56 protein-coding genes and 1 tRNA gene (1 of these 57 cut by a window edge) are annotated in these 57,671 nt (G+C 41.4%); 44 read left to right on the top strand and 13 right to left on the bottom strand.

Annotated elements, in window-relative coordinates:
• A protein-coding gene (locus IT233_00450; GenBank protein ID MCC7301088.1) for a sodium:solute symporter family protein crosses the window boundary here: on the top strand, nucleotides 1-836 show its 3' portion. Its footprint begins 601 nt before the window's first position; the window shows 836 of its 1,437 coding nt (coding positions 602-1,437); its start codon lies beyond the left edge, outside the window; the stop codon is at nucleotides 834-836.
• Here IT233_00450 and IT233_00455 read toward each other — a convergent pair.
• Together IT233_00455 and ispG are read right to left on the bottom strand one after the other, a co-directional pair.
• Nucleotides 766-1,170: a cupin domain-containing protein gene (locus IT233_00455; protein MCC7301089.1), complete on the bottom strand. Its 405-nt coding sequence runs from the start codon at nucleotides 1,168-1,170 to the stop codon at nucleotides 766-768. The two genes, IT233_00450 and IT233_00455, sit on opposite strands and share 71 nt — an antisense overlap.
• Before the next feature lie 286 nt (nucleotides 1,171-1,456).
• The gene (gene ispG / locus IT233_00460) at nucleotides 1,457-3,403 is read right to left on the bottom strand and encodes a (E)-4-hydroxy-3-methylbut-2-enyl-diphosphate synthase (GenBank protein MCC7301090.1); all 1,947 of its coding nucleotides are present in this window, start codon (nucleotides 3,401-3,403) and stop codon (nucleotides 1,457-1,459) included.
• 314 nt (nucleotides 3,404-3,717) lie between these two features.
• On the opposite strand from ispG, the gene IT233_00465 reads away from it, so the two are divergent.
• Entirely contained in the window at nucleotides 3,718-3,999 is a 282-nt protein-coding gene (locus IT233_00465) for a hypothetical protein (GenBank protein ID MCC7301091.1), read from the top strand.
• A gap of 65 nt (nucleotides 4,000-4,064) precedes the next feature.
• Here the strand turns inward: IT233_00465 and IT233_00470 are convergent, their stop codons facing one another.
• Genes IT233_00470 through IT233_00490 form a run of 5 tightly spaced genes read right to left on the bottom strand, consistent with a single transcriptional unit; the run spans nucleotide 4,065 to nucleotide 9,980 of the window.
• Nucleotides 4,065-5,819: a toxin-antitoxin system YwqK family antitoxin gene (locus IT233_00470; GenBank protein ID MCC7301092.1), complete on the bottom strand. Its 1,755-nt coding sequence runs from the start codon at nucleotides 5,817-5,819 to the stop codon at nucleotides 4,065-4,067.
• Nucleotides 5,820-5,835: 16 nt separating this feature from the next.
• On the bottom strand, nucleotides 5,836-6,390 hold the full coding sequence (locus IT233_00475) for a CAP domain-containing protein (protein MCC7301093.1): 555 nt from the start codon (nucleotides 6,388-6,390) through the stop codon (nucleotides 5,836-5,838).
• Nucleotides 6,391-6,433: 43 nt separating this feature from the next.
• Complete coding sequence (pdxA, locus tag IT233_00480; protein MCC7301094.1) at nucleotides 6,434-7,492, bottom strand: 4-hydroxythreonine-4-phosphate dehydrogenase PdxA; 1,059 nt, start codon at nucleotides 7,490-7,492, stop codon at nucleotides 6,434-6,436.
• 30 nt (nucleotides 7,493-7,522) lie between these two features.
• Nucleotides 7,523-8,653, bottom strand: a complete 1,131-nt coding sequence (locus IT233_00485; protein MCC7301095.1) for a hypothetical protein — start codon at nucleotides 8,651-8,653, stop codon at nucleotides 7,523-7,525.
• A gap of 13 nt (nucleotides 8,654-8,666) precedes the next feature.
• A complete protein-coding gene (locus IT233_00490) occupies nucleotides 8,667-9,980 on the bottom strand; it encodes a leucyl aminopeptidase (protein MCC7301096.1) in 1,314 nt (437 codons plus the stop codon).
• A gap of 168 nt (nucleotides 9,981-10,148) precedes the next feature.
• Here IT233_00490 and mqnC point away from each other — a divergent pair, with 168 nt between their 5' ends.
• Entirely contained in the window at nucleotides 10,149-11,273 is a 1,125-nt protein-coding gene (gene mqnC, locus IT233_00495) for a dehypoxanthine futalosine cyclase (protein ID MCC7301097.1), read from the top strand.
• A gap of 22 nt (nucleotides 11,274-11,295) precedes the next feature.
• Here the strand turns inward: mqnC and IT233_00500 are convergent, their stop codons facing one another.
• Nucleotides 11,296-11,880, bottom strand: a complete 585-nt coding sequence (locus tag IT233_00500; protein MCC7301098.1) for a thymidine kinase — start codon at nucleotides 11,878-11,880, stop codon at nucleotides 11,296-11,298.
• 53 nt (nucleotides 11,881-11,933) lie between these two features.
• On the opposite strand from IT233_00500, the gene IT233_00505 reads away from it, so the two are divergent.
• From IT233_00505 to IT233_00525, 5 genes are all read left to right on the top strand, one after another.
• Complete coding sequence (locus IT233_00505; protein MCC7301099.1) at nucleotides 11,934-12,401, top strand: hypothetical protein; 468 nt, start codon at nucleotides 11,934-11,936, stop codon at nucleotides 12,399-12,401.
• The gene (locus IT233_00510; GenBank protein ID MCC7301100.1) at nucleotides 12,352-13,650 is read left to right on the top strand and encodes a M20/M25/M40 family metallo-hydrolase; all 1,299 of its coding nucleotides are present in this window, start codon (nucleotides 12,352-12,354) and stop codon (nucleotides 13,648-13,650) included. The genes IT233_00505 and IT233_00510 overlap by 50 nt, the downstream gene beginning before the upstream one ends.
• Nucleotides 13,651-13,691: 41 nt before the next feature.
• Nucleotides 13,692-14,345 carry a 16S rRNA (cytidine(1402)-2'-O)-methyltransferase gene (rsmI, locus tag IT233_00515; GenBank protein ID MCC7301101.1) on the top strand — a complete coding sequence of 218 codons (654 nt, stop codon included), beginning with the start codon at nucleotides 13,692-13,694 and terminating at the stop codon, nucleotides 14,343-14,345.
• Nucleotides 14,326-15,378 (top strand): magnesium/cobalt transporter CorA, encoded by a 1,053-nt coding sequence (gene corA, locus IT233_00520; GenBank protein MCC7301102.1) that lies wholly within the window; start codon nucleotides 14,326-14,328, stop codon nucleotides 15,376-15,378. The genes rsmI and corA overlap by 20 nt, the downstream gene beginning before the upstream one ends.
• Nucleotides 15,379-15,468: 90 nt before the next feature.
• Nucleotides 15,469-16,365, top strand: a complete 897-nt coding sequence (locus IT233_00525) for a toxin-antitoxin system YwqK family antitoxin (GenBank protein ID MCC7301103.1) — start codon at nucleotides 15,469-15,471, stop codon at nucleotides 16,363-16,365.
• Between the two features lie 55 nt (nucleotides 16,366-16,420).
• Here the strand turns inward: IT233_00525 and IT233_00530 are convergent, their stop codons facing one another.
• Nucleotides 16,421-18,193, bottom strand: a complete 1,773-nt coding sequence (locus IT233_00530; GenBank protein ID MCC7301104.1) for an ABC transporter substrate-binding protein — start codon at nucleotides 18,191-18,193, stop codon at nucleotides 16,421-16,423.
• A gap of 129 nt (nucleotides 18,194-18,322) precedes the next feature.
• Complete coding sequence (gene xth / locus IT233_00535; GenBank protein MCC7301105.1) at nucleotides 18,323-19,084, bottom strand: exodeoxyribonuclease III; 762 nt, start codon at nucleotides 19,082-19,084, stop codon at nucleotides 18,323-18,325.
• A gap of 34 nt (nucleotides 19,085-19,118) precedes the next feature.
• Here xth and IT233_00540 point away from each other — a divergent pair, with 34 nt between their 5' ends.
• The gene (locus tag IT233_00540) at nucleotides 19,119-22,664 is read left to right on the top strand and encodes a hypothetical protein (GenBank protein MCC7301106.1); all 3,546 of its coding nucleotides are present in this window, start codon (nucleotides 19,119-19,121) and stop codon (nucleotides 22,662-22,664) included.
• A gap of 50 nt (nucleotides 22,665-22,714) precedes the next feature.
• Nucleotides 22,715-22,801 (top strand) — tRNA-Leu (locus IT233_00545).
• On the opposite strand, the gene IT233_00550 is transcribed toward IT233_00545, so the two are convergent.
• The 3 genes from IT233_00550 to IT233_00560 form a co-directional block, all read right to left on the bottom strand.
• The gene (locus IT233_00550) at nucleotides 22,770-24,362 is read right to left on the bottom strand and encodes a recombinase family protein (GenBank protein ID MCC7301107.1); all 1,593 of its coding nucleotides are present in this window, start codon (nucleotides 24,360-24,362) and stop codon (nucleotides 22,770-22,772) included. The two genes, IT233_00545 and IT233_00550, sit on opposite strands and share 32 nt — an antisense overlap.
• A complete protein-coding gene (locus IT233_00555) occupies nucleotides 24,359-24,586 on the bottom strand; it encodes a hypothetical protein (GenBank protein ID MCC7301108.1) in 228 nt (75 codons plus the stop codon). The genes IT233_00550 and IT233_00555 overlap by 4 nt, the downstream gene beginning before the upstream one ends.
• Before the next feature lie 552 nt (nucleotides 24,587-25,138).
• Nucleotides 25,139-25,726, bottom strand: a complete 588-nt coding sequence (locus tag IT233_00560) for a hypothetical protein (protein MCC7301109.1) — start codon at nucleotides 25,724-25,726, stop codon at nucleotides 25,139-25,141.
• Nucleotides 25,727-26,065: 339 nt separating this feature from the next.
• Between IT233_00560 and IT233_00565 the strand changes: the two genes are divergently transcribed.
• The 34 genes from IT233_00565 (at nucleotide 26,066) to IT233_00730 (ending at nucleotide 57,604) form a co-directional block, all read left to right on the top strand.
• Complete coding sequence (locus tag IT233_00565; protein MCC7301110.1) at nucleotides 26,066-27,100, top strand: ImmA/IrrE family metallo-endopeptidase; 1,035 nt, start codon at nucleotides 26,066-26,068, stop codon at nucleotides 27,098-27,100.
• 16 nt (nucleotides 27,101-27,116) lie between these two features.
• The gene (locus tag IT233_00570; protein ID MCC7301111.1) at nucleotides 27,117-27,329 is read left to right on the top strand and encodes a hypothetical protein; all 213 of its coding nucleotides are present in this window, start codon (nucleotides 27,117-27,119) and stop codon (nucleotides 27,327-27,329) included.
• 19 nt (nucleotides 27,330-27,348) lie between these two features.
• Nucleotides 27,349-30,645 (top strand): DEAD/DEAH box helicase family protein, encoded by a 3,297-nt coding sequence (locus tag IT233_00575; GenBank protein MCC7301112.1) that lies wholly within the window; start codon nucleotides 27,349-27,351, stop codon nucleotides 30,643-30,645.
• A 14-nt stretch (nucleotides 30,646-30,659) separates the two neighbouring features.
• Nucleotides 30,660-34,454 (top strand): Eco57I restriction-modification methylase domain-containing protein, encoded by a 3,795-nt coding sequence (locus tag IT233_00580; protein ID MCC7301113.1) that lies wholly within the window; start codon nucleotides 30,660-30,662, stop codon nucleotides 34,452-34,454.
• Nucleotides 34,451-36,319: a hypothetical protein gene (locus IT233_00585; protein ID MCC7301114.1), complete on the top strand. Its 1,869-nt coding sequence runs from the start codon at nucleotides 34,451-34,453 to the stop codon at nucleotides 36,317-36,319. The genes IT233_00580 and IT233_00585 overlap by 4 nt, the downstream gene beginning before the upstream one ends.
• A gap of 11 nt (nucleotides 36,320-36,330) precedes the next feature.
• Entirely contained in the window at nucleotides 36,331-38,376 is a 2,046-nt protein-coding gene (locus IT233_00590; GenBank protein MCC7301115.1) for an ATP-binding protein, read from the top strand.
• A gap of 140 nt (nucleotides 38,377-38,516) precedes the next feature.
• Complete coding sequence (locus tag IT233_00595) at nucleotides 38,517-38,954, top strand: hypothetical protein (GenBank protein MCC7301116.1); 438 nt, start codon at nucleotides 38,517-38,519, stop codon at nucleotides 38,952-38,954.
• An 11-nt stretch (nucleotides 38,955-38,965) separates the two neighbouring features.
• Nucleotides 38,966-39,187, top strand: a complete 222-nt coding sequence (locus tag IT233_00600) for a hypothetical protein (GenBank protein MCC7301117.1) — start codon at nucleotides 38,966-38,968, stop codon at nucleotides 39,185-39,187.
• A gap of 125 nt (nucleotides 39,188-39,312) precedes the next feature.
• Nucleotides 39,313-39,498, top strand: a complete 186-nt coding sequence (locus tag IT233_00605; protein MCC7301118.1) for a hypothetical protein — start codon at nucleotides 39,313-39,315, stop codon at nucleotides 39,496-39,498.
• A 1-nt stretch (nucleotide 39,499) separates the two neighbouring features.
• Nucleotides 39,500-39,982, top strand: a complete 483-nt coding sequence (locus IT233_00610) for a hypothetical protein (protein ID MCC7301119.1) — start codon at nucleotides 39,500-39,502, stop codon at nucleotides 39,980-39,982.
• A complete protein-coding gene (locus tag IT233_00615) occupies nucleotides 39,979-41,610 on the top strand; it encodes a hypothetical protein (GenBank protein MCC7301120.1) in 1,632 nt (543 codons plus the stop codon). Before IT233_00610 ends, IT233_00615 begins: the two co-directional genes overlap by 4 nt.
• A gap of 27 nt (nucleotides 41,611-41,637) precedes the next feature.
• On the top strand, nucleotides 41,638-42,342 hold the full coding sequence (locus IT233_00620; GenBank protein MCC7301121.1) for a hypothetical protein: 705 nt from the start codon (nucleotides 41,638-41,640) through the stop codon (nucleotides 42,340-42,342).
• A gap of 133 nt (nucleotides 42,343-42,475) precedes the next feature.
• Nucleotides 42,476-43,195: a hypothetical protein gene (locus IT233_00625; GenBank protein ID MCC7301122.1), complete on the top strand. Its 720-nt coding sequence runs from the start codon at nucleotides 42,476-42,478 to the stop codon at nucleotides 43,193-43,195.
• 78 nt (nucleotides 43,196-43,273) lie between these two features.
• Nucleotides 43,274-43,669, top strand: coding sequence for a hypothetical protein (locus IT233_00630; GenBank protein ID MCC7301123.1), 396 nt, complete (start codon nucleotides 43,274-43,276; stop codon nucleotides 43,667-43,669).
• Nucleotides 43,670-43,674: 5 nt separating this feature from the next.
• Nucleotides 43,675-44,172, top strand: a complete 498-nt coding sequence (locus tag IT233_00635) for a hypothetical protein (GenBank protein ID MCC7301124.1) — start codon at nucleotides 43,675-43,677, stop codon at nucleotides 44,170-44,172.
• Nucleotides 44,150-44,464 (top strand): hypothetical protein, encoded by a 315-nt coding sequence (locus IT233_00640; GenBank protein ID MCC7301125.1) that lies wholly within the window; start codon nucleotides 44,150-44,152, stop codon nucleotides 44,462-44,464. Before IT233_00635 ends, IT233_00640 begins: the two co-directional genes overlap by 23 nt.
• 6 nt (nucleotides 44,465-44,470) lie before the next feature.
• Entirely contained in the window at nucleotides 44,471-45,304 is an 834-nt protein-coding gene (locus tag IT233_00645) for a hypothetical protein (GenBank protein ID MCC7301126.1), read from the top strand.
• A gap of 77 nt (nucleotides 45,305-45,381) precedes the next feature.
• Nucleotides 45,382-45,564, top strand: coding sequence for a hypothetical protein (locus tag IT233_00650; protein ID MCC7301127.1), 183 nt, complete (start codon nucleotides 45,382-45,384; stop codon nucleotides 45,562-45,564).
• Nucleotides 45,565-46,272: a hypothetical protein gene (locus IT233_00655; GenBank protein ID MCC7301128.1), complete on the top strand. Its 708-nt coding sequence runs from the start codon at nucleotides 45,565-45,567 to the stop codon at nucleotides 46,270-46,272.
• Entirely contained in the window at nucleotides 46,269-47,201 is a 933-nt protein-coding gene (locus IT233_00660; protein MCC7301129.1) for a hypothetical protein, read from the top strand. Before IT233_00655 ends, IT233_00660 begins: the two co-directional genes overlap by 4 nt.
• Nucleotides 47,194-47,631: an N-acetylmuramoyl-L-alanine amidase gene (locus IT233_00665; protein MCC7301130.1), complete on the top strand. Its 438-nt coding sequence runs from the start codon at nucleotides 47,194-47,196 to the stop codon at nucleotides 47,629-47,631. Before IT233_00660 ends, IT233_00665 begins: the two co-directional genes overlap by 8 nt.
• Nucleotides 47,631-48,299, top strand: a complete 669-nt coding sequence (locus tag IT233_00670) for a hypothetical protein (protein MCC7301131.1) — start codon at nucleotides 47,631-47,633, stop codon at nucleotides 48,297-48,299. Before IT233_00665 ends, IT233_00670 begins: the two co-directional genes overlap by 1 nt.
• A 19-nt stretch (nucleotides 48,300-48,318) precedes the next feature.
• Complete coding sequence (locus IT233_00675; GenBank protein ID MCC7301132.1) at nucleotides 48,319-48,525, top strand: hypothetical protein; 207 nt, start codon at nucleotides 48,319-48,321, stop codon at nucleotides 48,523-48,525.
• Nucleotides 48,526-48,530: 5 nt separating this feature from the next.
• Nucleotides 48,531-48,785, top strand: a complete 255-nt coding sequence (locus tag IT233_00680; protein ID MCC7301133.1) for a hypothetical protein — start codon at nucleotides 48,531-48,533, stop codon at nucleotides 48,783-48,785.
• Complete coding sequence (locus tag IT233_00685; protein ID MCC7301134.1) at nucleotides 48,766-49,434, top strand: hypothetical protein; 669 nt, start codon at nucleotides 48,766-48,768, stop codon at nucleotides 49,432-49,434. Before IT233_00680 ends, IT233_00685 begins: the two co-directional genes overlap by 20 nt.
• 8 nt (nucleotides 49,435-49,442) lie before the next feature.
• Nucleotides 49,443-49,643: a hypothetical protein gene (locus IT233_00690; GenBank protein MCC7301135.1), complete on the top strand. Its 201-nt coding sequence runs from the start codon at nucleotides 49,443-49,445 to the stop codon at nucleotides 49,641-49,643.
• Between the two features lie 13 nt (nucleotides 49,644-49,656).
• Nucleotides 49,657-50,484, top strand: coding sequence for a DNA adenine methylase (locus tag IT233_00695; GenBank protein MCC7301136.1), 828 nt, complete (start codon nucleotides 49,657-49,659; stop codon nucleotides 50,482-50,484).
• A gap of 233 nt (nucleotides 50,485-50,717) precedes the next feature.
• On the top strand, nucleotides 50,718-52,589 hold the full coding sequence (locus IT233_00700; protein ID MCC7301137.1) for a hypothetical protein: 1,872 nt from the start codon (nucleotides 50,718-50,720) through the stop codon (nucleotides 52,587-52,589).
• A 137-nt stretch (nucleotides 52,590-52,726) separates the two neighbouring features.
• Nucleotides 52,727-53,530, top strand: coding sequence for a hypothetical protein (locus tag IT233_00705; GenBank protein ID MCC7301138.1), 804 nt, complete (start codon nucleotides 52,727-52,729; stop codon nucleotides 53,528-53,530).
• A gap of 19 nt (nucleotides 53,531-53,549) precedes the next feature.
• A complete protein-coding gene (locus tag IT233_00710) occupies nucleotides 53,550-54,071 on the top strand; it encodes a hypothetical protein (GenBank protein MCC7301139.1) in 522 nt (173 codons plus the stop codon).
• 94 nt (nucleotides 54,072-54,165) lie between these two features.
• The gene (locus IT233_00715) at nucleotides 54,166-54,954 is read left to right on the top strand and encodes a hypothetical protein (GenBank protein MCC7301140.1); all 789 of its coding nucleotides are present in this window, start codon (nucleotides 54,166-54,168) and stop codon (nucleotides 54,952-54,954) included.
• Nucleotides 54,955-54,960: 6 nt separating this feature from the next.
• A complete protein-coding gene (locus IT233_00720) occupies nucleotides 54,961-55,644 on the top strand; it encodes a hypothetical protein (protein ID MCC7301141.1) in 684 nt (227 codons plus the stop codon).
• A 50-nt stretch (nucleotides 55,645-55,694) separates the two neighbouring features.
• Nucleotides 55,695-56,474 (top strand): carboxypeptidase-like regulatory domain-containing protein, encoded by a 780-nt coding sequence (locus tag IT233_00725; GenBank protein ID MCC7301142.1) that lies wholly within the window; start codon nucleotides 55,695-55,697, stop codon nucleotides 56,472-56,474.
• Between the two features lie 8 nt (nucleotides 56,475-56,482).
• The gene (locus IT233_00730; protein ID MCC7301143.1) at nucleotides 56,483-57,604 is read left to right on the top strand and encodes a hypothetical protein; all 1,122 of its coding nucleotides are present in this window, start codon (nucleotides 56,483-56,485) and stop codon (nucleotides 57,602-57,604) included.
• Nucleotides 57,605-57,671 lie beyond the last annotated feature (67 nt).

Below are 57,671 nucleotides of genomic sequence, written 5' to 3' on the forward strand. Positions count from 1 at the left end.
TCAGTAAAATCATCGGAGCCGCGCCGGAAGGTTTCTTCCGTTTGATCCCTTCTTCCGGTCATGGAGACTGGGTAACGTGGCTTGCTGCCCTGCTTACCCTGGGACTGGGTTCTGTTCCGCAGCAGGACGTATATCAGCGGGTGATGGCCAGCAGAACGGAAAATATAGCCGCATGGTCTTCTATTTTTGCCGGACTCATGTACCTCAGTATCGCCTTGCTGCCACTTTACCTTGGCCTTGCCGCTAAACTGCTTATTCCCATGCCCGACGACCCACAGATCTGGCTGACTACCCTCATTAATGAAAGAACCGGTTTGGTGGTTCGAATATTTTTCTTCGGTGCCCTGCTATCCGCCATTATGAGTACCGCCAGCGGTGCATTACTTGCACCCTCGGTGATTCTCAGCGAGAACCTGGTGAAACCGTTCATGAAACATCCGTCCGATAGAAAATTCCTATGGGTTACGCGCATCAGTGTGGTGGTAGTAGCCATGATCGCGCTGATTCTCGCGTATGGAGAGAAAGGCATCTATGAATTAGTTGGCATCGCCTCTGAAATCAGTCTTGTATCCCTGTTCATTCCTCTTTGCGCCGGGTTATTCTTCAAAAGCCGGAACGAAGTAGCGGCCGTGGCCTCCATGGTGGGAGGAATTACCGCCTGGGGGATGGCAACTATTCTGAATGCCGCTTTTCCTCCCATTTTTACCGGAACGCTCACCAGTCTGGCTCTGTTTCTTGTCTTCCTGCTGATGAAGGGAAAAGGATCTATTTCGGTGAAGAAAGGAGAATCCGGTCCTTCCCGTCGAAATACGGTGCCTGAACTGAAAGTACCTTAACCGGCTTCCCGGAGGTCACACGCAGGGAGTGCGGCACACCTGAAGGAATGAAAACCAGGCTTCCTTTCTTTACTTTAATGATTTTCTCCCCCAGCACCATCTCCCCTTCTCCTTCAAGCACCAGAACGTGCTCCGCATGGGTAGCATGGGCGTGAAGTTTCACTTCTTTCCGAATGAAGATCACAAAGCTGCTAACCAAAGAATCGTGATACAAGGGGATGGAATATATATTGTCGTATACTTTCGGGGCACAAACGGTATCAAGCCTGGTATCCTGAGCAGAAATGATCAAAGGCAGGCAAAAAATCCAGAAAAAGAGTAATATCCTATTCATAAACGACTGTTTTTGGTGAATAACGATGTTGAAAAGTACAAGTCAAGGTCCTTCAGACCGGAAAATTATTGAAATACTTTAACGTTCAGAAAAAGGTATCCTTTGTCTGTCATGAAAAAACTATCAGGAATTTTTATCCGGTTCGAGCAGTGGTTTAACAGCAAGCTCGGCTGGTTCTTCACCAACGGATATAAATCCGCCATGGGGAAGGACTCCGCTGCTGTCTGAAACGATGCTCTCCAGGCTTTTCGCCGAAGCATCAGCCGGTGGTTTTTCCAGCCTGATCTCATCTCTCCTCCCTTTCCTTCCAGTCTCCGTTTTCTTTGATCAACGCGATCAGTTCATCCACCGCATTGCCGGCATCAATATTTCGGCGAACAACCGTCTTTCCTTTGTAGAGAGTAATCCGGCCCGGTCCGGTACCCACATAACCATAGTCAGCGTCGGCCATTTCTCCTGGTCCGTTCACAATACAACCCATGATGCCGATTTTAATTCCTTTCAGGTGATCCGTTCGGCTTCGGATCATGGCTGTAGTTTCCTGGAGATCGAAGAGGGTTCGTCCGCAGGAAGGACAGGAAATATATTCCGTTTTTGATATCCGCAAACGGGTAGCCTGCAGAATTCCGAAGGCACACCGGTGCATTGCTTCGGTAGCAGTGCCGGAAAGAAGGCTTCCGGAATGCCAGATTCCGTCTCCCCAGCCATCGAGCAATAAGGCACCGCATTCCACTGAAAAATGAAGTAATGAATGTGCCTCATCCGGATAAGGGGAGTGGCTATGAAAAATCACCGGAACCCTGATCGCTTTTTCCTCCAGGTCGAACATCAGGCGCCGGATGGCGGGCATTGCATGAGGATTCGAAGAACGTAGAACGAAAACAACCCTGGGAACCGCCGCCAGTTTATTGAATATATCCGCCGGAAGGGCTGCGAATTCATGATCATAACAAGGCAGGACTACCGGGTTCATTATAGGCGAGATCTGCTCTGCCGACAGGAGTTCCACTGCCGTAAAAAGGGGGATGTACTTTGCTGGGCGATTTGCTTTTTTCCACTCCGCAAACGGAAGAATGACCCGGAGAGATCCGGGCAGTTCAAATTCAATCTGCTTTTTACAAAAAATAAAATCTGCCGCCTGTTCAGCACTATGCCATTTGTCTAAAACCGGATCATAGCCGTATCCGGCCATCGTAAGATCATCTGCATGAACCTCCGTAAAAGAACCAAAGTCGGTAACTACCACAGGTACATGCCTTCCTCCCACGTTCATTACCGGAACAGAAGTACGTCTCTCGTAGTTCAGCGGATCGTACCCTGCTGCAGAACAAGGAGGGATTGCTGGATCAGCTTTCCGCCGGTAATAGCGCTCAATAAGTGCTTTTGCCACCGGCATTTCCGCCTCCGGTTCTTCCGTTAGTGAAACACGGATAGTGTCGCCCAGACCATCCTCCAGCAGTGTACCTATCCCCACTGCCGATTTAATGCGTCCATCCTCGCCGTCGCCGGCTTCTGTAACGCCCAGGTGAAGGGGATAAATTCTGTTTTCCGCCTTCATTTTCTCCGCAAGTAAACGATAGGCCTGCACCATTACCTGCGGATTGCTTGCTTTCATGGAAAGAACGATGTTAAAATATTTCTCGTCCTCACAAATGCGAAGAAATTCCAGGGCCGATTCCACCATTCCCAGCGGAGTATCTCCGTACCGGCTGAGAATACGGTCTGACAATGATCCGTGATTGGTTCCGATGCGCATAGCGGTACCATATTGCCTGCAAATTTTCACCAGTGGCAGAAAGCGTTCCCGTATTCTATCGAGTTCATCCTGGTAAGCCTGATCCGTATATTCAATATTTTCAAATTTCTTTTTATCTGCATAATTCCCCGGGTTCACCCGTACCTTTTCCACTATCCGGGCGGCATGCTCAGCAGCGTTAGGTGTAAAATGTATGTCGGCCACCAGTGGTGTACGGTATCCTGACGCCCTTAATTCTCTTTTAATATTCTCCAGGTTTTTAGCATCATTCAGGGTGGGAGTTGTAATCCGGACCAATTCGCAACCGGCTTCAATCATCCGAATGCTTTGAGCCACAGTAGCACGGGTATCAAGAGTAGTGGTGGTGGTCATGGATTGGATGCGGATGGGATGAACTGCGCCCAGCCCTAGTTCGCCCACCATTACTTCTCTGGTAAGGAGCCTAGAATATTCAAACAAGGAATTGGAATGAGGCATACAACACTGCTCTTCACAAAGTTATGTTATTTGACGGTTTCAATAAAAGTGAACAAACCTGTTGAAAAAGAGGCGCAGGCGGGCATAACCCAATAATATCAACCGATTTAGCGTTAAGACAGGATGCAATGCATTGATTCATAGTGTGAAGAAAAGGAGAAGCTGGCGCAACTTTTGCATTTGAGATGCGTCTAACATATATAAGAGTAAGTTGTTGAGACCGGGTATCGGGTCTTCCAGGCTCGGAAAGATCCACCCATTGAGAACGAGAGAGGTAAAACTCTCCTTCTATATAGGACCAAAAATTCAACAACATGAAAACCAACCGAAAGGGAATCACTCCCCTGGTACTCGTACCGATGCTGTTGCTCTCTATGGGAGCCAATGCGCAGAGTGACAAAGAAGAAAGTTTTCTGGGATTTTCTATGGCCGATCTGGAAATGATGGGCATGATTGCTTTAAGTGTAGCCGCGATCGTGTTCCTTGCCTGGATCACCACACGTGAAAAAAAGAAAGAACCCGGAATGTCTCAACCGGTGAAGCGTCACGGACATCACCATCATCACCATCACCGCGTGCACAAGTTACGCAGGTAAAAAGTGATTGCCGGAAAGTCTGCCCTCTTTTCGGCTTTGTCTGCTTAATCGGTTTAACCGGAAGGTTACTTCACCTTCGTACCTTTCTTATACTTTTCTCTTCTGAGCAGATTCCCTTTCTCATCATAAAATTCCCAGGTGCCGTCCTTTACACTTACCCAGGCTCCATCTTTCATCTGCTGCACTTTAATGTAAGCGCCTTTCATCCGAACCTGTCCCTGTTCGCGGTATTCGGTAATACTTCCATGAAGCTCGCCTTCGTTGTAATGCTCCTCTCGGAATTTGGCACCGAAAGGATAATAATATGTCCATAACCCGTGTTTGGCGCCACTCTTGTATACCCCTTCATTTTCCTTGTTGCCTGATTTGAGATAAGAGATCCAGTTCCCGTCCATCTCTCCGGCAACATAACTGCCGTCTTTCCACGGTTTGCCATTATCAAACCAGAAACCCCATTTAGCGGTCTTCGTGCCGTCCTTATATTCTCCCTCATAACTCTTTCCTCCGTTCGGATGAAATCCCCGCCACTTTCCGTCCATCTGCCCTTTCTTAAAATAGCCTTCGTCTTTGAGCTGGCCGTTTTCGTACCATGCTGCCCACAGGCCGTTCTCCTGATTCATATCGTACGATCCCTTCTGTGCCATCTGGCCGGAGGGATAAAAAAACTCCCATTCGCCGTGACGGCGGTTGTTAAAATGCATGCCCTTCTTCCACAGATCTCCGGTATCATACCAGAACGTCCATAGCGAATCCTGCTGGTCGTTTTTATAATATCCTTCCGATTCTTTTTTTCCGTTGGCATACCAGTAGATCCATTTTCCCTGCCTTACCTCTCCTTCCAGCGTTCCTTCCATCTCCATACCCCCGCCTTCGAAATACCACTTCCAGTAACCGCTCTTCAGTTCATTGGTAAAATTACCTTCACTCTTTACTTTTCCGTCTGTAAAGTAGTTTATACATTTTCCATTCTTCAGCCCTCCTTTATAGGTAATCAGGTGCTCCTTCCTCCCTTCCTGATCAAACACCAGCCATTCTCCGTTTTGTTTTCCGCCGGAAACAGGGCCCTCTGATTTCAGCTTACCATTCTTATGAAATGTCTGATAGGCTCCATCCCCCTTTTTGAGCAGCTGTTTTCCGTCCGGGGTCCAATAATTAAGTATAAAATATTCTTTCCCGCGAAACTCGGTTTCTTCCTTTTGTTTTCCATCGCTGTACCAGAAACTCCATTTCCCGCTTTCCTTATCATCTGTGTAAAAACCAATGAGCTGTTTCTTCCCGTTTTCATACCAGGCCTCGTACTTCCCCTCCTTCCGGTCATTAGAAAAAGTGCCTTCATTCTCCTTCTGACCATTCTCATACCAATAGATCCATGCTCCTTCCTTGACCGATTTCCACTGATAAGCAAATTGTTTGGCTTTGAAGCTCTCTACGCTTCGCTTATTCCCGTTCTCCCAATAACCTGTCCATATACTGTCTTCCGCTCCGTATTTATAGAAAGATTCCTGTGCCACCTGCCCGCTCTGGTACCAGAACATAAACCGTCCGTTCTTTTTCCCGTTCACATAATATTCCTCCGTACGTTGCTTGCCATTCTCATGAAAGCTTTTCCAGAGACTGTCTTCGCTCCCGTCGTTATACCATCCTGTACGCGCCACCTGACCATTCTTATGCCAGAGTGTATACTGTCCGTGAGGAATTCCCTTCCGGTAATTGGTTTCAGACTTTTTCTTTGTTTCTTCTTTATCCCAGAAATCCACCACAGTCTGAGACCGGGTAAGGGTTGTGAGTAAGATACAGAGCGTAAGAAGAGTGTAGCGCATGGACAAATCTAATCCTTTATTGAATATCAAGGACTGTATTGGTGCCGTACGATTTATGCTCCCGCGTAGCCACCCCCATTTTTGAATAATAGGGATCGAGCAGGATTTTACGATGTCCGAGGGAAGGTATTTTATCATCCACCAGCAACTGCATCACTACCGCCAGGGGGGAATCAGCTCCATAGGAGCAACATTCTGCAAATCCTCCGTTTGCGCATTTCTTCCGCTGGTGACCCACATAGCCCTTTTTTCCGGCTTCCTTTGCAAAGCAATCGGCAAAATTAAATAAGGTCTGATCCGGTGCTAACGCGGTCCTTGGTTTCAGTTTAACCATGGTATCGTACAGAGAACGATGATATCCGGAATTCTTGATGTGAGGCTTTACATATTTTTCCGCAAATTCCTTCGGGAACATCCTGGCAAGGTTAACATAAAAGAAAATCTGCTTTTCATCCGGGGTCTGCCATGCCGCTGATGCGGCTGTGTTGGCAGCTTTGTACTTAGGATCCGCCCATTCCGCGTCCTGAAAGGAACAAAAAAGAAGCAACAGAAGAAGTTTCGGCCATTTCATAGAGAACAGGTATACGGATGCTGTAAAAAAAGTTAGCGGCCGGTCATCTTTCTTTTCTCTGCTGCTGAACCTGCAGGGGGTTAGCATTGATCTCGGAGTATTCCTTTCGCTTGCGGAACACATCCATGGCAAAATAGACCGCTTGCCGGAAAGAATTTTCATTCGCTTTGTTCTGACCTGCAATATCAAATCCCGTTCCGTGATCGGGGGAAGTTCGTACCACGGGCAGGCCCGCCGTAAAATTCACCCCTTCTGAAAAGGACAATGCTTTGAAGGGGGCCAGTCCCTGATCATGATACATAGCCAGAATACCATCGAAGCGGTTATAGGAGCCGTTACCAAAAAAACCGTCGGCCGCATAGGGTCCGAAAACGGTGATATTCATATCCTTCGCTTTAGTTACCGCAGGAAGTATGATCGTTGCTTCTTCCGTACCCAATGTTCCCATATCTCCGGCATGCGGGTTAAGTCCCAGGACTGCGATACGGGGTTTTCGTATACCAAAATCGCGGACAAGGGAACGGTTCATGCTCACAATGCATTGAAGAATGCGGTCGGCCGTGAGTAAAGCAGCGATATCCGAAACGGGTATATGATCGGTAACAAGTCCTACACGGAGTTCCCGGCTACAGAGGAGCATGAGAACATCCGGGGTATTAAATTTTTTTTGAAGGAACGCCGTATGTCCGGCAAACGGAAACTGCTCTGACTGTATAGTATGTTTATTAATGGGAGCAGTAACAAGAACATCTGCCTTCCCTGTCAGTACAGCCTCACTGGCGGCTTCCAGCGAGCGAAGGGCATATTTTCCCCCATTCACTGTAGCTTTACCAAACTCTACCGGCACATCTTCTTCATACACATTGATCACATTGAGCCGTTTGGAGTGTAAGGTCTCCCCTTCCCTTACCTGCTGATACTGGTATTCCTCGTTGCCAAGGGTTTTACGGTGAACAGCAGCCGTTTTAGTGTTTCCATATACTACCGGGGTACACCATTCGAAGATAGCAGGATCGGAAAATGTCTTGAGGATTACTTCCCATCCCACCCCGTTAATATCGCCCTGTGAAATGGCGACCCTGATCTTTGATTCAGCACTCATTGGAAATAAAAGTACGGATAAAAGCGTTAGTCATTCCACAAATCCCACCACTGCTGCCACATCGAACACATCAATCTCCTTCCACGTGCGGGTATCAGCATCCCAGACCGTTACCCCCTGGGGATAGCGCTCCCCGTTAACAATCAGTTCGTAGGGAACCGCGAGCAGTTTCGGACAGGTGCGGGCACGGCGGTGATCACAGAACTGTTTACCAATAACAGCGCCCTGATACTGAAAAGCTCTTCCGCTCACCGGAACCTCTGTAAGATCTGCTGTGAATCCGTTGCCCAGATCCTCACTGAATATCTGACTCAGCTTTTTCTTCTTCACCTCCACTGTAAAGTTTCCTTTGCCGCACACATACACCCAATTTCCGGATGCATCTTTATAAAAATATGAATTGAACGGAGTGGACGGCACCTGTTCAATAATTCCGATTACTTCCTGCTTCCGGGTGGGGATATCTACTTTGTAAATGGTGCAGATATTTCGGGTTTGATTATAATGCGGATAGAGGAACTGCTGATCATTCAGCCACACAAAGGGCACCCGCACCGACTTCTCCTTTCGGGCAGAGGCATCTTCACCGTACCCGGCATCATTCACCAGCAACTGCTTATCCTTCCCCACCGGGTACAACCATATCTTGAATTGTCTGCTGGACTGATCTACTTCAATATCCTGTCCTTCGAGGGCTTTAAATAACAAGTCATGGATCTCATAATATTGTCCTGTTTTCAGATCCAGGTAGCTGTAGTACCGGCCTTTAAAAATATCGTTTGTGTAAAAAATAAGGCTGTCGCCCCTGCCGAATAAAAACTGGTCTTTCCGGTCGAGCAGTACTTTTTTATCCCGTATATCTATCACATTCCCGATCCCGGTGATCACATAGCGGTTGCGGTAGATTTTATTCTGACCGAGATCGAAACGAATATAATTTCCTGTCACGCCCTCCTTCTTGCCCGGCACACTGATTATTTTCTCTTTCGACTGATATTTCCCGTCCACAAAATGATAGGCCACGAGATGCTGTAAAAAGTTCTGGCCCGCTTTGAGATCATTTTCCGCCACAAGTAAACTCACCTTTTTCCCAGCCCCCCGGAATCCGGCGAAGCAGAGAATAAAGCCGAGAGCTGCGGTAAAGAAGACCGTTGCACGCATTCAGAGGAAGGGGTTAGCGGCGTTTGAGGTACTCGAACAATAAGCGTACTCCAACTCCCGTGCCACCTTTACCCCTCCAGGTATCAGGGGAAGTGAGGAATGCGGGTCCGGCGATATCGAAATGCATGTAAGGATAATCCGTAAAGCGGGTCAGAAATTTACCTGCCGTGATAGCCCCTCCTTCAGGGCCTCCGATATTTTTCATGGCCGCAATATCTGACTTCAGCATATCGTCGTACTCATCCCAGAAAGGCATTTCCGCCAGTCGTTCATACACCTGGTCGCCGCAGGCTTTGAGTTTGTTTTTCACTGCTTCCGAAGCGGTGCCCATACACACCACACCCATGGAACCGATAGCGGCTTTGGCGGCTCCGGTAAGAGTAGAGAATTCGAGGAGGAGCTCGGGAGAGAATCGTTTAGCGTAATGAAGTGCGTCGGCAAGGATCATTCTGCCCTCCGCATCTGCATTGAGCATTTCAACTGTAAGTCCGCTCATCATAGTAATCACATCCCCCGGTACATAGGCATTCATGCCCGGCCGGTTGTCGGTTGCAGGTACCAGGGCGATCACATGAACAGGAAGTTTTGCTTTTGCAATGGCGTACATCGCGCATCCTACCGTTGCAGCGCCAGCCATATCGCATTTCATCATGTCCATGCTGTTGGGAGTCGGTTTCAGCGAAACACCCCCGGTGTCAAACACCACTCCCTTTCCCACGAGCACCACCGGTTTTTTATTACGGGCTCGCCGCGGCTTGTATTCCATAACAGTGAAGGTGGGAGGATCTATACTTCCGCGGTTCACCGCGAGTAAACCACCCATCTTCAGGGATTCGATTCTGGCTTTACTGAATACCTCCACCCGGAATCCGGCTTCTTTTCCCATGCTTTTGAACTCTGCCGCAAGCTGGGAAGCATTCAGAAAATTCACAGGTTCGTTTACGAGCGTACGGGCCTTCATGGTGGCGGAAGTAACCGCCTTCAGGTTCAACAGGTCGCCGGGGCGCAGACGGGGGCAAACGATCAAGATCTGCGTAAGACTATTGCGGTCTTTTTCAGGATTTTCCCTGTACTTCAGAAACTGGTAATTTCCCAGGATCATTCCCTCGGCGAAGGCAAGTGCAAGATCACGGTTACCGGTGGTATCCACTACCGTTAGCGTTTTAAGTTTAATCGCATTTACCAATGCCGTAAGCGTGCTCCCGGATTTACGTGCAGCTTCAAGAGTAAGGGAGGCGGTGTGTTTATTCACAGAAGCCCAGAAAAACAACTGGCGGTTGTAGCGGTTGATACGGATACATGTTCCCGGAGGCGAAACCGCGAGCATTTCGTTGATATAGGCTGCTTCTCCGGGTGTGAATCCTGCTTTTAAGAGGTCTGTTTTGGAAGTTCCGATCACCAGCAGGTGATCCTTCTTACCTGCACTGCTTACCTTTCTGATGGCTGTCATTTGTTCTTATCTTTGCGAAGGGTAAATGTAAGAAAAACGCCACAGATGAACACCACCCGGTTACTGCTTAAGGCCCTTGATGCTGAGTTTCTTAGCACGGAAGAAGGACTGTACCTGTTCGAGCATGCAGATACTGCTGAACTGATGTATGCGGGGAATGAACTGAGAAAAAAACTTAAGCCCGAAGGATTTGTGACCTGGCAGATTGACCGGAACGTAAATACCACAAATGTATGTGTGGCCAACTGCAAGTTTTGCAATTTTTACCGTATACCTGGGCATCCGGAAGCATACATTACGGATATCCCAACCTATGTAAAAAAGATCGAAGAAACCTTCCGATACGGTGGTGATCAGCTTTTACTGCAGGGTGGACATCATCCGGAACTGGGTCTTAGCTTTTACACCGGTCTTTTCCGGGAACTTAAAAAACGTTTTCCCAGGTTAAGACTGCATGCGCTGGGGCCCCCCGAGGTAGCACATATCTGCAAGCTGGAAAAAATGTCGCATACCGACGTGTTGAAAGCCCTGAAGGAAGCCGGTCTTGATTCCCTTCCCGGAGCAGGCGCAGAGATTCTTCACGACCGTGTACGCCGGCTGATCTCGCAGGGTAAATGCTCCGGCAGGGAGTGGCTGGATGTTATGCGTGCCGCTCACCGGCAACATATCACCACTTCCGCCACCATGATGTTCGGGCATGTAGAAACCTTGCAGGAACGCTTTGAACATCTTGTATGGATACGTGAAGTTCAAAGTGAAAAACCTCCGGGTTCCAAAGGCTTTCTTGCCTTTATTCCGTGGCCATTTCAGGACGACGGCACATTGCTGAAGAGGCATAAAGGTATCAGGAATAACGTGGGGGCCGACGAATACATCCGTATGATCGCCCTCAGCCGGTTGATGCTTCCCAATATCCATAATATACAAGCCAGCTGGTTAACTGTAGGAAAAGCAGTAGCGCAAATTTGCCTGCACGCCGGGGCGAACGATTTTGGCAGCATTATGATTGAAGAAAATGTTGTTTCTGCAGCCGGCGCACCGCATCGCTTTACCTCCTCTACGATCCAGAAAGCCATCCGGGAGGCAGGTTTTGTACCAAAACTCCGCAACCAGGAATATGAACTGAGGGAATTACCGAAGGAGATGGAGGAACAGGTGGTGAAGTATTAAATTTTTCAAAGGGGTCGTTCTCTTACCGCACACCGCTTTCCTGCTGAAAACAAGACCGGCACAAGGGCTCGTAATGGGTTTTTTCACCCAGCAACACCAATTCATTACCGGAAGCCAGCCGGTGAGAATGATTCGCCAGATTTCCGCAGCGCATACAAATCGCATGAACTTTGGTAACATATTCCGCGGTGGCCAGCAAACCAGGTAAAGGACCAAAAGGCTTACCAGTATAATCCATATCCAGCCCGGCCACTACTACCCTCTTCCCTGCCGCGGCCAGCCGGTTGCAAACAACCACTAACTCCTCATCGAAGAACTGGGCTTCATCAATTCCGACTACATCCACATCCAATGTCTGCAGTTGAACAGGAATCTCCCGGGCGTATTTCACCGGGGTGCTATGCAGCGCATTGGCATCATGCGAAACCACCTTCTTCTCGTGATAACGCTTGTCTACCTCCGGCTTGAATATTTCCACCTTTTGGCGGGCAATCTGTGCACGGCGCAGGCGGCGGATGAGTTCTTCCGTTTTACCGGAAAACATGGATCCGCAGATCACCTCGATCCACCCACCCTGTACTTTCCCTGAACCATGTTCCAGAAACATTGCTTAACTTTAAAGAACCGTAAATTTACAAAACACCTGCTGAATTCCTCCCCATGAACCCCGAAAATCTCCGTTCCCTCATTAACGAACTGCTAAATGAACTCGGCCAGTTGCGTGCCAACGGAGCACTGCAGGATGTACAGGTACTGCGGAAGAAGATCAGCGAACTGCATGACCAGCTCACGGTTCTGGAATACCTGCTCTCTTCATCCGGCAGCACAACGGTTCCGGATCCTGAATCTTCACCGGAGCTTAAAGGCAACCCGGCGGTGATTTCCAACGTCAATAAGAATGAATTGAAATCCCGTGTAGGACTCAACGACCGGTTCCGGTTCGTGAATGAGCTTTTCGGCGGCAGTTCTGATGAATTTAATGCAGCACTCAATCAGCTGGAATCCATGAAGCTTCCCGAGGAGGCAGAAGATTATTTAGACCGCTTGTCGGAGGTATATCACTGGGATAAAAAGGGTCATGCCTGTGAAGATTTCACACACCTGGTTCAGCAGTATTTTGGCAGGTAGCCTGCCGGTACTGCTTTACCTTTGCTGTTTTACAACTCTTGCTCAGGAACCTGATGCATTTCCGCTATCGTACGCACGAGGAATTGTAGACACCCTCAGCTCCCCATCCATGCACGGCAGGGGATACTATAAAAACGGTGACAAACTGGCTGCATCCTATATCGGTACGCAGTTCTCAGGCATGAAACTAAAGTGGTCGTACCAGGATGTTCCCGTTTCCATTGTCAGTTTCCCGAAAAAAATAAGCTGCAGTCTGGACCAAACGGATCTGGAGCCTGGAAAAGAATTCATCGCTGATGCGGGATGCCGGACCGTGAAAGGTACCTTTCCGGTGGAGAAAGTAGATAGCAGTATTGCACTTACCGTACAATCGGCTCAACAATTTATCTCCCGCGATCTTAGCGGAAAAGCCCTGCTGCTGCTGCATGAAAAAGTAAAAAACAAAGAACTGAAGGAACGGTTGATGGGCCTGGTACGGCTTTCGAACGCCTCCCTTATCATTTTCGCAGATGAACGCCTGACCCATTCCGTGGCGGTAAATCTTGAAGAAGTACCTGCTATTCACGTACTGCAAACCCTGATCCGTTACGATCTGGTGAACATCACCGTGAACATACGCAGCAAGGTGCTGAAAAACTATCCAGTACGCAATGTGATTGCACAGCTGGAGGGCAGGGTAAAAGACAGTTTCGTTGTTTACGCTGCGCATTATGATCATTTAGGAAGAATGGGGCCCGAAGTGTACTTCCCGGGCGCCAACGATAATGCCAGCGGTGTGGCTATGCTGATGTGCCTTGCACGCCATTACGCGAAAAATCCTCCGCACTATTCCATACTCTTTATAGCTTTCGGAGGCGAAGAGGCAGGTCTGGTGGGCTCCCGGTATTACACACAGCATCCCACCATTGATCTGGCAAAAGTGAAATTTATGATCAACTTCGATATTCTTGGTACCGGAGATGAAGGGATTACCGTTGTCAATGCTACACGGCATGAAACTGATTTCAAGCAATTACAGCTGATCAATGCTCAGCACAGTTTCCTGAAAGAAGTAAAACCGCGGGGGCCGGCCGCCAATAGTGATCACTACTGGTTTGCCGAGAAAGGAATACCGGCATTTTTCATTTATACACTGGGAGGAATCAAAGCGTATCATGATGTACATGACCGGAGGGAAACATTACCTTTAACAGAATTCAGCAATCTCTTTTTATTACTCTTATCGTTTCATAGCCACCTCGAACCGTGAAACTGTATCTTGTTCCCACCCCGGTCGGAAACCTGGAAGACATGACCCTCCGGGGTATCCGGATTCTGAAGGAATGCGACGGCATTCTGGCAGAGGACACACGTGTTACCGTAAATCTGCTGAAACATTTTGAGATCGGAACACCGATGACTTCCTTTCATGCTTTCAACGAACACCGCTCCCTGGATGCGATTATACAGCGCCTGCAGTCGGGGGAAGTACTGGCTATGGTCAGCGATGCAGGAACGCCCGGCATCTCGGATCCCGCCTTTTTACTCGTGAGAGAGTGCATACGGCGGAATATCCCCGTGGAATGTTTGCCCGGCGCCACTGCCTTTGTTCCCGCCCTGGTACAAAGCGGTCTCCCCTGCGACGAATTTATATTTGCAGGTTTTCTTCCGGTGAAGAAGGGAAGGAAAACCGCACTGGAAGAACTGGCACAGCAGTCGCGCACAGTGGTAGTATATGAATCTCCCCACCGCATTGTAAAAACTCTGACGGAACTGGTGCTTCATTTCGGAGAGGAACGGCAGGCTTGTGTATGCCGTGAATTATCCAAACTGCATGAAGAGGTCATCCGCGGGCCGCTCCGGGAACTGATCACACACTTCACGGATAAAACACCGAAAGGGGAGTTGGTTGTGCTGATTTCCGGAGTCGCTAAAAGAAAAAAAAATGCAGAGGAAAAAGAGTAAAACAGGATTTGACCCCGGAACACTGGTATACCGGGGAAAAGAACATCCTGAAGGAAAGGGCATCCATATCAGCCGCATGAGCTACAACAGCGAGGAGCTGGAGGAAAAGGCTTTTTCTCAGCTCAGCGACTGTCTGGAAGATTTGAAAAAAGGGAATATAACCTGGATCAATGTAGACGGGGTGCATAAAACCGAGGTGATAGAATCAGTAGGAGAAAAATTCAGGATTCATCCACTGACTCTTGAAGATATTGTAAATACCGAACAACGTCCGAAGTTTGAAGATTACGGCCACTATATTCTTTGCGTGTTGCACATGATGCACTACGAGCACCGGGTGGTGTCGGAGCAGCTGTCTATTTTAGTTTTCGAGAACCTGGTCATCACCTTTCAGGAGGCCGACGGAGGAGACGCCTTCGATTACATACGTACCCGGTTGCGTCAGAATAAAGGGAAAATACGCAAAATGGGATCAGATTATCTTGCCTACAGTCTTCTGGACGCTGTGGTGGATACCTATTTTACCATTCTGGAGAAAATAGGCGACCGGATTGAAGTGCTGGAAGAATCTCTTGTGGCCCAGCCCAAAGACATTACCCTGCATCAGCTTCACTCGCTGAAAAGAGAAATGATCTTTCTCCGTAAAGGGGTGTGGCCCTTACGGGAACTGTTGAACAATATGGAGCGGAGCGAGAGTGAACTGATCACAAAAACCACCGATTTGTACCTGCGTGATCTGTATGATCACACCATCCGTGTAATAGATACAGTGGAAACATACCGTGATCTGCTTTCAGGAATGATGGATATTTATCTCTCAAGCCTGAGCAATAAAATGAACCAGGTAATGAAGGTCCTGACCATTATTTCCACCCTGTTCATCCCCGTTACGTTTATCGCCGGAATCTACGGTATGAATTTCCGCTACATGCCGGAATTGGCATCTCCCAACGGATACTGGATAACATTGGTACTTATGGGAAGTATTATCGTAGGACTTCTCTTCTGGTTCCGTTATAAAAAATGGCTGTGACCCTCTGTCCCACCGCGAACCAGACCGTACCCTGACCATTAAGAGCCCGGTACGCACGATTTAATACCTTTGCCTGACAAATCTTTATCTATGAAAGCCTTGATGCTCCCTCTCCTGCTTTTCAGCGGACTCTCCGTGCCGGCACAGCGTGGTTTACCGGCTGATACAAATGTTATCGGCGCGGGTGGTAAAAAAACGGGGTTCTGGATAGAAAATTCCGGACTGAACCGGACACAGGGATGGTATGCCGACGGTCAGAAGCAGGGAAACTGGGTCAGCTATCATGCCGGTGGCACCCCCTCCCAGATTGAGTACTATGCGAACGGCCGCCGGAATGGTCTCGTGCTCACCATGGATATTCACGGGAAGATGACGCGTGAGGAGTATTTCACGAACGATACACTCGACGGTGTGTCTAAAACCTATCACGATAATATGCGTCTGAAGAGCGAGATCGGTTACAAAATGGGCCGTTTGCACGGTGTATACAAACTCTGTTACATTGATGGTACCATGCAGGAACATTCCTATTTTATCAACGGCAAGAAGGAAGGAAAAGCCAAGTGGTTCTATTCCACCGGACAAGTACTTACAGAGTACAACTATGTGAGCGGGAAGCTGGAGGGAATCCAGAAAACATTCTATAAAAGCGGAAAGGTGCAGAGTGAAATAAATGCTGTTAACAACGAATTTGACGGCATGTATAAAGAGTTTTATGAAAACGGTGCCGTGAAAGCAACTGTGCTGTACCTGAAAGGCAAAAAGCAGGGAGCATACAAGGAGGTAAGTGAAGATCAGAAAACGGTGTACCGGACCTGTACATACAAAGACGGGGAATACAACGGAGAGTACAAGGAATTCCATCCCACAGGCAAGCCGAAAGTTACCGGTAAATATGTGATGGGAAAGAAAGAGGGTGAATGGAAAGAATGGGATGAAGACGGCAAGCTCACCTCAAGAAAATATAAGAACGATATTGCACAATAAAAAAATCCCCCCTTTTTTCTAAGGAGGGATTTTTGTTTGTTTGAGGTGCAGGAGATTATTTCTTCCCCTTTTCGAACTTTCCTTTGATCTTTGGATCCACAAACACGCGGGTCATGTCGCGGTATTCCATGGCATTTGCGTCAAAGTTTTTAACCCAGTTCTGTACCAGGCGGTAATTCTCCTCGTAAAATATCGGCATGTATGCTGCCTCTTCCAAGGCAACCTGATCTGCCATCAGGTACAGATCGTAACGTCTTTTATCATCTACTTCTCTCATTGCTGCGCCGAACAGTGAATCGAATCGTGCGTTAAGAAAGCGCACGGAGTTAACAGAAGAACGCTCTTCAAGTTTGGCAGGAACATGGGTACCGTAAAGAATCGTCAGGAAGGTCTCAGGATCCGGATAATCTGCGATCCATCCCGTTCTCCAGAAATCTGTTTTCCCGGTTTCGAGTTTATCAAGGTGCTGGGCAAACGGCATCATATCAATCTCAACGTTGATGTTGAGCACTTCCTTGAGCTGGCTCTGAATCAGCTGCGCAGTAAGCACGTTACGGTCAGCACCGCCGGAATTGATCTGAAGAGTAACAGAAGGAAATCCCTTTCCGTTCGGAAAGCCGGCGTCAGCTAAAAGTTTTCTTGCCATATCAGGCTCAAACGAATAGCCCTTCAGTTTTTCAAACTCATATCCTTTATCAGAAAAATTATCCACCGGTGGCACCATTCCGTATTTTCCCGCAATGCCTTCGCCTTTGAGAATATTCCCGATGATCTTGTCTCGGTCTATAGCATAATTAAATGCCTGCCGCACTTTCTTGTTATTAAATACCTGACCCTGGTTCTGGAATCCGTAATACGTCAGCGACATGGCAGGCACCATCTGAAGCACAAACGGCGTGTTTCCGCCTTTGGCATCTTTGAATTCGCTGAGGATCTGTCCGTGCATTTCGGTGGGAATACGGAAAATCATATCCACCTCTCCCTGACGGAAGGCGAGCATTTCCTGCTTTTTCTCCTTGATGAAAGTAAATTTAACTCCGTCGAGGTATGGAAGCTGATTGCCGAATTCATCCGTTGCCCAGTAATTATTATTGCGCTCCAGAACCACCACATTTCCTTCTTCAATGGTTTTCACCCTGAACGGACCGGTGCCCACACATTTGGTACGCATGTTCTCCCCGTATTTATCCACGGCTTCCTTCGGAAACACCCAGCATCCGGGCATCGTAAGAATGTTATCGAATCCTGCAAAGGGAAAATTCAATGTGATCTGGAGGGTGTATGGGTCCAGCACTTTTACACCCGAAACACCCCCTGCCATGGGAGAGCCTTTTGCAGTGGACTCGAAATATTCATTGGCCCCCTGTACACGGTCTTTAAAGGTTACATAGAACTGCTGGTTGTTTGCTTTCGACTCACACAGTTTATCAAATGAATATTTGAAATCCTCTGCAGTAACCGCACGACCCTTCCCGTCAGGAAAACACTCGTCATCGTGAAAGGAGGCGTTCTGACGAAGGTAGAAAGTCCAAACGGTGGCATCCGCGTTCTTCTCCCACTTTTCAGCTAAGCCAGGAATTACCTTCAGATCAGCCTGGCTGAGCCTTACAAGACCCTCGTAAATCTGGTTGGCGATACGCTGGGAAGTGACCTCCGTAACATCCAAAGGATAAAGACTTCTGAAGTCTTCCACTTCATTCATCTTCAAAACATCTCCGTAAAAAACATTTCCCTTGGCGTCTTTTTTCTCACCGCCGGATCCTTCATCCGGACCGCAGGATGACAATGCCATGGCACCTGCCGCTAAAAGATAAATGAGTCGCTTCATAAGTTGTCGAAAATAGTTGGGCTAAACGTATGATTATTAGTAGAATGCAAACCTAATCATTTTTTGCAGAACGTCAACTATTTTAACGTGGAATTTTAGTGTTCATTCTATTGGTTTTCAGTGAATTGTCTATTTCAATTCCAGCAGAACCGGGCAATGATCCGAATGTTTAGCCTCCGGGAGGATAGCGGCCCGTTTAAGATTGCCTGAAAGACTTTCCGAGGCCATGTTGTAATCAATTCTCCATCCCAGATTTTTAGCCCTCGCATTGGCCCTGAAACTCCACCAGGTATACTGATGGGGCTCCGGATTAAAATGCCGGAAAGTATCAATGAAGCCGGATTGAATGAACTTGCTCATCCATGCTCTTTCCTCCGGAAGGAAACCGGAACTACTGGCATTTGAAACAGGATTGTGAATATCAATCGGGCGATGGCAAATGTTGTAATCTCCCCCGATGATAAGTTGCGGTCGCTTCTTCCGGAGCTTTTGAATATACTCATAGAAATCATCCAGGAACCGGTATTTGAAATCCTGACGCAGGTCTCCGGTTGTTCCGCTGGGGAAATACGTACTCATAATGGATAGTTCGCCAAGATCAATACGGATGAACCTGCCCTCGGCATCATATGCCTTCATGCCGGTACCGTACTCAACATGATCCGGCCGGTGACGTGTAAAAATGGCTGTGCCGCTGTATCCCTTCTTCTCTGCAGGATACCAGTACAATTCATATCCAAGTGCGGAAAAGGGTGACGAATCCACCACGTCCGGTGTAGCTTTGATCTCCTGCAGACAAAGCACATCCGCATCCGTTGCCTTCAGCCATTCAGCCAGACCTTTTCCCATGGCCGCCCTGATCCCGTTCACATTATAAGAGATGATCCTCATATTCTCAACAAATTAGGGATATTTACGTTTGGTAATGGTGCAAATTTATCATTCTGTCAGGAAATTCGTTCTCTGGAATTTCATTCTGCTTTCCGCCGGCAGCCTGAGTGCCCAGACGTTCTCTCTCCAGCGTGAAAAATTTATTTCAGTCACAGATTCCATAGAACTGGATTCACTTACCATCCTGCCTAACAGCCTTCGCTTGTACCGCCTGAACGGTGAATTGCTGGACAGCAACTGTTACCGACTGCTTCCGGACAATCGCTCCCTTCTGCTGCTCAAAACAGAGGGCTGCCTGTTGGATTCCGTATTCACCCTTCTCGCTGCCTATTCCTGCCTTCCCTACCGGCTGGACCGGCCCTGGCTTCACAAAGATCCGCTGCTGGTAAAAAAAGGGCAGCAGGTTATCAGCAATCCCTTCCTTTACAAACCGGCCACCGGTTTTTCGAACGATCTGTTCCAGATTGGATCACTGAATAAAGAAGGAAGCATCACACGCGGACTTAATTTCGGAAGTAATCAGGACGTGGTAGTGAACTCCTCCATGAACCTTCAGCTCTCCGGTAAACTTAGTGAGGATCTGGACCTGCTGTTATCCGCTACGGACGATAATATACCGGTGCAGGCCGACGGCACGACTGCGCAACTGCAAGAATTCGACAAGATCTTCATCCAGATCAGCGATAAGCGGCAAAAACTCATCGCCGGCGATTTTGAAATGAAACGCCCCCTCTCGTATTTTATGAATTACCACAAAAAGGCACAGGGGCTTTTTTATGAAACGCGCTGGAATGTGATGGATCGGCGGAAGAACGGAACAGAAAAAAACAAGGTCTTCGGAGGCGGTGCCGTGAGCAAAGGCAAATTTGCACGTAATGTATTCCAGGGCACGGAAGGAAACCAGGGGCCGTACCGCCTTCGCGGCAGTGAGAATGAACTGTTTATCATTATCCTGTCGGGCACAGAAACAGTTTATATAGACGGGGAACTCCTCAAGCGCGGAATGGAGAATGACTATGTAATTGATTACAATACGGCGGAGATTACGTTCACACCTCACCATGTAATCACCAAGGATAAAAGGATCACTGTCGAATTTCAGTATTCCGATAAACTGTACGCGCGTTCCGTGTTTACCGGAGGTTACGAATATGAATACAAATCGGGAAATTATAAGGAAAGGCATTACTTGTTTGCCTATTCGGAACAAGACGCTAAAAACAAACCCTTGCAGCAATCGCTTACAGAAGAAGATAAGCAGCTCATGAGTATTGTGGGAGACAGCATTCAGGATGCGTATATTCTTGCGGCAGACAGTGTGGCTTTCTCCAATAGCGAGGTGCTTTACGACCGCACGGATTCACTGGTGGGAACGTATACATTCCCCGGTGTGTATATTTATTCCACTGATCCCGATTCGGCACGCTTCCGCCTGAGTTTTTCCTATGTGGGACCCGGAAGAGGAAATTACGAGCCGCTGAATACTTCCGCCAACGGAAAAGTGTACCGCTGGCTGATTCCCGACACGGTAACCGGCTCGCTGCGCGGGTCCTATGAACCGGTATTGCTGCTGGTGAGCCCCAAGAAAAAACAAATGGTTACGGCAGGAACTGAGATCATTTTCGGGCCTCATAAACGTTTTATGGCCGAAGGCAGTTTTACGGTGAATGATATAAATCTGTTTTCCACCGCCGACAAACGGAACGACCAGGGATACGGAGGAAAGATGGAGATGGAGTTTCCGTTTTATTCTGTGAAAACGAGGGCCAGGCCAGGGAAAGGGTTTAGCGCAGGACTGAAGCTGGGGCTGAATTATGAATTTGTAAACCGGAACTTCGCACCGGTTGAACGATTCCGGGGTGTGGAATTTGATCGCGACTGGAACCGGACGGGGCTGGTGCAACTGGAAGATCTTCATTGGGCAGGGGCGCGCATAGCGGCTTTTTATAATGAACGGATACCCTTCTCGTATTCTTTCAGTGCCTTACTGGAAGGCAACAGGTACAGTGGAATGTTACATGAACTGCGAACCGATATCAGAAATTCAAAAACCCGTTTTCAGCTGCGATCATCCCAACTGAGCACCACAGCGGCTTCCGGCAATACAGGGTTTCGCCGGGTCACTGCAGATGTGTCGAGGCAGCTGGGGCCGCTGGTGCTGGGAAGCAAAGCCGCATTTGAAGAAAATATCCATAAGAATTCCGGGGATACCCTTTTGCCGCTAAGCTTCCGGTTTCTGGAATGGGAAGTATATAGTGGTTCAAGGGATTCGGCGAAGGTGAACTGGCGCCTGTCGTACAGGCACCGCACGGACGATGCGGCGGGAACCGAGAAACTGATGCGCACCACGGAGGCCGACAATTATTCCGGTACCATGCGATGGAAGAAGGGAACTATTCACGCGCTGGCTTTCACAGGTACCTTTCGCCGGTTGCGGATCATTGACAGTACACTTACGGCCATTAAGCCGGATGAATCCGTAACGGGAAGAGTAGAGTACGATCTCGTGTTGTGGAAGGGGGTACTCATTTCCGGAACTTTTTTTGAAGCCGGTGCCGGACTGGAACAGAAAAAAGAATTTGCCTTTCTTGAAGTTCCCGCGGGGCAGGGCATATACACCTGGATTGACCACAACGGAAACGGGATCAGGGAACTGAATGAATTTGAGATTGCGGCATTCCCGGACCAGGCAACGTTTATTAAAGTATTCATTCCCACACAGGATTATATCCGCACCTATTACAACCAGTTCGCGCAAAGCTTCACCCTTCGCCCGGCTGTTAGATGGAGAAAAGAGAAAGGATGGAAAAAGGGAATCAGCCGCTTTTCGAACCAGATCAGTTTTCACGGAGACCGGAAAAGCACCGAGACCGATCTGCTGATAGCCTATAATCCCTTTTTACAGGACGTTGAGGAAAATACCCTGCAAACACTGAATTCCAGGTTCAGGAACACGCTGTGGGTGAATCAGGGCTCACCGGACTGGGCGGCTGATGTTTCGTGGAATGATCAGCGGAACAAATCACTTCTCAGCAGCGGTTTCGATACTCGCGGCAATGCCTGGTATGAGAGTAATGTTCGTTGGAGTCTGAGAAAAAGATGGAGTGTGCAAGTACAGTATAAAGACGGGTACAAGAGTTTCCGCTCCGACTTTTTCCCGGGGAGAAATTACCATTACCATTATTATGAGACCCAGCCGCGTATCACCTACCAGCACGATGCATCGCTCCGGCTGCAACTAAGTTACCGGTATTCTGAAAAGATGAACGCAGCCGATCTGGGCGGGCACAGGGCCAAAATTCAGAATGCCGGTATTGAATTCAGGTACAATACACTTCAGAAGGGCAGTTTTACCGCGAAAGCGAATTTCATTTACATCCGTTACCGCGGAACGCCGAGCGGGTCGGTCAGTTTTGAGTTTCTGGAAGGCCTGAACAGCGGCAACAACATCACCTGGGGACTGAATTTTCAGCGTACGCTCTCGAACAATTTACAAATCAATTTGAGTTACGACGGCCGTTTGCCAGAGGGGTTAAGTGTTATTCACACCGGAGGCGCACAGGTGAGGGCGTATTTTTAGTAATTTCGTCGCTGTTCTTTGGATAGGCAATGATAAGAACCCCGTAACATGCCCGGGTGGCGGAATTGGTAGACGCGCTGGTCTCAAACACCAGTGATAGCAATATCATATCGGTTCGACCCCGATCCCGGGTACCAGATCGGGATACTTGATATTTAATTCAGGTATCCCGATTTTTTTTTGCCCCAAATCCTGCGCCAATAGGGCGATGTAGAGCATCGCGCAATCTATTTTTTTGGTTCGACACTTGTCATCTTTTTTAGAATACGAAATTCCTTCAGGAAACATCCAATATTGCGCTTGTACTTTTTCGTAGTATGCCGCAGAACCCCAATAAACACTAAGGTTTTTAGCATATTTAAATAAATTTTTCACCGCTAAATCGAGGTTCGACACTTGTTGTCCCGCTTTTTGTAATTCTTGCTCGATTCCGACTTTTTCTTCCCTCAATTTTGCCTGAAATTTGGTGTATTGTTCCCCCGAAATCTCCTCCAAAACGAAGCGTTCCTCCAACCTATCTAACTTGCCTTGCACTTCTGCAATGCGTGTTCTAAGGAGGCTCGAAAAATCCTCTTTTTCCGCGTTTAATTTGCGGTACGTCCCCTTAAATTGATCCATCAGGAGTTGTTCCATATGATCGCCTCCAAGCGTGAAATACGAAAGGATTTTTTCGAAGCGGGAATGCAGCATTTTTGCGCTCACATTATTGTAACAGCCCTTGGTTCTGCATTTGTAATACCATAAATTTTTCTTCTTCACTATATAGCCCGGAATTCTGCTTTCGCAATGATCACATCGAAGGAAATTTTTAAGCGGAAGGAATTCATTTTCCTTTTTGCATTTGTATCCGCCTGAACGATCCTTCGTCATAATACCATGCACTTGCAGAAATAATTCCTTAGAAATAATTGCAGGATGTGTTCCCTGAATAACTTGTCCTTCCAATGTATTATGTGACATCAATCCGCAATAAAACGGATTGTGTAAAATGCCCGACATCGTTTGGTTTGGAATTTTCAAACCAAGTTTTGCTAATCGCTCGCGTATTTCTTCAGAAGTAATTCCCTGCGCCTTCCATTCAAAAGCTTTCTTCAGTAGTTCCCCTTTTTTATTTACGGTAATGATGCGCTTGTTGTTTATCCTAACGCTATCATAACCGAGTGGGGTGTGCTGAATCCATTCTCCTCTTAATAACGCTTCACGCGTTCCGTTAATGCATTTCTCTCTACGCACCTGATTATCGTATTCAGAAAAAATGAATTGAATGTTTTGTTGCAAACTTCCACTCGCGGTTTCTGAATCGGTAGGTTGAGTTACTGCAACAATATGAATTCCTGAAGTTCGAAGTTGCTCCTTTATATAAATAGCATTCGCTCCTGATCGAGAAAATCGATCAACGCTGTAAACAACTATGTAGGAAATTTTCTCTTTACTCTTTTTTACAAATTGAAGCATCCGATTAAATTCCTTTCGCTCATCGTTTTTTGCACTTTCATAAGTTCCACCAAACTCCCCCAAGACGATGTACTTATTTTTTATTGCAAAATTGATGCACGATTTCTTTTGAGTCGTAAGACTCATATTGTTGTCGGCTTGTTCCTTTGTTGAAACGCGTGTATAGATTACGCAATTTCCTGTTCGGGTTGATTTTGTTAGTTCCCCCTTTCCAAATTGATGGAAAATTTCTAATTCACTCATGCTGCTTTTCGTTTTAGTGGTTCTTCAGGATGAAGAGGAAAAATATTTCCTTCATCTTTTACGGGAAGCGGTGCGAGTGACATTTCGCGAGCGATGGTGATGTAAAAAAGTTCAGCGAACTTTATTACAGTCTTTGCAATCTGCTCTGCTAATTCATCCGGCAAGTTTTCCCAACCTTTCATTTGTTTTACTTTTTCTTTTGTTGTGATCGGTTTTTCTTCCATTTTTCATTTGGTTTTTTAACCGCACGTTCTTGGCTTTAAGTTCATCAATTACTGTGCAAAAGCATCCAATGTTCCAATAGTAAATTATTGAAATACAGCCCAAAACGGCAGATTTATTAGGTAATAAGACTTGGTTGTTTCAGAAGAAAGTCACATACACTACCAAAATCCCCCGATTTCAGGCGTATAAATGGAATTTCTCCCAATACAGCCACAAATCTATTTCAGGACTAAAGAATGGTTTCCATGAAATGTTCTGTGATGATTTGTTCTGCGGATTTTTGTTTTTTATTGTTGTGAAATGCGGAATTCAATTTTATTCTTCGCTTCACTTTCAATACATTTGATCACGATTTCAGAATAGCGCAGGACTCAAGATAAGTGCAGTTGAAAAAAGCCCCCAGTCCCCCGGTGGCTTTTTTTATTTTCATCTGATCGGAATGTGATATCGATGTGATGGTGATGTGATCGGAATGCGAAACGATGCGATTTGATGTGAAGACAATGGGACTCCTATGTGATGGGATTGAATTTTATTCGCACCTATCCCGTTTAGTACTTATGATTCGCAACAATATCATTAAACATTTTTACCTCGGCAATTCCAGAGTAACTCTTATCAATCAAATACATATTCTTCAATGATAAAAAATTGTAGTGATGGTCTTTATAATCCTGTAAAGAAATATTTTGCCCTCGTTTGAGAGCAATAGGGGTAATGTGTGCAAGTTTCCATCCCTGTTCATTTAATCTTGTGTTTTTATCCGCAACCATTTTTCCAATCAAGGTTTCATATTCGTTTTTCTTCCGTATGAAAGCAATCGGAAATTCATTTTTATTTAGGAGAGATTGAACGTCTATCTTTTTAATTTTTGATTTGCTTAACACCAAGTTTTTGAATACCCAATGAGCAGGTGTATTGTCAGTAGTAATTATTTTTCGTGAATGTGAATTAGAAACCTTTGTCCCTCTTGTTTCGCCTCCTTTACGGGTAAACAAAGTCATTGCATCATCGTCAATCCATTCCTTTAAAACGCTGTCCCACGCACTACAGATTTTATTCTCAGCGAATACGATTTTTTCGTTCTCAATTAACTGGATAAATATTGATTCCAAATGTTTCTTTATTTTATTCTCCATTCTTTTCTTTTTACTTCACTTTCACGTTCATCAGCAACGGCAAAAGGAAATCACGAAACGTATATTTAAGATTGTGACTACTTTCAGGATGAAAATAGTCATTATTATTGGTAGAGAATGAACAGGATAAATGAAATCTGATTTTCAATGCTTTAGTTTTAAATAACAACTTAATCGTTGTCCTAACAATTTTTATTGAAATTTAATTTGCTCTTATTCAATATGATAACTCTAAAAGTAAACCCGTTGAAAAATATATCTGTAAATTTTTAGTTCGTATTTTAGAATTTTTATACATTTGCTCCGATCAAAGGTGAAAAAGATATGTTTACTACAGTTATGACAAAAGTGAATCCTGAAATGATTGTGTTGGCGCGTGAATCACGCGGGCTTTCACAACGTGAATTGGCTGACCGATTGGGAATTTCCCCGGCTCTTCTTTGTCAATTAGAACAAAGCAATCGATCATTAAGTGATGATATGGTTGAGAAACTGGAGAAGGAATTAAAATATCCTCAAGGTTTTTTCGGACAAGAAGGTGAGGCATATTTAACTTCCACAATTAATTTCCGCAAGCGTTTAAAAGTTCCGCGCAATTTAATTTCTTCTATTGAAGCCAATATCCAGGTTTATCGTTTGAATATCGAACTTCTACTTGAAAAGATAAAAGTTCAGAAGCAAGAAATTCCGCACTTCGATTTGGAGAAGTTGGGTTCGGTGCAGGAAGCTGCGAAAAAACTTCGCAAATTATGGAACGTACACGCAGGCGCGATAGATAATGTAACAGCCCTTTTAGAATCGAAAGGAATTATTACAATCGCTTTTGATTTCGGAACGGAGCGTGTCGATAGTCGCGTTGTACTTACACGCAGCGGGTTTCCTGTAATCATTTACAACAAGTCTTTATTGGGAGATCGTCAGCGATTTACATTGGCTTTTGAATTAGGACATTTGGTTCTCCATTCAAGTTTAGTTGATTTTGGAGATCGCGATATTGACCATGAAGCAAATTTATTTGCTGCCGAGTTTTTGATGCCCGCGAATGATATAAGAAGCGATTTCAAGGATGGCTTGACCATACAGAAACTTGCTGATTTGAAAAAGAAATGGAAAGTATCTATGCAAGCACTTTTGTTTCGTGCGCACGATTTAGAAGACATAACCTATAATCAGCGCACCTACTTGTTGCAACAGTTTAATGAAATGAAAATACGCAGGAGAGAACCGCCTGAACTCGATATTAAAATTGAAAAACCAAAATTGCTCCGCGATATGTTCACCAAATATCGCAACGCACTAAAAGTAACAGTTAACGAATTGGCAGAACTTTTTTATATGACCGAGGAAGAATTTATGACGAGATATACGATGTAGAATTAATAAGAGTACTATGAAGACAGAAAGCAATCAAATCAAATTAAAGCCGTATTCAATGACAGAATTAGCGCGTATTTATGGTGTTGACCCACGCACCTTGAAGAAGTGGTTAGTTCCTTTTGAGAAGGAGATTGGTATCAAGCAGGGAAGGTTTTTTCAAATCCCTCAAGTGAAATTGATTTTTGATAAACTGAGTCTTCCAACCAATTTAACTATTGCAGCATAATAATAAACTGAAGAAAAATATGTCAACAAACATTTTTACAAATGAAGGCGAAAACAGTCTATTGAAAAAGTTCAATGGCGTTTTTGACAACATGACTAATTTATATGCATTCCGTGCAGTAGTAGGATATTTTAGAGCCTCCGGATATTTTGCGGTCAGGGAACATTTGATGAAAGTTCCATCTGTAAAAATTCTTGTTGGAATTGACGTTGATCATATAGTGGGAGAAGCTCAGCGGAAGGGTTTACTTTTCACTGGAGACGATGATAAAACTCGTCAAGAGTTCATCAATTGGATAGAAAAAGATATCAAGGATGCTCGTTATGCAAAAAATGTTGAGAGTGGAATTCTTGCTTTCATTGATGATATCATAAACAAGCGATTAGAAATACGGGCGCATAAATCAAAGCAACTTCACGCAAAGATTTATATTTTCCTGCCAGAAACATTTAATGAGCATACAGATGGACGTTTAATTACCGGATCGTCTAATCTTACGAGCGCAGGATTAGGAGCAAAAAAGGAAGCGAATAATTATGAGTTTAATGTTGAAATAAAGGATTATTCCAATGTGAAATTTGCATTGGATGAATTCGAGAAACTTTGGGTTGACTCTACGGATATTCTTCCTGAAAATTTCCAAAGTCTGAAAGAGAATTCTCACATTGATAAATTATTTACTCCGTTTGAAATATACATCAAGTTTCTTATAGAATATTTCGGCAGAACGATTGAATACGATCCGGAAACTGTAGGTGACGTACCTCAGAATTTCAAAAAACTATCCTATCAGATTGATGCCGTGAACCAAGGTTTCCAAATGCTAATGGAACACAATGGATTCTTTTTGGCTGATGTTGTTGGTACTGGTAAAACAGTTGTTGCGGCTATGCTTGCGAAGCGGTTTATTATTGCGAATGGCACTCAACACACAAAAATTCTTGTTGTTTACCCTCCACAAGTTGAAAAGAACTGGAAGCGAACATTCCGACAATTTAATATTGACAGATACACGAAATTCATTACCAATGGAAGTCTTGATAAAATAATTGAGGATTATGACACGCATGGTTATTGGCCAAAAGAAGATTATGATTTGATATTAGTGGATGAGGCTCATAAATTCAGAAATCATACTTCACAAGCATTTCAAAGCTTGCAGATCATTTGCAAAGCCGGACGACAAAATAATGGGAATATAGAAAGTGAAGAAAAGAAAGTGGTATTGATTTCTGCTACCCCATTAAATAATCGACCACACGATATTTATTATCTCTTGCAATTATTTCAGGATGCACGCAGATCTACGTTGCCGGAAACAAACCTGCAATCATTCTTTGCCGGAATAATTGACGAATACAAAATCATCAAAAATCAGGATGTGCCGGATATGGATGCTTTGAGAAATCTTTATTCGAGAATTCGTCATCGCGTTTTAGAACCAATTACGATTCGAAGAACCCGAAGGGATTTAGAAACCATTGATCGTTATAAAGAGGATTTAATTCAGCAAGGAATTCGTTTCCCGGAAATAGAACCACCTTATGCAATCGAATATCAGCTTGACAAGAAGTTGAATCTTCTTTTTTATCAAACAATCCACTACTTAACAGATGAGCATGCTATAAAGTATTTCAGATATCAAGCAATTGGTCATTTGAAAAAAGCGATTAGTGATGAATTTTATGAGAGTCCGGCAACCATATCAATGGCATTAGCAGGAATCATGAAGACGATGTTAGTGAAGCGATTGGAAAGTAGTTTTTATGCATTCAAAAAGTCGCTTACAAATTTTAAGAATTCAACCTCTCGAATGGTAGAAATGTTCGAGAAAGGAAAGGTTTATATCGCTCCTGACTTGGACATTAATAGATTGATCGATGATGGCTGGTCTGATGAAGAAATTGAAGCAAGAATTCTTGAAATTTCAGATGATAAACCTGAGAACAGAGTTTTTGATGCCGGGGATTTTGATGATAGGTTTTTGGAAGGATTAAAGCATGATCTAAAACTATTGACAGAATTGTGCGCTGTATGGGATACAATTGATTACGATCCTAAATTTGATAGGTTCCTCGAAATGATGAGAGGAGAGTTGTTTGACGATGTGAAAAATCCAACAAAAAAATTAGTGATATTTTCTGAATCAAAGGATACAACAGACTATTTAACTCAACAATTGACCGCAAACGGGTTTCAGAACTTATTGTCAATTGACAGTACAAATAGAAAGAATAAATTTGAAATCATTCTCGAAAATTTTGACGCTAACTACGATAAAGAAAAAAAGAATGACTTCAACATTATTATAAGTACAGAGGTTTTAGCTGAAGGTGTCAACTTGCATCGTGCAAATGTTATCGTCAATTATGACACGCCTTGGAATGCAACACGTTTGATGCAGCGTATCGGTCGTGTAAATCGTATTGGATCAGTCGCAGGGAAAATTTACAATTACAATTTCTATCCTTCTTCACAAGGAAATGATCAAATTCAATTGAAGAAAACATCGCTCTTGAAATTACAGGGGTTTCATACTGCCTTTGGGGAGGATGCACAGATTTACACCCTCGAAGAGATTATTGAAATAGTAAAATTGTACAAGGATGGCATGCCGGAAGACGAGGACATGAGATTACGTTATTTAGAATTTATTCGGAATTTTAAAGAGAATCAACCTGAAGAATTTAAACGAATCAAAAAGTTTCCGGTGAAAGCAAGAACCGGACGAAAAGCAAATGTTGAAAAAAATCACAGCAAGCTTTCAATTTGTTTATTGAAGTCTGAAGTGAAAAAGGAAATCTACAGGATCAATAAAGACAATACGGTTTATTCTCTAACATTTGAAGAGGCAGTTAAGATTTTTGAAGCCAAACAAAATGAGAAGGCATTTGCTTTGCCTGATTTCCATTACGATCAGATAAATAAAGCAACTGAGCAGTATGAAGCTGAATTAACTAATGATGAGGCGCAGGTTACTGCTCACAATACAACAGACGCAAGAGCTAATTACATCAAAAAATTTCTTCGTGATATCCGCAGCTATGCTTTGAATGATAGTTTTGAAGACGCATACAAAGTGCTTATTGAATTGATTGAGACCGGAACATTTACAAATTTAATTACTGAATTGGATCGAATCAGAAAGAAGGTTAATAATAAGAAAAAACCTTTGAGCCTCAAGGAAGCAGAAAAGGAAATCATTCGCTTAAAGGAGAAATACAGTTCGAGAAATCAAGCCGTAATTCAGGATGATCAACTTGGAATTATTAATGCTGAACCGGAAATTATTATTTCAGAAACATTTATTGACTAATTTATTTTTTGCAAATGACAAAAGAACTTATAAAGGATTATTTAGAAAGTGCTTATAAGCGCGAAAATTGGATCGCCCTAATTCGCGAGGTCTTCGTCAATGGACAATTTAATGCCAAGCCCGTTGAAATATCTATTGCCAAAAATGATATTGCTGAAAGTGCTTATGAATTAGGTTCGTTTGAAACTTCTGATAAACGTATTATTGGTATTTACGAAATCAAGATCAAAAAGAATTTAAATCTTGAACGAAATCGTGTTGGACTTAGGCAGTTATTGCGTTCTGTATATAAGCAAGTAGATGGTGCTTTTATAGTTTTTGATCAGGGGAAGAAATGGAGATTCTCCTACGTCTCAGAAGTTAATTCCCGCGATGCAGAAGGCGTTTTGATAAAATCGTATACTGAACCAAAACGTTTTACTTACTTATTTGGAGAGAACATAAGTAGTAGAACTGCAATTGAACGCTTTTACAAATTAACTGGGAATCCCGTTGAGTTAACTGCAATTAAGGAGGCATTCTCAGTAGATTCTTTAACTAAAGAGTTTTATCGAGAATTAAGTGACTGGTATTTTTGGGCATTGCAGAATGTTGAATTTCCGAATGACGAAGAAAAAGATTCTGAAGTCAGAAATGCGACCAGTACAATACGATTAATTACGCGGATAATGTTCGTTTGGTTCTTAAAACAAAAGGGACTAATTCCGGATGAGCTGTTCGACAAGAATGAGATTGATCGTATAATAAAGTACAACGATAAAAAGGGAAGCACTTATTACAAAGCGATATTACAAAACTTATTCTTTGCGACATTAAATACCGAGATGGGCGACAGCAACAGAAAATTTGTTGACAGACAGTATGGCGTTCAAGGATATTATCGTTACAAAAGATTTTTTAAAGACGTGGATCGCTTTTTAGAATTGACAAAAAACATCCCTTTTCTTAACGGAGGATTATTTGAAAATCTTGATAAGAACATTGGAACCGATGAAGCAATGAGGATTGATTGTTTTAGTAATAAATTAGAAAATGAAACCAGATTAGCAATTCCGGATTATTTATTTTTTGGTGACGATACAGTTGATCTGAGCAATGTGTATGATGATAAAAAAAGAAACAAGGTAGAAGTACACGGGTTAATTAATATTCTCAAAAAATACAATTTTACAATTGAGGAGAATACTCCGCTTGATGTTGAAGTTGCTCTTGATCCGGAATTGTTAGGAAAGGTATTTGAAAACCTTCTTGCCAGTTATAATCCGGAAACACAAAGTACAGCACGAAAACAAACTGGCTCATTTTATACTCCGCGTGATATTGTAGAGTATATGGTTGATGAGAGTTTGAAGGCATTCTTACTAAATGTTCTAACCGGAGTATCGGATACATATTTGGAATTTGGCAAAGAGCAAACTCATTTGTTTGGAAATGATGTAAAAAAAGGTCAGCTTAAAATGGAGGAGACCATTGAGAAATCAAAATCGGAACGTTTGCATTACGAGAGTTTACTTTACCAATTGCTGTCTTATTCAGACAGCGAACACCAGTTTACTGAGAAAGAAATTGCAATTATTATTTCAGCATTAGATAATTGCAAAATACTTGATCCTGCTTGCGGTTCTGGTGCATATCCAATGGGTATTTTACATAAAATGGTTCATATACTCCACAAAATTGATCCAAAGAACAAACTTTGGAAGGAACGGCAGATATCGAGAGTAAAAGCCGCTAAAGAAGCCGCTAATAATATTCAAGAACTTTCTATCAGAGAAAACATTTTGATGGAGTTAGATAAAACGCAAGAGGACATTGAAAAGGCATTTAATAATAATGAATTGGATTATGGAAGAAAACTATATTTAATTGAAAATTGTATCTACGGAGTGGATTTACAACCCATTGCTGTCCAAATTGCCAAGCTCCGCTTTTTCATATCCCTTGTAGTTGATCAAACAATTCATGAGGATCAAGCAAATCTTGGAATTCGTCCACTTCCAAATCTTGAGACAAAATTCGTTGCAGCAAACACTTTGATCAAATTGGAGAAAGACGGAAATAATTTATTTACCCATCCCGAAATTGCTAAGAAGAAAGCTGAATTGAAACGTGTAAGGTTAGACCACTTTGAAGCAAAAACACCTGGCCGAAAAAATTCGCTGCGAAAAAAAGATGAATTATTGAGAGGAGAAATCGCTGAATTACTAATGAATGAACATGAGTTGCAACCCCAAGCAGCAAAATTACTTGCTAATTGGAATCCTTATGATCAAAACGCGAGCGCAACTTTTTTTGATAATGAATGGATGTTTGGTTTAATAAGTGGATTTGATGTTGTTATTGGTAACCCGCCTTATGTTAGTCTACAAAGAATGAGCGATACCAAACAATTAAAATCGGCAGGATACGTCACATTTGAAAACACTGGAGATCTTTATTCCTTGTTTTACGAACAGGGAAATAATCTACTTAAACCAAACGGTGTTTTGTGTTATATCACTTCAAACAAATGGATAAATGCTAACTATGGAAAGAGTACTCGAAAATATTTTGCAACACAAACGAATCCTCTTATTCTAATTGATTTTGCAAAGGTTAAAATATTTGAAAGCGCAACGGTCTTCGTAAATATTTTACTCTCACAAAAGGCGAAAAACATAAACGAATTGCAGGCATGTACGATCGAAGGCGACAAATTGCCCGATATTGATTTAAGGGAATATTTCTTAAAGAAGAGATTTGTTTTGAAAAATCTTGATGAAAATGTTTGGAAAGTAAATAATGTACATGCGCTCAAAATAAACGACATTATTGAAGCAAAAGGGACAAAGCTTAAAGAATGGAAGGAGCTAAGTTTTTTCAGAGGAATAACTTCAGGGTTAAATGAAGCATTTCATATTTCGGCAGAACAGAAGGATGAATTCATTAGAACTAATAAAAAGAACTCCGAAATAATTAAACCTCTTTTAAGAGGAAAGGACATAAAAAGGTGGGGCTATGAATTTGAAGGATGGTATATGATAAATAGCCATAATGGTCTTAAAGGAAATCATGGAGTTAAACCAATCAATGCTGAGCGCGACTATCCCGCAATTTATAACCACTTAAAGAAATTCGAAAAGGAATTAAAATTGAGACAAGATCAAGGTGACAATTGGACGAATTTGCGGGATTGTGCTTTTTTGTTAGAATTTGATAAGCCAAAAATAGTTTGGATTGAAATTTCTGATCGCGCCAATTATGCTTATGATGAGGAAGGGATGTTTCTAACCAATTCGGCTTACTTTATTTCTGGAAAGAGTTTGAAATATATTTTAGGCGTGCTTAATTCAAAAGTTGCTGATTACTATTTCTTTCAAATTACAGCTACAATTGCTGGCGGTCGTAAAAGATATACGAAGCAATATGTAGAGCAGATTCCAATTCCGCAAATTACCGAGGACGAGCAAAAGCCATTTATTAATATCGTGGACTACATTCTATTCTTAAAATCTCTTCCTGATAATCAAGAGGCGAGAATTGCAATGGGCTATTTTGAATCCATCCTTGACGCAATGGTTTACGAGCTGTATTTTGATGAAATTGTAGCTGAGGAAGGATATCAAATTATTAAACATATCTCAAAACTACAGCCCCTTGAATCTTTTCCAACAGAGAAAGAGAAACTAATGCAGTTACTGAAAATGTATGAAAAGGTTTACCATAAAGACCATCCGGTAAGAAATAGTGTTTCCTATTTAGACTCAATACCCGAAATAAAAGAAATAAATAAAGTATTCAGCGATCCAAAATCTGTCATTGAATTATGAAAATAAAGTCCATACAATTTTTCGATTACCGGGCATTCTTTAATGGGAAGGATGAGCAATATCTTCTTTCTATTGAAGGGAATAACGTACTTGTCTATGGGGAAAACGGAAGTGGAAAAACATCATTTTACAGAGGACTTAAGGACTTCATAAACCCTAAAGATTTTGTCAGTCATAATCAAACACCAAGGTTAAACGAAGGATTTATTGAAATCCAATTCGATGACCTCACAACAGAGAGGTTTGATGACACCGGTATTAAATCGACAAAAAGAGAAGTCTTAAATTCTTCTAAACTCAATAGCTTCTTATCATACAAAGAGCTGCTCAGAACTCATTTTTTTGAAGAAGAGCAAAATGAAATTAATCTTTATAATTTATTAGTTGAGAATGTCCTAAGGGAGCATAACTTGGCTACGTTGGGAAAACTTGGCGAGAGTTGGGAAGTACTAAAGTCTCGTAAAATTAGCGAAGAGTTCGAAGGAATTACATTGTCTGCTCAAACCGAATCAATAAGTGCTGATACTGCAAAGGATCAGATAGAAAAGATAAAGGATGAATATAAGAATGCCGTTCAAAAATACAATGACGAATTAAAACACCTCTTAGTGGAAATTAATGGTGGGCTAAAAAATATTCTTAAATACTTTGATAAGAATTTAGAAGTCGAATTGGTTTGGAAAGAGGTAAAACAAGGAGAATTTGATAAGGCGAAAATATCAACACGTGTTATTTATTTTAGGAAGGAGATTAGCAATCATCATGATTTTTTAAATGAGGCAAGACTTTCTGCCTTGGCGCTTTCAGTTTATTTATCTGCAATAAAAACTAATCCGACTGCCAACACACTAAAACTAATGTTTTTAGATGATGTGTTCGTTGGTTTAGATATGAGTAATAGGATTCCGCTGCTTGAAATATTGAATACGGAATTTAATGACTGGCAATTATTTATGACTACCTATGATCGGCATTGGTTTGAAGTGGCAAAACGAAAACTTCAAGTTTTGGGTAATTGGAGTTTTTTTGAAATGTATGCGTTTGTTGAAAAAGACAATGGAACTCCTCCAATTACTTTATTCGAGAAGCCAATAATTAAAGCCAGTCAAACAAACTTGGCAAACGCTCTTCGTTATTTGAATTCTCAATTCGATCCTGATTACCCTGCTTGTGCAAATTATCTAAGGAGGGCAAATGAGGAACTGATCAGAAAACATTTGCCAATAAAATTGCAAAAGGCTGGCCTGAATGAAGAATCAGGTGAATTACAAAAACTGATGCTGAAGGATCTCTATGATTGCACACTTGTTTTCCTCAAGAGACTAAATCAAGATATCTCCACTCTGGAAGAACTCAAAAAGCAACATTTAAAAACACTTCTAAATCCTCTATCGCATTTCGATATTGAAACTCCTCTTTACAAAAGGGAATTGGAAGTAATTATAGAATTGACTGAGAAGCTCGAAAACTCACTTATAGATTTTAAGCCACTTTATAAGGAAATATTGTCAAGGCAATCATTTCTTCGTTTCAGTTTTAATTTAACTAATGTAGGTGCTGCTGAAAAGGGGTATTACGAATTCAAAATTAAGGACGATTTATATGTGTATAATGACGGTGGTGTTTTAAAGCTATCAAACTTAACATTTCAGTCGAGAAAAACATATACAACCTCAAATGGAGTCGCTACCAATTTAAATAACCTTCCTGAGTGGGGCAGTATTGAGGAAGGCTATAATAAATGTTATCAAAATGGGATTACTTCTTTTGCGGGACTCCAAAAAGAAGTAGATTATATTAATGCTGTGGAGTATAAAGATGAACAAGGTAATTGGCAATCGTTAAGAGGAATTTTTGTGTTATAAAATAATATCAAATGAAAAAGGAAGACAAATTCATTTTTACCACCAACTCAAGGATCATAAAAGATCTGTTGACTCAATATCGAAATACGTTTTACGCATTTTGTGAGCTTGTAAATAATTCAATTCAAGCCAAGGCTACCAAAATTGATATTACCATCGATTATGCGAAATCCGAAGTGACAAAGGCTCCAATTAAAAAAATCACGATAAAAGATTACGGGCATGGCGTCTCTATTTCGGATTTTGATAAAAAGATTTTGGAAGTTGGAACGGATGTAAAAAAGGATGGTGAAGGAGTTGGTCGATTTGCTGCATTGCAAATTGGAAGTCAAATTGAAATAGAAACTGTTGCTTACGATGAAAAAGAAAAAAAATATACAAAGGTCACTTTGCCGATAAACTCTTCTCTATTCAAGAATCAGAAGTTGGTGGATTTAAAATTTTCAGGTAAAGCAGAAATATTAAGCACGAAACCAAATCCCTACTACCAAGTTGAAATTAAAGCCTTGCATCACAATCAAAACGAAAGGACAGATCGAAAAAATGTCATTGCGAAGGAATTAATGAGTGAAAACATTCGACTTTCTTTATTCGAAAGATATCCGTATGAAATATTCAATGAAACAATTCAGTTTTCTGTAAACGGTAAAAAACTTAAAAAATCTGAATTCATTTATGATGTTCCTAAGATAAAGAAGGAGAAGTTTACCGATATGAAGGGTAATGAGCATGAAATGAAATTCTACTTCTATAAAGTAAAGTTGAATGATCATAAGGCTAAAGTGTTTTTCCAAATGGAAAATAGCGGCCTTAAATCTGTCGCATCGTCATTTTTGTATTCATCCGAATGGTTATCTAAAGACATGGGAAGTTGGTTCATATATGTTGAATCTCCCTTTTTTAAACCCGAAGTATTTCGGGACATTGACATGGACGAGTTAGGTGATGAGGGGATTGGGAAATTAAAATCTTTTACTAAGGATGTAATTACCCAGTTTTTCATTTCCATCAATAAGGAATTTGAAACGTTCACAACAAAATTGAAGGAGGCATATCCGGGTTACGAAGAAGCAAATGCTTCTTCCGAAACTCAGAAACTTCTCTTTGAACAATTCGCTTACATTGCTGAGCAGAAGTATAAATTGATAGAGAAGAATGAAAACATCAAAGAAATTCTTTATCCTTTAATGGAGCGTGCAATTGCTGACGGCAATATTGTAGAGATACTTGATGGCCTATTGCATTCAGATAAACCAACGACCGACAAGTTTAAAAATTTGCTTGAAGTTACAGATATGGAAAGTATTGTTCACTTCAATAGTGACGTTGCTGAAAAGATTGAATTCTTAGACTTTCTTCATGAGTTAAATTATGGAAAGATATCTGAATACGTCCTCGAAAGAAAACAGTTACATAAAATAGTCGAGAAAGAATTATGGTTATTTGGGGAATCATATAACGGAGTTCCCAATATGCTCTGGTCAGACAAAAAGTTACTTGGAATTTTTGAGGAATTAAGAACAAAGTATTTAGATTACCAACCAACCGCAGAAGATGAAAACTTAACTCCACTTAAGGGAGAAGGATTGAATGACATTACCGATCTATTTTTTACAAATGAAAAACCGCTTGATGATGGCGGTCGTGAATTTATGATTGTTGAATTGAAAGCACCACGTTGCAAAATATCACAAAAAGAATTGAGTCAAATTAAGAAGTATGCCTATGCAGTAGAAAGCACGACTGCCATTCCAAAGCATAAAACTCGTTATAAATTGCTTCTGATAGCAGCAGAGATGACTGCTCAAGTTGAATCTGAAATCAAATCCCTTTCTTCTGCTTACCAAACCCCTTTTTTAATTGAGCGTAAGAAGGATGTTGATGTTGAAATATATATGATGACTTGGGCAGAATTAATCGGTATTCAAAGGACAAAATTGAATTACTTATCAAAGTACCTTAAAATCAAAGATAAATCCGTTAAAGAGAAATTCGAGAAAGAATATCCAAATTTGATTAATCAAAAGATGAGAACTATGCTGAAGAAAATTGCTTAAAATATAACTCGCATTTTCAAGCATTAACCGACATTAACCGCATAAACAAACATTAATCAGCATCATCAAACAAGTTCGCGCAACAACTGGAAAGCGATCTTTTAGACCACCGCATCTTTGTCCTGTAAAACATAAATACTATGAACAGGACACAAGTAAAAGTACATCCGGCAGCAATATCACTTCTTGCGGATGCATCATGGGAATTCGCCCATGCTCAATTATGGAAAAACTATCCATTCAGCAAAGCTGAAAAAGAAGTTGCTAAAAATTTCATCAGCGAATATTACAAGGACATTCTTCCTGAATTATTCTCAACCTACGCAGGAAAACAATTCAATGCATTCTGCGAGCGCATTCTCAAGGCTAAACGCTACGTTGAGCGTTATCCAAGCCGTTACATCCCACATCCTGGACTTTATTTCAATCCCGAAAACAAAAAAGGATTTGCAGGAACTCTTCGTTGGCACAATGAAGATGTTCTGAAAGCGAGAATGAAAAATGTTCGCTTCTATTTTATCAATGGTGACGTGATTGCTTTCAATGCAACGCCTTATCCATACCGTCACACCGCTTAATTCCAAAAAACATGAAAGGAAAAATAATCCGGATGGTTCAACCCATCCATATAAAACCATACACCCTTAAAGAACTTGCAATTCTTTATGGAGTTGATTCACGAACATTCAAAACATGGCTTGTTCCATTTAATAAACTGCTTGGCGAAAAAATCGGGAGGTATTATATGATCGCGCAGGTGAAAGTGATTTTTGAAAAACTGGATTTGCCATCAATTGCTGACGCAGCATAAAACATTAACGAGCATTTCACAACAATAAAAAACAAAAATCAGCAAGAAAAAACAAGTACGCGCATTAACTGGAAAGTGAGTCAAACAGATGTCGGAGATTTGTTCCATCAAAATAAATAAAGCACATGAACACACCGAAAATACAAAACGATTCCTCAAGTCATCTCTTCCTTACCGGAACGATCTTGTTTGCGAATCTTGATTACACCGGATTAATGGAATATGCTTTAAAAGCAATTATCGGTGGCGCAATTTGGATGGGATTTAAACTTGGTGGCGATTATTTAGCCAACCGCAAAAAGAAAAACTAAAATGGGATTGCTGAAAAAAATATTAATAGGAACCGGCATAAGTGCTGTTGTGATTGGTGGAGTTGCGTACGTCCGCAGACTGACCAGAACATCAAATGAATTGTTGGTTGTGCCTACAGTAAACGTTCACAAACTAACGCTTCAAGGATTGACGTTGCGAGTGGACGTGAAAATGAAAAACCCAACACAGTCGCAATTGAAAATAAAATTTCCATTTGTAAAACTGATGTACAAGGATACAGCAATCGGATCATCGCAAGCAGTAAACAAAGACATCGTGATTCCGAAATACGGAGAAGTGTTAATTGATGCGATCATGATTGACATCCCGCTTTTAGGAATTTTCTCCTTGGCAAGTGATCTGATTAAAGGAATACAATCAGGCGAAGGAGTAAAAATGACGGTGAAAACGATAAGTACAATTGATTTGGGATGGAAGAAATTACCCTATGAAGATTCACAGGAAATCACTTTGAAAAAATGATTGCGAAAGAAAAACGAAATATAAAATCCGGGGTTGAATTCAATCAACTGTTCCCAAAAGCGAGACTGGAAGAAATTACAGTTAAGCACGATGCGAATGTTGGACACACCGTGAAATTTATTCCGAAGGTGGTGAAGGAAACACTTTTTCATACCTCGAAAGTTGCAGCGCAATTACACGACCGTTCTTTGAGAGTAACCTGCAATAAAATTTGGGATTTTGTTTACCAACATATCGCTTACAAAAAAGATGAAGACGGCAAAGAGCAAGTGCGCAGTCCTGCTCGCGCTTGGCACGACCGATCCACAGGGGTAGATTGTGACTGTTACACTGTATTTATATGCAGTATCCTTTCAAATCTAAAGATTCCGCACAAACTGCGAATTGCTAAATATAGCGCGGATCACTTTCAGCACATCTACCCCATCGTGCCGCTTTCAACAGGAGAAAATATAATTATCGACTGTGTAGTGAAAGAATTTAATTACGAAGAACCATATACCGAAAAAAAAGACTTTACAATGGATTTAAATTATCTCAATGGTGTTCCGGACAAAACCAATCTTGACAATCCTGAAATGGATGAATCGGGAGAACTCGGAAAACTTTTTGACTTCCTCAAAAAGAAACCTTCAACGTCTACTCCAACGGGTGAAGAAAAAAAAGGCGGGAAGCTGAAAGAAATTCTCAAAAAAGGATTGAACATCATCAACAAAGTAAATCCGGCAACCGTGGTGCTTAGAAACGGTGTTTTAGCTGCGATGAAACTGAACATGATGAAAGTTGGGCAGCGATTAAAATACGCCTACCTGAGCGATGCTGAAGCCCAAAAACGGGGTGTTGACATGGCTAAGTTTCAAAAGTTGAAACAGACCAAAGACAAACTCGAGAAAATATTCTATGGTGCGGGCGGAAAACCTGAAAACTTGAAGAATGCAATTCTTACCGGAAAAGGAAATAAAGATCACGATGTTCCGGTGTCAGGTTTAAGCGGTGCGGATGACAAAGCGATTCTTCACATGAATATTCACACGCCAATTCACGAAGTGCTTGGTCAGGAAATTTACTACTCCGAAAATATGGAGGGAATGGAAGAGATCGAAGGTCTGAACGGATTAGGAGAACCAATTACCGCTGCAAGTATTGGAGCAGCATCCGGAATCATGGCAGCGATTGCAGGATTACTGAAAAGTATCGGAAGTATTTTTCCAAAGAAACAAAAAGAGTCTGCCGATTTTGATGAAACAGCGGACGCAAATGCGGAAGCAGAACAAATTCAGGCAAACAATCCGCAGGTAAATCTTGATACCTACAATCCGGAAACCGATCCAAATTTGAAATCAATGACCACCGATCCGAATGCGACCACAAATCCGGATGGGAGTACCACGTCAACTGATCCAAACAAGCCACCTGCGGAGCAAACATTTTGGGAGAAAAACAAAAAGTGGATTAAACCAACTGCATGGGTGACAGGATTACTTGCAGCATTAGGAATCGGATACAAAGTTTATTCTGCAAATCAGAAAAAATCGGACAAGAAAAAAGAGAGCGGAGTTTCGGGAGTACCAAAAAGAAAATACAAAAAGAAGTCTCCGCAAAAAGTAAAAACGGTGACACTTAAATAAAATATCAACGAACTAAAAAACTAAATCATGTCAAGCGAAAAAAACTCATACGAAAAGAAAGCCAAGAAAAAGGCTATCCTTTCGGGGACACCGGGAACGGCCTCCGACAAAACACTTTCCATGAAGGAGAGAGCAAAAAAAACTATCATCCCTGCATTAGTAAACACCGCTTCTGCCATTGGCGGTGGATTTGCAGGAGCAGCAATGGGACGACTTTCATTTCTCACCGGACTTGTAGTGACGGGCGCAGGTGAAATCATGGGAAGTCCCGCTGTTGCCTCCTTCGGATTAGGAATGGCTGTTTCAAATGTTTACTCCATGACCACAGCAGCAGTAAACGGAACAGAAAAGCCTTCGAAGATTGAAGCTGCCAAGGAGCGAATGAAACATTATGGCAAAGGAATCATGGAGAAACTTTATCTCGATAAACTCATCAAGAAAAAAGAAGCCGATCCAAAAACCACAACTCAAACAACCACTACTACCAACACAACAACAAATCAGGGAACGAGTGGAATGGGCGAAGTACAATACTTCAAATATCCCTTGAGCGAAAAACCGGATCAAATGGATTTATCTGAATTGGAACGCTTCGAAAAAGAGATTCAAACTTCAGGAGAAACATTCGCCAAGGAGAAAAGTTCGGTGGAAGGAACTGAAAACAATTTCCATCAGGAAATCAACAAGGAGAATCTCATCGGCATAGAAGAAGACGAAGAGAAAATCTACTAATCAAAAAAGAAAACTGAATGCGATTTCATCCTTGGCCGGGATGTCAACAGGGGAAAGTCATGCCTTCTCTAAAGCAAACAGCGAAACAAAAAAGAACAATTAAAAATAATACAAACCATTAAAAACAAAAATCATGTTTGGAAACTTAGAAACAATTGAACAGTACAACAACGCAGGAGCATTGCTCGGCCTTGATGACATCGACAACGAAGAAGTGATGGGCGCGTTGCAAAAAATGAATCCCATTCAACGTGTACGCACGATCAACAAATTGGCAACGCCACCACCCGCATCAAAAGGATCGCGTGCAGAAATGGAAAAACACTTTTCAGAACTTCCTGCACACATCAAAGAAGGATTGAAAAAAGGCGAATTGCGTTTGGCGGATACCATTATCTATTCGATCAAACCCGCAAGCTCAAAAACAATTAAAATGTTTGAGACGCAGGATGACAAAGAAATTGGTCTTCGCAACATTTCAAATGCAAAATTACCGAAGAATCAATCGATGCTTGTAAGCGGAATCATTCTTCTTGCAGGTGTGTCAGCCGATGCAACGAAAGACAAAATCATCGCAACCAATTACGACAAGATCGAAACGATCCCTGCAATTGCCAACGGTGAATTCTCACTCAAGTCAAACAAAAAACAAATCGTTCCGGACACATCGAACAATTTGTTCAAGACAGGCAACCTGAATCTTGTGCCTATTGGTTACTACAAACTATCAAACCCGCGCATGATTCATGACGATGTGTTGATCGAATTGACCATCGAATTGGGAACGATGGATGGCATTGCTGCAAACACCTACATCTTCGCAGGATTGCACGGAACTGTAACTACTCCCTAATCATTAACCCGGTTCAAGTTTAAGGCTCTCGAATTTGCGAGAGCCTTAAACAAAGAACTAACCTAACACGAACATACGATGAAGGATGAAAATAATTTATTACGCGCACCCAAGGTGTTCGAGTTGATAGTGACTGCTGCCAATTCCAAAGTGTCGGAAACATTCGAACTGGATAAAAGTGTAAAGAAAGTCATGGGCGTTGCAATCACCTCGGAAAAACCCGATCTGCTTTTTCATCGCGGTTATGCCCGATTGGAAATCAACAAAAGAGAATTCTTTCCGGACAATCACGCTGTGCAAAGAATCATGAACGGAGTGGATGCAAATCTTGAAAACCGTTACTGGCCTCTCAAGGATGTGATCATTGGCAACGGACAAGTGAAACTTGAATACACCGACAAAAACGATGGAAGAACGGTTTTCGCTTCTTACACGGTGCAACTGTATCTCGATTGTGAAATTGAATTGAACTAAAACAAGTGGAAGAAATAATCATACATACGGTTGGCATCACGCGACAGGCAGAGCTGAAGCATTTTGAAATTCCCTTGCCACGCAATTGCGAATGTATAACTGGCTTGTGGTACAAGATCAGATTGATAACCGCAGCGCGAGGAGTTGTGACACAAATCAGTGGGAAATCAACATACAATCCCGAAGTGATGGTTGGAGAACTCTCCCTAATCAGCAATCAGCAGGAAGGCGTTTTTTATTTCGGCAACTTAATCCTGGATAAAATGAATGTTGGCTTCTTGGATTACACAACCGGATTATTCCCTGCAAAAAAATACAATCGCACACCCTACAAAAAACCCTTGGATGTAAAAATCATGGGAGAAACCGCAAGTGTGAACGGACATATCCTCGACAATTGGGGAGTGCTTTCCGGACGCAACGTGCAATACGAAGTAGACATTTATTTATTCGTGAAGTTGAAAGATAAAACCGAAAGCCATGACAGTAAACCTTGCTCTTGAATACATACCACGAAGGATGCGTGAATTGGGATACGGTAAAAAGTATCACTTACGTTTCAGGCACTTCATTCTGCGAGTTGGAGAAACAGTAAACCTAAAAGCGTTCAACAGTTATTTTATTCTGATTGAAGAGCCGGTAAGGATCAATGTGAAAAGTCAGAAAGGAATTTTTGACATCGCTTTAACCAACGCAGATGAATTGCAATACGAACACCACGGACAAATAAAAATTCGGAATACAGGAACTGCGATTGCAAGAGCGCGTTTCATCCAAGTAATCCCCTATAAATAATTAAAAATGGAAAATGAAACAATGACATATCGAACTTCTGATGTTCAACCTTACACAACAGAAAAGTTGCTGAAGGTAAAAAGGCTCTTGGAGAAAGCGAAAGAGAAAAACACCCCACGCTATTTTGAAATTTTGGTGGATGGATTCAAAGTAGTGCAACGCACCAATGACTTAAGCGATTTTGATTCGCACGAAGAATTTGTGGATGACGATACGAGAGAAGTTGTTGTGTTGCTTTATTCTGAAAGTGCAACCTCACCAAGAAATACAAAGCATATTTTTCGCCTGAAAGAATTGAAAAAAGAAATTCCGGTAACTGCTCCGGTGCAACAAGGACTTTCAGGAGTTGAATTGCAAGCGAAAATTGATGATGTGGTTGAGAAAAAAGATATGCAAAACCAAATAAAGGAATTGCAGAAGCAACTCGAAGATTCGCAAAAGAAAAATACTGAAGCCGATGATTACATCGATCAACTGGAAGATAAAGTTGAAACACTTGAAAAAGAAGTTGAAGAAGTAAAAGGCAAAACTGGTGAGCGTTGGATGAAGTTAGCCGAGAATCCACCATTGTGGATACAGCAACTTGTGGTTGGCAAAGTGACAGGAAATGTATTAAGCGGAACGGAAGAGAAAAAACCGGAAGGCGATGTTTCTTTCACTAAGAAAACTGATCCTGTAATTTCTGAAATGCAAAAGCGACACCTCCAAGTGATACAAGCGATGGAGCAGGAACTAAACGAAGATCAACTTCACACGTTAATGCGAATCAACGATACGCTTATCACCGACAAAACGAAAATTCCGGACGTAGCAGATCTTCTTGATCTGAATAAGGAATAATCTCAGAAAACATACCAAGTAAAATCAACACGGAAAAACATCCGCGCAGGGAAAGTCTGCGCCTAAAATAAAAAGAAATGAAAAAATACGCCTACGATATCACCATTGAAGCGGTCACGGAAAAGGAGGCCGATTCAAAAATGAAAGCACTTACTGTGCTTGCAAAAAAACTTACTGCAACGGAGTTAGAAAAACTTGCAGACATCATTCAGAACGATCCACAAAAAACAGCATTAGCAAAACAAGCCCTTGGAGTGTAAATGGAAAACGCACCTGTACATATCGAGCAACCACAAGTTCAACCGCCAATTCAGGAGGAGAAAAAAATCAATATCAAAGAGATTGTGATTTACTCCGCTGTAGGATTAATCTTAGTTGGTGGAAGTATTTATTTAGGATCGAAACTTATTCGTACTGGCATTGCCAATACAGAAGAGAAAAAATCACTCGATACTACATCAGCTTCCACGACTGCCAAGCAATTAAAAATGGCATTTGACAATGATGGTTGGTGGGGAACGGATGAAGAGTCACTTCGCAGAATTCTAAGAAGCATTCCGACAAAGGATTTCTACAAAGAGGTTGCGGGTTCATACAAAAAACTCTACGCAAGTCCGCTTACAAAGGATATGCAGGATGAGTTGACTTCCACCGAATACGAAGAGATGATGATGATCGTGGCTTCGAAACCTGAAAAGAAAGGTGACGCACCCACATTAAATTATCTCGCTTGGGCAAAAAGAATTCGTGCAGCGGTGAGTGTGTACTACGGAATATTCCCCGGCACAGATGAGGATGCAATCAAATCAGTATTCCTCGAAATCCCAACACAGGATGCATACAAAAAAGTGCAAGCTGCTTATGTGAAAGAATTTGGTGACACGCTGATGTATGATCTCGAAGGGGATTTATCACAAGACTATATCGATGAATACTTAGCCATCATCAAGAAAAAACCAAAATCATGACAACAGAAGTAAAACCCAAATCAAACAAAAAGAAGGCAATCCTTATTGGCCTTGGAGTAGTTGCAACTGCTGTGGGAGGATTCTTCGGATTTAAATATCTAAAGAACAGAAATAATAATTCTGATACTGAAGAAGAAGAAACCACTACTCCAGTAACCACTACTTCATCAACTCAAACAAGTTCTTCTTCAAGTTGGACAAAACCTTCCTCAACGACTACAACGAGAAAGGATGAATTCCCTCTGAAAAAAGGAAGCAAAGGAGAGCGGGTGAAGGCAATGCAACAACAACTCATTGCTAAATACGGAAAAACAATTCTTCCAAGGTATGGTGCGGATGGAGATTTCGGAAGTGAAATGGTCGCGGCATTGGAGAAAAAAGGATTGCCTGCTGAAGTTACCGAAAGTGCCTACAACCTTTTTGTAAAAGGTGCTGCACCGGATTCAACCACACTTGCGAAAGACCTATACAATGCCGCAGAGAGTAACAGTTACTCATCTGCACTTTCCAACCTGAAAAAACTCCGCAATACGGATGACTATTCTGAAGTAAGCACAAAGTTTAAAGAGTACCGCATTGATGGTGGAGTTAGAAAAACACTTGTCACCGGAATGCTTGACACTTTCAAGACCACTTCTCAGCAGGATGTGATCCGAATGGAATTTTTAAGAATGGGATTGAAGTACGATGGTAGCAAATGGTCTATACCAAGTTCAGTTTCCTTTTTCTCCGGAGTGAATGACTCATTATTGATTACCACCGAACCTACAGAACTGATTGATCTAAAACATAAGGTAAAAGTAAAAGTTCCTGCAAAAATGGTGATCGGTCGTCACATCAAATCCAAAAACGGATTAACTCTTTTTAGAACACTTGAAAAAAATAAAAAACTAATAGTAAAAACATCAACAATAAAAAACCATGCGTAACATAAAATACATTGTGCTTCATTGCACAGCAACATTACCTACCGCAACGGTAGATGCCATTCTAAAATTCTGGAAAGAAAAACGTGGATGGAAAAGTCCAGGATATCATTACATCATCAAAGCCAATGGCGATGTTGTGAAGTTACTCGATGAAAACAAAGTATCAAACGGTGTTTTGGGTTTCAATGAAAACTGCATCAACATTTGTTACATCGGTGGAATTACAAAGGATGGAAAAAATGCCGACACGCGAACACGCGCACAGGAGGATGCCACGTTTGACAAAATTGTTGAACTGTTAGAAAGATATCCGAATGCCGAAATCAAAGGTCATTGTGAATTTCCGAATCAGGGAGGAAAAACCTGTCCAAACTTCGATGCGAAAACATGGCTCAAGAATTACACACCGGATATTGATATGCATGAGTAATGAGTCTGCTCGGTAAAATAAGAACCATTGCACGACTTAAAGGCTACAAGATATTTTCCCGACCATACGAGTTGAACATTTGGGGAATAAGATCAAAGCAGACACGGTCAAACAAATTCGATGATGAATTCCATGTTTTTTATAAAACCGGATTTCTGAATTGGGAGTACCACGTGTTTCATGCTACAACTGATCCCGGAACGTACTGGCTGAATTCCCCAATGAATGAACAGGGAACAGCAATACTCAAAGCAGGACAATACATCAATGCCTATGGGTTGGGAATGCATAGAGGGAAATACATCGCATTGACACAGCAAAAACCCGTAACGGTGTATCGCGATTACAACCGAAATGCAATTCTTGATTTTTTCAATGGAACAAAGGACACCGGATTATTCGGAATAAATATTCACCGTGCAATGCTAAATGGAACAACGCGGTACGTGGATAATTTTTCCGCAGGATGCCAAGTGTTCGCTAACGGTGAAGATTTCGCAAAGTTCATCGGAATGTGTGACAAACATCGACAACTATACGGCAACCGATTCACATATACGCTTGTCGATTATCGCGCAGTCCGAAGAGCAACATTGCGAAAGATCACTCTTGGAACATTGACACTTGGAACAGGAGTTCTTGCTTACCACCTAATCACTAAAGAATAAACCAAAAACAAAAAGTAAAATGAAAAACGAAAAAAACAATCTACAAAAAGTTAATCCGATGGACGCTATCATGCATGACGCAGGTCGTTTAATTGATGCTGCCTTTCAATCATTGGCAACGCCTCCGCAATCAAAATCATACACGAACATTCGTGTAACAATAATCAACAACTCCTATGGTTCGCCCAAGGGATGGTTACGCAGAATGTTTGAGAAAATATTTTGATCGCCATGCAGGAATTTCTAAAAACGATCCTGCGTGATAAAACCGGAGCATTTTCCTTGCGGGAGTTAGTGGTTGCCATTTTCGTGGTCGCCACGCTCACCGCTTGGATTTCCGAACAGTTCTTTTCACTTGCCTGTCCGGAATATATGTTCTACGGTTTTGTATCGCTAATAGCAGCAGGTTGCTTCGGATACTCCATCGAAAAAAAAGTTATTAATCCATTTAAAACCAAAAATGAAAATGAACCAGTTCAAGAGTAAATTTTATCGCATACTAATTATCCTCTACTCTATTGTAAGTATAGGAAGCACAGTGTATTTATTGCTTCGCCCTTCGGAAAATAAAACCGATATCCGGTATGAGCAGACAAAAGATGAGTTGCAAAACATCAAAGAATACCTCAAGCAGAAAGATTCCAATTACCAACACACAATCGATTCTTTGCAAAAGGAAAGCGACAGCCTTCAGACCGTTATATCGGCAACCGATAAGCGATTGGATTATTCCCGATCACAGGTCAAGAATTTATCCGGTCAGCTTGTGGAATATGTTTATCGATATGAAAGCGACAGCACTTTGCAGAAAAATGAAATCGCGTTTGATTCTTTGAGTGAATTAAGCAGACAGTACATCACCGAGTCAACCATTCGAGATAGTTTATGCGACTCGGAGATCAATTCGCTAAAAGAAGTCATCGCTAATAAGGAAAGTGCGTTCAGCAATTGTGATTCTCTTCTGACAGACTATAAATCTGAAACGGATAAATTGATTTCACAAACGCAGGAATTAAATCTACAACTCCATCGAGCAGAGAAGAAAATAAAACGCAGCCGGAACATCAACCGGCTGCTCTCTGCCTCTGCCGTAATTCTATCCGGCATATTTATTACTTACCAAATCACTCACTAAATATTATTATGGACGAAAGAAGATTAGTATCAACCGTAACCTTTTTGTCATCGCTCTGCGGATACTTCTACGCCAAGCATTTTCACAAAGACGCTGTTCCCATTGTAATGATGAGCGGATTCTTCGGTGCTATGATAGGAGAAAGCATCTATAAGATTCTCAGCAAAGACGACAACGACAAAAACCCTCCCGCTGCTCCGACAGCTTAATTAAAAATCAGGAATGAAAACTCCAATTACATATTACGGTGGTAAGCAGGCATTATTAAAATATCTGCTTCCACTTATTCCTGCCCACCGAATTTATTGTGAGCCATTTTTCGGTGGCGGAGCATTATTTTTTGCCAAGCCAAAATCAGAAGTTGAAATTATTAACGATCTGAATTCTGAAGTCGTGAACTTTTTTAAAGTCACGCAAAATAAATACTCTGAACTCGAAAAGGAAATCCGCGCCACACTTCATTCAAGAGAACTGTATCAACAAGCGATGGTTGTTTACAAGCATCCGGACATGTTCGATGACGTGAAGCGTGCGTGGGCTTTTTGGGTAGCAACCAATCAGGGATTCTCATCATTAATCGGTTCTTGGGGATTTGGAAAAACAAATTCAAAGGAAATGGCTGTCGCAGGAAAGAGAGAATCTTTTACACGCGAATATGCAGACCGATTAAAAAAAGTTCAACTTGAAAATAACGATGCGATCAAAGTAATAGACCGTTCCGATTCAAAGGAAACATTCTTTTATGTTGATCCACCCTATATAGGTTCCGATCAAGGACACTACAAAGGATATGAAGAAGAGCATTTCAAAACGCTCCTTGACAAACTATCCAAAGTAAAAGGCAAATTCTTATTGAGCAGTTACCCCTCGAAATTGCTCGATTCATACATACGCAAAAACAAATGGAGAGTGCATAAAGTAAATAAAGCTGTTGCAGTCACTAAACACACCGACAAAAAGAAAACAGAAATGATGGTGATGAATTTCGATCCTTCTGCAAACGCAAAAGGGATAATCCAATCACTTAAAAAATTAAAAATCGCAGCCTAATGATAACCACATCCAACTATAAAAGTACCGTTGACAAAATCGGTATTGAAAAACTCCCTTCGGAATTACAAGAGGCGCACAATTTCTTGAGTGCTGCTACTTCCAATTTTACAAACTGGAAAAATACCGGAGATGAATTCAATCAGGTAAAAAAACTCGCTTTTGAAAAACTGCAATTGTTCTTGAAGAGCAACGGTAGTTTAAACGGAAAGGATGAACCACGATACTTGAAAATGGCGAAGGAAGATGCAATTAGCTACCAATGGATGGAAACCGATAAATTGAAAATGATTTATCGAATGGAACTTGACGCGGAACTCGAAGAGGATGGCACACCTGAAGAAAGAAAGATCAGAAGGACTGCCTTGGAAAAGGAACTACGAAAAAGAGACAAGGCATGGCTAAAAACATTCAAACCGATGAGTGGAACACCGGATGCCACAAAAGAAATCCGTTACATCGAATGGTTTTTATCTTTTCACAACAAAAGAGTGAAGCGTTCCGAGTTTATCGAATTGCTTCACGAATTACAAACGGATATCAAGGAAAAGGAAATCAGAAAAACTTCTCCTTTAGCAAAACAGATTCTCAAAATACAGGATACCGTTGTGGAGTTGTTGGATCAAAACAACAATGCATACAATATTACTTTTAGCGATCCGCTTAAATTCGAGTACAGTAATGCGATAAAGGAATACAGAGCAGCAAAGAAGAAATCAAAAGATGATGACAAACCAAAATCAGTTGATTTAAGCGGAATAGAAAAAAAAGAAAGTGGTGAAATTATGTCGAGCGTTGAATTCGCAAAAAAGGAGTTCTCCTGCCTTGGCTTCACAGATAAATGGTTAAGCCTGATTGGTGATCCTTCCCCCGGTTTCACAGCGATGGTTTTTGGAAAACCTAAAATGGGTAAATCATATCTCTGTGTAGAGTTCGCAGGATACCTTGCACGTAATTTTGGAAAGGTGCTTTATGTTGCCAAAGAAGAAAAGCTTGATATTACACTACAAAATAAGTTGAAAGAAAAAGATGTCGCTCACGAAAACCTTTTTGTGACGGACAGTCTACCGGCAGATCTTTCAGAATACAATTTCATTTTCCTGGACTCGGTTAACTTGCTTGGTCTTTCCCCCGAAGATTTGAGAAAATTAAAAGCGAACAACCCCGGAAAAGGATTCATCTATGTTTTTCAAACAACAAAAACCGGAAACTTTCGCGGAGCAAATTCATTTCAGCACGATGTCGATGTCGTAATTGAAATTCCGGAGAAAGGAAAGGCTGTTCAGTATGGTAGATTCAATCAAGGAGGTGAAATGACAATTTTTGAAGATGCGATCCCCCAAGCGTCTGAGGAATTGAGTGGAACTTCTAAGAATAAAATTTATCCATCATGGACTCGACCGAAATACATGGATGAAAGAGATCATCGGCAATTGCGTCACATTTATGACTTGTATAAGAAAGGCAAATTCAAAGAAGCCTATAACTATGCGAGTTTTGATTGTGATACCGCAATCAGAGAAGAAATCCCCGGTGAAATTTGGAAAAAGATGGGAGGAGAACTCACTCCTTCAGGTGAAGAGAGGCTCAAGGCGAAACTAAATGCGAAAAAAGGAAAATCCGCTCCAGTAAAAGAGGAGAAGAAAAAACGCACGATTGTTTTCAATAGTGCAATTCGTTTCTTGAAAAATTATATTCAGAGCGAATGGAATCTTGAGCTGAATGATTCGGAGTACATCGAAATACTGGATATCGCGCAGGAGAAAAACGAAAACCTCATTGATCTGATTGATGACCTTGGCAAAAATATTGACGAGTTCACAACGGTAATGGTGAAGGCCATGAAAGAGTGGGATAAGAATAAAGGGAATCTCGAAGAAAGGAATAAATCAAAGTTTGACCCATCTCATTACGCAAGCCGGAAAGACGATGAGAATCCTACTTTTCTTTTCAGCTCCGCAAGTAACAAGGTGCTGACTGAAGCCTTAAAAGGTGATTTCGATATTATCTATTTGGTTCGCAAGGAACTGGCTAACAGAGGACTGGATCAGAATGGTCAATGGGTTGGGTTTGATAGGGCGAAGGAGATTCATCGGATAGATTGACGGTGGTCTAATTTTTGCAGTGATTATCCTGATTTTGAAGGAGGACTAAAAAGAAGCGATTCTCATTAAGGGTCGATTCCGAAATATTTTGTAAATTTCGTAAGGGCAATTTAATTAATTCGAAAAATAATAAGCAAGTGAGAAGACTTTTTGTACTTTTTGTGATTATGATTTCTTTGGGCTTAGGAACTGCTTATGGGCAAACTGATTCTCTAAGACCCCATAGAGATGAGTTCTCGAAAAACTTATCCCTTTATTTCAAAGCTGATTCGCTAAAGGATAATTCTGACACAATTCGCGTGACAAAGTTTTTACCCTATGATTTTAATATTACTATTAAAGCGTTAATTAAAAACGGTGCGCCAATCGGGTTATGTCGAAGTTATTATGCTGACGGTTCAATTTGTGATGAAACGATGTTCGATTCTATACCAAAAAAAGTTACTGAGCAGACCGGCACTGATGGATATGGAGATTCTAAAAGATACTATTTAACCACTCCTGTTTTTTCAAAAAAGTATTATCGAAACCATAAATTATGGGAAGAAAGCACGTTCAAGCCTAACCCAAATTATTCGGAATTGGGATATCAGACTTGGATGTATGTATCACACAAGACATATTTCCGAAACGGACAGCTTGATAGATACGAATTATATACTGATACCTTAAAAATAAGTATCACTCACAATTACTCTGGGCAATTAGAAAAGGAATACATCGTAACTAAAGACTCAATCTTCGACACATATTGCTTTTATGATGGTAATTTGGGGAAAATGGCATTTACGAATACTATTGTTAAAACTGTGATGAAGAAAAAGGACAAGGACAATGAAAATGACAAAGGAGACAAAGCGAACCGTACAGTTTATTATTACACCCTTGATAGAAAATTAATAAAAATCGAAAAGTACAAGAACGATAAACTTGTTAACTAAAGACCAAACAATTTTTTAAATGAAAACAATTATTATCGCTTTACTTTTATTTATCATAAATGCAAAAGCATTTTCTCAAAAGACCTATCAGGAGAATAATTATTTACGTGAAGACTTAGTTTTTGATCCAACATTGGTTTTTCCGGAGACTTCAAAATTTAGTTATAATGATAGCTTATCCGATGTTAAAATATTAAATTATTGGACGACTCCACTTCAACAAAGGACGATTTATCTTACGTACGAAGGAGGGTGTTCATACGTCTTTAGAATTTGCTATAACGAAAAAGACTATATTGAAGATATGTTCCACGTTACTTTTGATTCTTTGCGTAAACATGTTGAATTCTATACGCAAACACGGCTTGATGGAAGAGTTGGAACGGCTTGCGATAGACGAATCGCCTCTGCAAAGTATAATTTTTCAGAAGACCGAATAATAGTTTACCTCTTAATCAAAGACGGGAACAATGAAAGTTGTAAGGAACAGACTTACGTGGAATTATTTATGAAGATTGAGTTTCCAAAAAATTGCAAATGATTATTTGATGTACATGAAAACACGATTACTAATTTTATTTTGTTTCATTGGGCAGCTTGCCTTTTCGCAAACTATAATTAAACTTAATTCTCCCATGAAAACTCAAGAGGATTATAGTTGCATTAATCCTTCAGACACTTCTTTTGTGGTCGTTGGCCATAGCGAAGATATGGGAAAGTGGTATGGTCATTATTACAAATTAAAAACTAACGTGCCGGATGGCGAATATGATTTTTACGTTAACGGAAAATTGGAATTAAAAGCATTCATCAAAAATTCTCAGTATGATGGTGTTTGGAGTTATTACTTCCATCAAGGGAATCTAAAGGAGGTTAAGCCTTATGTAAACGGAAAACTGGATGGTGAAAATATTTCCTTTTACGCAAGAGGCTCAATAAGTCGTAAAACAAAATACGTTGATGACAATGGTGTGTCTACCGTTGAATATTACGAATCAGGAAATATTAAATCCAAATCCTCACAAAGCGGAGATGGTTTATACTATAAAGAATACCCTGATAGCCTTCAATCTTCAACTGAAACAAAAGCTGAAATAAAAATAGGTACATACAATTGCGCCTCGAAAAGTTGCCCATCGATTGTGTTACTTAAAAACGGGAAATTCTATTTTACCAAAACAGAAAAAGAGCAAAAGCAAAATGGAACTTGGGAATTAAATGGCGATACCTTGCTTCTTTATTATGAATATGAGGTTAACAAGGAAAATAAGGGCAGGAAGATCTCTAATTATGAGTATCCGAGTTATCAACTAATAAAAGCAACATCAAAATATATTGTTTCAGAGGAGTCGCTGATTTTAATGGATAATCACAATCCGAAATTCAAATACGATAGTTGCAATATTTTTGTTTTTGAGAAGTAAAATCGAATGAAATATACATTAATCATATCCATTTTCTGCTTGACAATATTGTCATGTTCTGATTCAACTAATTCCAGCAAAGAAGATGTGGTTGAAGAAATTGACTTAAACGCAATCCAAATAAATGCCACTCTCCCATTTGGCTGTATCAATTTAACTAAATTGAAATACCCAATGGAATGGACAAGTGACCTAAAAAATTATGGACAGCTCAAGAATCCGGAAGAACTTGATAGTATAGGAAAGTGTTTTTATAAAATTAATTCCAGCAAAGTCATAAACTCCCCGGTTGTTAAAAAATCAGAACTTTTATTAATTGGAGACTTTTTGGAGCAGAGCCATTTTTTAGACACAATACTTCAAAATTCTATTGATAGTTGCAGATTTCGATTACCCAATATCGGCATATATGAATGCTATTACTCATTTCAACGTGACGTAAAAATCAGTTCATTCGGATCATATGGAAATCTTTTACTTCTTGACCCGAAAACGAAAACCGGCAAATTATTAAATATCTATTTTGAAGGGTCAGGTGATTCAAATGTTATGTCCAGGTATTTTTTTATCGATAAAGACACAATAATTATTTATGAAGGACGGTGCTATGATGATGGTTGTGATTTGGATGAAAAATACAAAATCAATATCGCGCATGATGGTAGCGTAAATATTAATCGAAAAGAATAAAAAAAGTGAGGGCTTTTATTTCAATATGTTTTTTGTTTTTAATCCCAAATTTGGGAATTGCTCAAACCGGCACTATAAAAGGATCAGTCGTAGATTCAATTTCTAAGGAAATTTTGATTTTTGTTGATGTATCGTTAAGTGGCACTCCATTTAAAACCGAGGCAGATATAGATGGTTTTTTTATTTTGGATTCTATTCCTTATGGAACTTATGTTTTAAGAGTATCATATGTCGGATTCAAAACAAAGGAACAGACTATTATTTTGAGAAAAGGCGAGACACCCAACGTGAAAATCGAATTAAATTCAACTCCTGAAATTTTAGGTGCTCCTAAGTTACCTTATGTGCAACCGATGAACTATCAATCTAAAGATTCTGTAACCGAGTTCTACTCTGAAGGCAGAAAAATATGTTTTTACCAAGGAAATTCATTCAACAGTTGGCTTGTAATTACTGACACTTTAACAAACGATACTTTAGAATATGACAAACAGATTTCTCAAAATTACTCTTTGAGTATTTTGTACGAAAACAATAAACCAAAATATCAAATGCATTGCAAAGCGTACTACAACAAAAAAGCAAGAAAAACCAGAAAAGCAGAGCGACATCATAATTTCGTACATAAACTTCCGAGAGGATTAAGATTTGGACATAAAACCTGTTTTTTTCCAGTATTTTATTATGACAAATCGGCAAAAATAAATAGTCGACAAATTTTAGTTGACAATAAATGGAAAAAATATTCTGATAAAAATCTAAGACCCTCATACGCCCTTTTTGATACTTACATGATAAAGGCAGACGGGATAATAAAATCAAAATTTTAATGATTAGATTGAATAAAATATTTGCAAAAATATCCACTCCGTTAAAAATAACGTTTGTGTATATAATTCCTCTTGCACTTATTTTAAATTGGCTGCTGAATCCGGGTTACAATCTTATACTAACTAATTCTGAATGTATAGATTATTCAGGTAATGGGGTTCTCTCAAGTGGAAGTGGGTTTCCATTTGTTTCACAAGTTGGCACGTGTGGTTCAGATTGCTTTGGTGCGGATTACAGAACTGTTAGTTATTTTTTTAAGTGTATAAACGGGGCTATTATGCTCTTGCTTTCATTCCTTTTATACTATTTAGTTTTGAAAAGAGTCAAACCAAAATTATGGCAATCCATAGTATGGTGTTTCCTTATCTATTCTTCCTTCGGAATGTATTTCCAAAGTTCTATGGATTTTATAAGGTGCGGAACATTTGGATATGATGAAATTACTGCTATTCATTTTCGCTTTGATGTTTATCGGTTATTGAATGGGTTCGAACCTATCGTATTCTTTGGCAACTATTTTCTTTTAGCCCTTCCTATGTTAGTTGCCTTTTTGATATTTAAAGACCATAAGAAAAAAGATTCTCAAGTCTCCAAATGGTGGTTTCTCTTCTACATTTATTGGAGTGTATTCTTTTTTATAGTATTAGTTTTTGAATGGTGGCTTGCAAGATTTAATGACCAAATGATAACGAGTTCGGGAGATTGGACTTTTAGGCAACATTGGATTTCAATTCTTATAGGCTATGCGTTAGTAATTACTCTGTTTACTTTTGCAAGGCGACTACTTTTGAGAAAGAAAAAGTATTCGGTTTTATTTGCAATTGCTTTCTCGGTTATTTCGCTTCTTATCACAATCAAGAATCAACATTGCATTGTTTTTGGTTCTAATGGGAGTAGATTTGTTGAGTTTTATACTCCTTTTTACGAAAGTCAATCAATAGGATGTTGGACTCAACGTTGGGACAATCCCTTAGAAAAACTTAATCCACCGTTTGAGAATAAAAACATTCTGAAAATACATACAAAAGAGAATCACATCACCTTTGAAAGACCGATTGTTGGAGATTATAAAATCACAAAGCAATTTCTCTTTTGGAGATTTGATTTTCCAGAGGTGTTTGAATTTTAGTAACTACGATTGGAATATCAAGAACAATTGGGATGAGGAAGAATAATTTATTTTAATGAAAGATAAT

It is taken from the genome of Bacteroidia bacterium, from assembly GCA_020852255.1.
Taxonomy (GTDB): domain Bacteria; phylum Bacteroidota; class Bacteroidia; order JADZBD01; family JADZBD01; genus JADZBD01.

What these genes read in the sequence shown, in the direction of transcription:
- IT233_00455 (MCC7301089.1), bottom strand. Translation starts at nt 1,170, where the DNA reads ATGAATAGGATATTACTCTTTTTCTGGATTTTTTGCCTGCCTTTGATC.
- ispG (MCC7301090.1), bottom strand. Translation starts at nt 3,403, where the DNA reads ATGCCTCATTCCAATTCCTTGTTTGAATATTCTAGGCTCCTTACCAGA.
- IT233_00465 (MCC7301091.1), top strand. Translation starts at nt 3,718, where the DNA reads ATGAAAACCAACCGAAAGGGAATCACTCCCCTGGTACTCGTACCGATG.
- IT233_00470 (MCC7301092.1), bottom strand. Translation starts at nt 5,819, where the DNA reads ATGCGCTACACTCTTCTTACGCTCTGTATCTTACTCACAACCCTTACC.
- IT233_00475 (MCC7301093.1), bottom strand. Translation starts at nt 6,390, where the DNA reads ATGAAATGGCCGAAACTTCTTCTGTTGCTTCTTTTTTGTTCCTTTCAG.
- pdxA (MCC7301094.1), bottom strand. Translation starts at nt 7,492, where the DNA reads ATGAGTGCTGAATCAAAGATCAGGGTCGCCATTTCACAGGGCGATATT.
- IT233_00485 (MCC7301095.1), bottom strand. Translation starts at nt 8,653, where the DNA reads ATGCGTGCAACGGTCTTCTTTACCGCAGCTCTCGGCTTTATTCTCTGC.
- IT233_00490 (MCC7301096.1), bottom strand. Translation starts at nt 9,980, where the DNA reads ATGCTCGCGGTTTCGCCTCCGGGAACATGTATCCGTATCAACCGCTAC.
- mqnC (MCC7301097.1), top strand. Translation starts at nt 10,149, where the DNA reads ATGAACACCACCCGGTTACTGCTTAAGGCCCTTGATGCTGAGTTTCTT.
- IT233_00500 (MCC7301098.1), bottom strand. Translation starts at nt 11,880, where the DNA reads ATGTTTCTGGAACATGGTTCAGGGAAAGTACAGGGTGGGTGGATCGAG.
- IT233_00505 (MCC7301099.1), top strand. Translation starts at nt 11,934, where the DNA reads ATGAACCCCGAAAATCTCCGTTCCCTCATTAACGAACTGCTAAATGAA.
- IT233_00510 (MCC7301100.1), top strand. Translation starts at nt 12,352, where the DNA reads ATGCCTGTGAAGATTTCACACACCTGGTTCAGCAGTATTTTGGCAGGT.
- rsmI (MCC7301101.1), top strand. Translation starts at nt 13,692, where the DNA reads ATGACCCTCCGGGGTATCCGGATTCTGAAGGAATGCGACGGCATTCTG.
- corA (MCC7301102.1), top strand. Translation starts at nt 14,326, where the DNA reads ATGCAGAGGAAAAAGAGTAAAACAGGATTTGACCCCGGAACACTGGTA.
- IT233_00525 (MCC7301103.1), top strand. Translation starts at nt 15,469, where the DNA reads ATGAAAGCCTTGATGCTCCCTCTCCTGCTTTTCAGCGGACTCTCCGTG.
- IT233_00530 (MCC7301104.1), bottom strand. Translation starts at nt 18,193, where the DNA reads ATGAAGCGACTCATTTATCTTTTAGCGGCAGGTGCCATGGCATTGTCA.
- xth (MCC7301105.1), bottom strand. Translation starts at nt 19,084, where the DNA reads ATGAGGATCATCTCTTATAATGTGAACGGGATCAGGGCGGCCATGGGA.
- IT233_00540 (MCC7301106.1), top strand. Translation starts at nt 19,119, where the DNA reads ATGGTGCAAATTTATCATTCTGTCAGGAAATTCGTTCTCTGGAATTTC.
- IT233_00550 (MCC7301107.1), bottom strand. Translation starts at nt 24,362, where the DNA reads ATGAGTGAATTAGAAATTTTCCATCAATTTGGAAAGGGGGAACTAACA.
- IT233_00555 (MCC7301108.1), bottom strand. Translation starts at nt 24,586, where the DNA reads ATGGAAGAAAAACCGATCACAACAAAAGAAAAAGTAAAACAAATGAAA.
- IT233_00560 (MCC7301109.1), bottom strand. Translation starts at nt 25,726, where the DNA reads ATGGAGAATAAAATAAAGAAACATTTGGAATCAATATTTATCCAGTTA.
- IT233_00565 (MCC7301110.1), top strand. Translation starts at nt 26,066, where the DNA reads ATGACAAAAGTGAATCCTGAAATGATTGTGTTGGCGCGTGAATCACGC.
- IT233_00570 (MCC7301111.1), top strand. Translation starts at nt 27,117, where the DNA reads ATGAAGACAGAAAGCAATCAAATCAAATTAAAGCCGTATTCAATGACA.
- IT233_00575 (MCC7301112.1), top strand. Translation starts at nt 27,349, where the DNA reads ATGTCAACAAACATTTTTACAAATGAAGGCGAAAACAGTCTATTGAAA.
- IT233_00580 (MCC7301113.1), top strand. Translation starts at nt 30,660, where the DNA reads ATGACAAAAGAACTTATAAAGGATTATTTAGAAAGTGCTTATAAGCGC.
- IT233_00585 (MCC7301114.1), top strand. Translation starts at nt 34,451, where the DNA reads ATGAAAATAAAGTCCATACAATTTTTCGATTACCGGGCATTCTTTAAT.
- IT233_00590 (MCC7301115.1), top strand. Translation starts at nt 36,331, where the DNA reads ATGAAAAAGGAAGACAAATTCATTTTTACCACCAACTCAAGGATCATA.
- IT233_00595 (MCC7301116.1), top strand. Translation starts at nt 38,517, where the DNA reads ATGAACAGGACACAAGTAAAAGTACATCCGGCAGCAATATCACTTCTT.
- IT233_00600 (MCC7301117.1), top strand. Translation starts at nt 38,966, where the DNA reads ATGAAAGGAAAAATAATCCGGATGGTTCAACCCATCCATATAAAACCA.
- IT233_00605 (MCC7301118.1), top strand. Translation starts at nt 39,313, where the DNA reads ATGAACACACCGAAAATACAAAACGATTCCTCAAGTCATCTCTTCCTT.
- IT233_00610 (MCC7301119.1), top strand. Translation starts at nt 39,500, where the DNA reads ATGGGATTGCTGAAAAAAATATTAATAGGAACCGGCATAAGTGCTGTT.
- IT233_00615 (MCC7301120.1), top strand. Translation starts at nt 39,979, where the DNA reads ATGATTGCGAAAGAAAAACGAAATATAAAATCCGGGGTTGAATTCAAT.
- IT233_00620 (MCC7301121.1), top strand. Translation starts at nt 41,638, where the DNA reads ATGTCAAGCGAAAAAAACTCATACGAAAAGAAAGCCAAGAAAAAGGCT.
- IT233_00625 (MCC7301122.1), top strand. Translation starts at nt 42,476, where the DNA reads ATGTTTGGAAACTTAGAAACAATTGAACAGTACAACAACGCAGGAGCA.
- IT233_00630 (MCC7301123.1), top strand. Translation starts at nt 43,274, where the DNA reads ATGAAGGATGAAAATAATTTATTACGCGCACCCAAGGTGTTCGAGTTG.
- IT233_00640 (MCC7301125.1), top strand. Translation starts at nt 44,150, where the DNA reads ATGACAGTAAACCTTGCTCTTGAATACATACCACGAAGGATGCGTGAA.
- IT233_00645 (MCC7301126.1), top strand. Translation starts at nt 44,471, where the DNA reads ATGGAAAATGAAACAATGACATATCGAACTTCTGATGTTCAACCTTAC.
- IT233_00650 (MCC7301127.1), top strand. Translation starts at nt 45,382, where the DNA reads ATGAAAAAATACGCCTACGATATCACCATTGAAGCGGTCACGGAAAAG.
- IT233_00655 (MCC7301128.1), top strand. Translation starts at nt 45,565, where the DNA reads ATGGAAAACGCACCTGTACATATCGAGCAACCACAAGTTCAACCGCCA.
- IT233_00660 (MCC7301129.1), top strand. Translation starts at nt 46,269, where the DNA reads ATGACAACAGAAGTAAAACCCAAATCAAACAAAAAGAAGGCAATCCTT.
- IT233_00665 (MCC7301130.1), top strand. Translation starts at nt 47,194, where the DNA reads ATGCGTAACATAAAATACATTGTGCTTCATTGCACAGCAACATTACCT.
- IT233_00670 (MCC7301131.1), top strand. Translation starts at nt 47,631, where the DNA reads ATGAGTCTGCTCGGTAAAATAAGAACCATTGCACGACTTAAAGGCTAC.
- IT233_00675 (MCC7301132.1), top strand. Translation starts at nt 48,319, where the DNA reads ATGAAAAACGAAAAAAACAATCTACAAAAAGTTAATCCGATGGACGCT.
- IT233_00680 (MCC7301133.1), top strand. Translation starts at nt 48,531, where the DNA reads ATGCAGGAATTTCTAAAAACGATCCTGCGTGATAAAACCGGAGCATTT.
- IT233_00685 (MCC7301134.1), top strand. Translation starts at nt 48,766, where the DNA reads ATGAACCAGTTCAAGAGTAAATTTTATCGCATACTAATTATCCTCTAC.
- IT233_00690 (MCC7301135.1), top strand. Translation starts at nt 49,443, where the DNA reads ATGGACGAAAGAAGATTAGTATCAACCGTAACCTTTTTGTCATCGCTC.
- IT233_00695 (MCC7301136.1), top strand. Translation starts at nt 49,657, where the DNA reads ATGAAAACTCCAATTACATATTACGGTGGTAAGCAGGCATTATTAAAA.
- IT233_00700 (MCC7301137.1), top strand. Translation starts at nt 50,718, where the DNA reads ATGGCGAAGGAAGATGCAATTAGCTACCAATGGATGGAAACCGATAAA.
- IT233_00710 (MCC7301139.1), top strand. Translation starts at nt 53,550, where the DNA reads ATGAAAACAATTATTATCGCTTTACTTTTATTTATCATAAATGCAAAA.
- IT233_00715 (MCC7301140.1), top strand. Translation starts at nt 54,166, where the DNA reads ATGAAAACTCAAGAGGATTATAGTTGCATTAATCCTTCAGACACTTCT.
- IT233_00720 (MCC7301141.1), top strand. Translation starts at nt 54,961, where the DNA reads ATGAAATATACATTAATCATATCCATTTTCTGCTTGACAATATTGTCA.